The organism is Agrobacterium sp. NPDC090273 (genome assembly GCF_044772305.1).
In the GTDB taxonomy this organism is placed as follows: domain Bacteria; phylum Pseudomonadota; class Alphaproteobacteria; order Rhizobiales; family Rhizobiaceae; genus Agrobacterium.
The window spans coordinates 395,976-453,646 of the sequence record NZ_JBIVYN010000001.1; the positions used below are offsets into that span (position 1 = coordinate 395,976).

Here is a 57,671-nt window from a genome sequence, read left to right on the forward strand (position 1 = left end):
TTATTGCTCTGATGCCGTTTATGTGTGGTGAGGCCATTGCTGCGATGCGGCAATCGGCAGAGAGACGTCAATACGGGACGTCGCCGCCATCATTCCCTTGGTGCCGGGCAGAGACTTCAAAGTGTCGGAGAAGATTGACCACGTTCAGGCTGAAACCGCTACGCCAAGCGCCTCGAAAGCGCTTTAACGAAAATCAGCAACGTATTGTCTTTTTGAGAGAATTTGGTGGGTGATGTAGGGCTCGAACCTACGACCCGCTGATTAAGAGTCAGCTGCTCTACCAACTGAGCTAATCACCCGCCGCCCGCCGTCTGGCGGTGTGAGAGGCCGTATAAAGAGGATCATTCTGGTTGTCTAGCGTCGAAATGAATTTTCTTCGATTTTTATGACAGAAAAATTTCGGCAATCGCGAAAAGTGCCGGAAAACCGGGGTTTTCCGGCTTTTCTTTTTTTTCGCTATCCGCGTCTGAACATTCGCCCGATCGCGATCAAAATACATGCGCCGACGAATCCGGCGATGAGATAACCGAGCCAACCCGTCAAAACGATTCCGAAAACGGCAAGAATGGCGTTGGCGACGACCGCGCCGACGATTCCAAGTAGGATGTTCATGAAAACACCCATATTGCTTTTCATGAATTGTTCGGCGAGCCACCCGGCGATGCCACCGATGATGATGGCTGCAATCCAGCCAATGCCAGCAGATTCCATGATTTCCTCCCATGATTGCTGCAGTATCAAAGGTGGTGATTCTCGCGTTGGAAGGCAAGGCAATCCTTGGGGAAACACCCCTTTTGCGGGTAGTTTTCAAGGTGTCGGGCATTGACGGGCCGGGTGCGATGATCGAGACGACGGAAAGGAACGGAGTGCGGTTGATGTTTGACAAGCGGCATAAATTCATCGGGGCGATTGTGCTGGCCCTCATTGGCGGAATGTTCTTTTCCGCAATGCAGGCTTCCGCCCAGGAGGAAACGCCGCCAACCGCTGTCGGAATCCAGCAATCGGTTTCCGAGCAGGCCAAAACCGATCTCGAACGCTGGAAGGCCGATGTCGCCAGAGTGACCAGCCAGATAGAGGCGGGTGGCAACGACGATGCCAAACTGGTGGATATGAAGGGGCAGGTCGACCAGATCGCCGGTGACGCGGGTGCGACCAACAGCAAGCTGCGTGCGCGCCTCGACCAGATCAAGGCCCGGCTTGATGCGCTTGGCGAACCGCCAGCCGAAGGGCAGGCGCCCGAAGCCAGCGTCGTTACCGAAGAGCGCACCCGTCTGACGTCCGAACGGGCCGAAGTGAATGCCATTGCCGGCGAGGTGGACAGCATCGCTACCAATGCGGCGCAGATTTCCAACAACATCACGGCTGTCCGCCGTGCGCTGTTTGCCGCGACACTGTTCAAGCGGACGGACCTGTCCGCGGCCACATTTACAGAAGCCACGTCTGCCTTTGTCGACGAACTCTCCAATCTCAACAACGCCGTCAGCAGCTGGGTAACGTTCGTCTGGAACTACAAGCGCCTTCCGATGTTCGGCGCGGTGGCGCTTTCCGTGATGGCGGCGATGCTCTTCCTGGTCGGCGGCTATCGCTTTTTCGGCAGCCGCATGGACCGGCGGGCGTTTTCGGGTGAACCGTCTTATCTGCGACGCCTGTCGCTCGCCTTCTGGTCGACGATGGTTCAGTCGCTCTCGCTGTTCCTGTTCCTCATCACCTCGGCCTTCTTCCTCGACAATTTCAATGTCCTGCGGTCCGATATCGCGCCGATCCTGTTCGGCGCCATGGCGATCATCGGCTTCGTCTACTTCGTATCGCGGCTGAGCTACGCGATTTTTGCGCCAACGCAGCCGGAATGGCGTTTGCTGCAGGTCTCGAACAAGGGCGCGCATACGCTCTCGACAGCCGTCGTTCTGATGGCGCTGGTCAATGGACTCGACTATCTGTTCGGAACCATCAGCGAGACGCTCTATTCGCCTCTGATCGTCACTGTGGCCAAGAGCTTCATTGCGTCTGTGACCATCGGCGTCATTCTTCTCGCCGTGTCGTTCCTGCGACCGGTCATCGGCGAGGGGCAGGACCACGATACCGGCAACCAGCGCCTGCCGCGCTGGCTCGTCATTCTGCTGCGGGTTGGTGGCCTCATTCTCATCGGCGCGTGCCTCACCGGTTATGTCGGCCTTGCGCGCTTCCTGGCCACGCAGATCGTCGCGACCGGCGCGGTGCTGGCAACGATGTATATCGGCATCCTCTCGGGCAAGGCGATTTCCCGACAGGGCGCTTTTGCCGAATCCCTGGCCGGCCGCTTCCTGCAGCGGCGCTATAATCTCGGCCCGGTGCCGCTCGATCAGGCCGGTCTTGCCGCCGGTCTCGGCATCTATGTCGTCGCGTTGTTCTTCGGTGTGCCGCTCATCCTGTTCTCCTGGGGCTTCCAGCCGGGCGACATCGAAAGCTGGGCGTATCGTCTGCTGACAGGCATTACCGTCGGCAACGCCTCGATTTCGCTGCTTGGGCTGTTCGGTGGCGTTATGGTCTTCGCCATCGGCTACACCATCACCCGCTGGTTCCAGAAGTGGCTTGATAACAACGTCATGGCGCGCGGTCAGGTGGATGCCGGCGTGCGCAACTCCGTCAAGACGGGTATCGGTTATCTCGGTATTGCCGTTGCGGCGATCTTCGGCGTTTCGTCGGCGGGGCTTAATCTTTCCAGTCTGGCGCTGGTCGCCTCGGCACTGTCGGTCGGTATCGGTTTTGGCCTGCAAAACATCGTGTCGAACTTTGTGTCCGGCCTCATCCTGCTGGTCGAGCGCCCATTCAAGGTTGGTGACTGGGTGGTGACAGGCACGACCGAGGGCACCGTCAAGCGCCTGTCGGTGCGTGCGACCGAAATCGAAACCTTCCGTGGGCAGTCAATCATCGTGCCGAACTCGGAATTCATCAACGCCTCTGTCGGAAACTGGACCCACCGCAACCGCATCATGCGTGCGGAAATTCCCGTTTCGGTGTCCTACAATGCCGATCCGCAGCAGGTGATGGATATTCTCCTCGAGCTGGTACGGGCGCAGCCGCCGGTGCTGCGCAATCCGGAACCGCATGTGGAATTCATGCGGTTTGGTGATTTCGCCCTGGATTTCGAACTGCGTTTCCATCTCGCTGACCTCTCCAGCGGTCTGACCGTCAAGAACGCATTGCGCATCGCCATCCTCAAGCGCTTCCGCGAGGAAGGCATCGAAATTCCGTTCCCGCAGCGCAATCTGAACATCCACGTGGATGGTGAAAACAATCCGCAAATGCTGGCGGCAATCCTTGAAGAGGAAGGCGACAAGACGGTCGTGTCGCGTACCGCTGCCGCATCGGCGAAGGTCGCGCAGACGCCGAAGGAAGACAACAGGGATGACAAGGGCGCCGAACAGCCCAGCAAGTCCGTGTCCGAGGCGCGTCGGTAATATCTTCTGCGGTGGGGCGTTGTGTCTACGTCTGGAGACGGCGACCCACCGACAGACGGATGACGGCATTTTCAGCCCTGTCGCAGCACCCATTGGCCATGTCGCAATCAGGCGGCTGAACGCAAATCAGTCGCTTCATATTCTCCTCATCGATTTGTCGGCACACTTGCACGAGGCCGGCGCTCATGAGGGGTTCTGTAAATGAAGACACATGCACGGGCAGTGGTGATCGGCGGCGGCGTTGTTGGCGTGTCGACGCTCTATCATCTTGCCAGAAAGGGCTGGAGCGACAGCGTTCTGATCGAGCGCAAGGAACTGACATCCGGCTCGACATGGCATGCAGCGGGCCTCTTGCCGCTGTTCAACATGAGCTACTCGGTCGGCCAGATCCACAAATATTCGGTGAAGTTCTATGAGGAGCTTCAGGAAGAAACCGGCATGAATGTCGGTTTTGCGAAAGTCTCCAACATTCGTCTCGCCCGGACCAAAGATCGCTGGGACGAATATATGTATTATGCCGGCATTGCCGAAACCATCGGCATCAAGGTCAACATCCTCACCCCCGAACAGATCAAGGAAGTCTGGCCGCTCTGCGAGACGGAAGGGCTTCTCGGTGCCATCCAGCATCCCGACGACGGTTACATCCAGCCTGCCGATCTGACGCAGGCGCTGGCCAAGGGGGCGCGTGATCGCGGCGCCACCATTTACCGCAACACCTCCGTTACCGGCATCGAACAGCTTGAAGACGGTCACTGGAAGGTGACAACGGATAAGGGCGAGATCATCGCCGAGCATATCATTTCCTGTACCGGCTCCTTTGCCCGCAAGACAGGCGAGATGGTCGGCATCAATATCCCCGTCATTCCGGTGGAGCATCAGTATATCGTCACGGAACCGCATCCGGCCATTCTGGAACGTCGCAAGCAGGGCCTGCCAGAAATGGGCGTGCTGCGCGAATCCGATTCCGCCTGGTACATGCGCGAGGAGGCCGGTGGCCTGATCCTTGGCCCATACGAAGTTGGTGCACCGGTCTGTTATGTCGACGGTCCCTCCGACGACAGCGAATACGAACTGTTCCAGGAAGAACTCGACCGCCTGATGCCGCATATCGAGGCTGCGATGGTGCGCGTTCCAGCCTTTGGCGAGGTCGGCATCAAGAAGGTCTATAATGGCGCGATCGCCTATACGCCGGATGGCAACCCGATTGTCGGCCCGGCGCCGGGGCTCAAGAACTTCTGGCTGAACGAGGGCCACTCCTTCGGCATCACTGCTGCCGGTGGTGCCGGCTGGCAGCTTGCCGAATGGATTGTCGATGGCGAGCCGACGCTCGATCTGATGGGTGTCGATCCACGTCGCTTCGGACCTTACGCAACGGAAGGCTATCTCATTGCCAAAAATGAGGAGGCCTATGCCAACGTCTTCACCATGCACTACCCGGATGAGGAGCGTTCGGCAGCCCGCCCGCTGAAGACGACACCGGTTTACGACCGCCTGAAGAAGCTCGGCGGTGTGTTCGGTTCCGTCTATGGCTGGGAACGTGCCAACTGGTATGCGCCCGAAGGTTACGAGTTGCCGGAGAGCGAAAAGGGTGTTGGTGTCGATGTCATCACCAGCCACAACTACGCGCCACCGCTGGACGATGGCCGTTTCGTTGAAAAGTGGTCGTTCCGCCGCTCAAACTATTTCGAGCATGTCGGCAACGAGGTGAAGAACGTTCACCAGAATGCCGGCGTGCTCGACATGTCGGCTTTCGCCAAGATTGAAGTTTCGGGTCCGGGCGCTCGCGCCTGGCTGGACAGCATTCTCGCCAATACGGTGCCGAAGAAGCGCGGCCGTATCGCGCTGACGCATCTTCTGACGCCGAATGGTGGCGTGAAGGCAGAGTTCACCGTCTACGAATGGGCACCGGGTCGTTTCTACCTGGTTTCGGCGGGCGGTCTGGAGGCTCATGACCACGATACGCTGTTCCGGCTGCTGCCGGGTGACGGTTCGGTCGTGCTGCAGCCCATTACCCAGAAATACGGGGTGCTGGTGCTGGCAGGGCCGAAGTCGCGTGATCTTCTGAAGAAGCTGACCCGTACCAGTCTTGAAAACAAGGATTTCCCGTGGCTGACGGCAAAGCAGATTTCCGTCGGTGTCGCCACCGCTCATGCCTTGCGCGTCAACTTTGTCGGTGAACTCGGCTGGGAACTGCACCACCCAATCGAAATGCAGAATTACATCTTCGACCGGTTGATGGAGGCGGGGGCTGAATTCGGGATCAAGCCGTTCGGCATCCGGGCGATGGTGTCGATGGCTGTCGAAAAGTCCTACCGCAACATGGGGCGTGAGCTTTCGGTGGAATACAACGCCTATGAGTCCGGTCTCGACCGTTTCCTGCGCCCCGAAAAATCCTTTATCGGCCGCGATGCGCTGGTGGCCTACAAGGAGGCAGGCGTCAAATGGATCTTCTCGACGCTGATCGTTTCAGGCAATAGCGATGTCGATGCGCGTGGGTCGGAAGCGATCTACGACGAAAGCGGCGCACTGGTCGGACGCGTCACAAGCGGCGGTTTCGGCTGGCGTATCAACAAGTCGGTGGCGCTTGCCATGCTGGCACCTGCACATGCTGCCATCGGCACCAAACTCAAGGTGCGTATTCTCGGCGTTCTCTATGATGCCGAGGTCGTGCAGGAGAGCCCGTTCGATACTGACAACGTGGCTTTGCGTGGCTGACCAGCACCTCATCCGAACATGATGGATACGGCCCTCAGGGGCCGTATTTTCTTTTGAGTAATCATGTCCGCAAACTCGTTGCGCGGCGAAAATGCGATTAATCATTCGGCAAATGGTCCCGGCTATTTTTCCCGTGAAAAGACGGGGGCTTGGGGCACATGAACTTTCTCGGAATTACCGGAATGCAATATTCCGGCGTACCTTTTACGAACAATCGTATTCTGCTGGCGGAAGACACCAATGTCTTTACCCAGATGGTGAGCATGCGGCTGAGAGAGCTGCTGGGTGTCACCGTCGAAATCTGCCGCTCGTTCGAGGAGTTGCAGGAGTGCTACGAGCGCTCCTCCGATCCGGTGACGCTGGCGATTTCCAACATCAATCTGCCGGGTGCGGAAAACGGGGAGGCGCTCGAATATCTGATCGACCTGTCGATCCCGACCATCGTTTTTACCAGCACCTTCCACGAGGCGACCCGCGAAACGCTGATCGCCAAGAACGTGGTCGACTACATCCTCAAGGACAATATCTTCGCCGTTGACATGCTGACGGAATCCGTCTGCCGGTTCCTGACCAATCATCGTCACCACGTGCTGATCGTCGATGACAGCCCGACGGCGCGTGCCTTGTTGTCCAGCCGTCTCAAGCGCTATAATTTCCGCGTCAGCCTTGCCGACAGCGGTGCAAAGGCACTCGAAATCCTCAAGGCCAATCCGGATATCGGCCTTGTTGTTACCGACTACAACATGCCCGATATCGACGGTTTCGAGCTGACGCGCCGCATACGCACCATGCGTGGATCGCACGAGCTGCGCATCATCGGTGTGTCGTCTTCGACCAACCGGCTGCTATCGGCGCGTTTCCTCAAGGCTGGCGGCAACGACTTCATGCTGCGGCCGTTCATTGACGAGGAGTTCTATTGCCGCGTCAACCAGAACCTCGACACGCTGGTGCAGATACAGCTTGCCAAGGCGGGTGCGAAGGCCGCAGCCGCCTGACATCATCTTTCATCGTCAGAGCTGCGATTCCAGCGGCAGCAGGCCCATGACCCAGGCAATCAGCCGGCGTGCCGGCGGGGCGTTCGGCTCGCTGCTGTAACGCCTCGGTTCGCCTTTTTCCGTGCATGACCAGACAATGCGGTTGCCCCTGGTCATTTCGAGCTGAAAGCTCATGGTGCTGTTGGTTTCCTCGCAGAAGACGGCATCCATCATCTCGACAAGGGCAGGCGAGGAGAAAAGCACGCCCATTTCCGTGTTCAGTGACATGGACCGTGGATCGAAGTTCAGCGAGCCGACGAAACCGGTTTCTCCATCCCGGGTGAAGGCCTTGGTGTGCAGGCTCGCCTGACCCGAACCACGCAGCGACAGTGGCTGGTGGTCGGCGCGCGGGCGCAACTCGTGAAGGATGACACCACCGGCCAGAAGCGGCTTGCGATAACGGGCATAACCGCCGTGAACGGCGGCGACATCCGTTGCTCCCAGCGAATTGGTCAGGATGTTGACGCAGACACCGTCCTTTGCCAGTTCGGAGAAGGTCGCGACGCCCTGCTTGCCGGGAATGAAATAGGGGGAGGTGATGTGCAGCTTCTGCTGGGCGGCTTCCAGCAGCGGCAGCAGCGTCTCCATCAGGAAATTGTGACCCTGGCGCCGTTTTCCCGTAGCCTTCTCAGGCGGATCTGCCAGCACGTCGGCGGCATCGACCCAATGCAGCCGGTCGGACATCAGGAAGTTACCGTTGTCATATTGTTTTTCGACACGGGCCAGATAGGGCTTGGCCGCATCGCTCTTCGGAAGGGCGGCAAGGTCGCGGCGCAATCTGGCGAGCTTGTTCGGCCGACGCGCCAGAAGAGAACGAACCGGCACGGCTGCGGCGCTGTTCCAGTAGTCGTCGAAGATCAGCGAGGCATCCTCGACAACCTTGCCGAAACCCAGAATGTCGAAATCGCGGAAATTGGCCTGCTCTGCCGCGTCGAAATAGGCGTCACCAATGTTGCGACCGCCGACGATTGCGACGCGTCCATCTGCAATCCATGCCTTGTTGTGCATGCGACGATTGACGCTGCCGAAGCGCAGCAGAAGCTCGACGCCCCGATGCAGGGCGTTTTCGCGCGCCCGCGTCGGGTTGAACAGCCTGAGGTCGATATTCGGATGCCGGTCGATGGCATGGAAAACGCGGTCGGAGATCGATACCCCGAGATCGTCGAGAAGAAGGCGCACGCGAACGCCACGGTCGGCGGCGGCGACGATTTCCCGCATCATCAGCCGACCGGCCAGATCGGCGTTCCACATATAATACATCAGGTCGAGGCTGCGTCCGGCGGCGCGTGCCGTGGCAACGCGCACCGCAAAGGCATCGAGGTTGGATTGCAGGAGGCACAGCGCGTTTCGCTCATTGCGTCCGTTGCGTATCACCTGCCAGTGACGGTCGAGCGGGGTGCGGTTTTCATGCACCGGCAAGGCGCGGGAAGGGCGCTTCGGACTGGTTTTTTCGAGCTGTTTGCTGACAACGACAAAAAGGCTGGACCCGAGGACCAGCGACAGAATGGCTATGACGACCCAGATTGCAGTCACGTCTTTTTTTGCTCCCGCCCCGACAGTATCAGGCCGGGCGAAAACGCGCGAGAGGATAAAGCGTTCACGTAAGGGGAAGTAAAATTGCGGCCCGCAGAACGGGCCGCTCGAATGGCTCTGCGCTTGAGCGTCAGATATCCAGATTTTCGGCGAAGGCGGCGCGTTCCTGAATGAAGCGGAAACGGGCGTCGGCCTTGGTTCCCATCAGGTTATCCACCGCTTCGCGGGTGCCTTCGAAATCCACATCATCGATCTCGACGCGCAGCAGCGTGCGCTTTGCCGGGTCCATGGTGGTTTCCTTCAACTGTGCGGCCATCATCTCGCCAAGACCTTTGAAGCGACCGATTTCGACCTTGCGGCCCTTGAAGGTCGTTTCCATCAGTTCGGCGCGGTGGGCGTCGTCGCGGGCATAGGCGGTCTTCGCACCCTGACGGATGACGTAGAGCGGCGGTACCGCGAGGTAGAGATGGTTGCCGCGGATCAGTTCCGGCATTTCCTGATAGAAGAAGGTGATCAGCAGCGATGCGATATGTGCGCCATCGACGTCGGCATCGGTCATGATGATGATGCGTTCGTAACGCAGATCTTCTTCGCGATATTTCGTGCGCGTGCCGCAACCGAGCGCCTGAATGAGATCGGCAATCTGCTGGTTGGCAGAGAGTTTCTCACGGCTGGCGCTACCGACGTTGAGGATCTTGCCGCGCAGCGGCAGAATGGCCTGATTGGCGCGGTTACGCGCCTGCTTGGCCGAACCGCCAGCCGAGTCGCCCTCGACGATGAACAGTTCAGCACCTTCGGCGGTGTTCTGGGCGCAGTCCGCCAGCTTGCCGGGCAGGCGCAGCTTGCGCACGGCCGTCTTGCGGTTGACTTCCTTTTCCTTGCGGCGGCGAAGACGCTCTTCAGCGCGCTCGATCACCCATTCCAGCAGCTTGTCGGCTTCCGCCGGGTTGCCGGTGAGGTAATGGTCGAAGGGGTCGCGCAGGGCATTTTCGACGATACGCTGCGCCTCGACGGTCGCAAGCTTGTCCTTGGTCTGCCCGACGAATTCCGGTTCGCGAATGAAGACGGACAGCATGCCGACGGCGGAAATCATCACGTCATCGGTGGTGATCTCTTTGGCGCGCTTGTTCTGCGTCATCTCCGCATAGTTCTTGAGGCCCTTGGTCAGCGCAATGCGCAGACCGGCTTCGTGGGTGCCGCCTTCGGGCGTCGGGATGGTGTTACAATAGGAATGTAGCTGCGTGTCGCCGCCATACCAGGTGACCGCCCATTCCAGTGCGCCATGGCCGCCAGTCTTTTCCGTGCGGCCCGAAAAGATTTCGCGGGTGACGGTGAATTCCTTGCCAAGCGTGGCAGACAGATAATCCTTCAGACCGCCAGGGAAATGGAAAACCGCCTTTTCCGGGATTTCGCCGCCCTGCTGGACGAGGCCCGGATCGCAGCTCCAGCGGATTTCGACGCCGCCGAACAGATAGGCCTTCGAGCGCGCCATGCGGAAAATGCGGGCAGCTTCGAACTTGGCGTGCGGTCCGAAAATTTCCGGATCGGGATGGAAGCGAACGCGGGTGCCGCGACGGTTGTGCACGTCACCAAGCTCTTCCAGCGGTCCAAGCGGCAGGCCGCGTGAAAAGCGCTGACGGTAGAGCTTGCGGTTACGCGCGACTTCCACTTCCAGCAGGTCGGACAGCGCGTTGACGACCGAGACGCCGACCCCGTGCAGACCGCCGGAGGTTTCATAGGCCTTGCCGTCGAATTTGCCGCCGGCGTGCAGCTTGGTCATGATCACTTCAAGCGTCGACTTGCCGGGAACCTGTGGGTGGTTTTCCACCGGAATACCGCGACCGTTGTCGCTGACCGTCAGGAAACCCTCGGCATCGAGATGGACCTCGATGAAATTGGCGTGACCGGCAACGGCTTCGTCCATCGAGTTGTCGATGACTTCGGCAAACAGATGGTGCAGCGCCTTTTCATCGGTGCCGCCAATATACATGCCGGGGCGCATACGCACCGGCTCCAGTCCTTCGAGCACGCGGATCGAGGACGCGCCGTAGTCGTCACCGGATGATGACACGGGCGGCGCAACAGATGTCGCGGCCGGCGCGGCAACAGGTGTCACGGCTGCGGGCTTCGGCTGCGTATTGGCGTTTGCCGGCTGCGCCGGTTCGCCCTGCGTTTCCGTTTCATCGCGCCGTGCTGCCGGTAGACCGGAGAAAAGATCGTTGCTGTCGTCCATCGTGCCCAAGGTTCAAGTCTTATCGTGTCGTCAGAATTTCGCCATGCGAATCGGCGCGAGTATAGCGCGAAACGCTACAATCCGCCCGGTCCGCCAAAGGCGAGGCCTCCTGCACGACTGAATATGTCAGGGTTTCGCAACAGGAGGATTGCGCCGCCGCCGTCGCGATGGCAAGTCTCAGGCCAACTAATGGAACGGTTCAGCAAGGCATGTCCACAGCTCATTTCACGTTTTGTACTCTTTTTTGCCTGACTGTTGCGGTGATGCCGGTCGCCGCGCAGACATCGGGCGGGCCGCTCAAGCCTTTCAAGGACGATCTGTTCTCGGGTCAGACGGTGCTTTCCACCGCCGACGGCGGAGCTTCGGAAGTTCTCGACTACGACGAAATGCGCGATATCAACGGCCGCGACGAGGTGCCCGAGCGCCGCGTGAAACGGCAATATGTCGATATGGGTATCAAGCGGGTGCAGGCGCTCGAAACCGTCACGGCCGGGGGCAGGGCAGTCGAGGTCGGACGTGTCGGGCCGGCCTCCGGGCAGTCCTTCACCGTCATCTTCATCCACGGGCGCGGTGGCGACCGGCGACTTGGCATGAACGATTATACCTTCGGCGGCAATTTCAACCGGCTGAAGAACCTCGCCGCTGCCAATGGCGGCACCTATTATGTGCCGAGCGTCCGCTCTTTCGATGCGCAAGGTGTTGCAGATGTTGCCGCGCTGATTGCCGATGTAAAGCGCAGTTCCGGGGGCATGCCGGTCATTCTCACCTGTGCCTCGATGGGCAGCTTCATCTGCTACGGCATCAGCCGCGATGCCGCAGCCGTTGCCGATCTCAAGGGTATGGCCATTCTTGGCGGTGCGGTCGATCCCGAATTCCCGAAGAGCGCTTTTGCCAGGGCGAAGAAGCCGGTGTGGTTTACCCATGGCAGCGTCGACAAGGTCTATTCAGCCGATCAGCAGGCAACGATTTTCCGAACCATGCTCAAGGCCGGGCAACCGGCGCGGTTTTCGGTTTTTCAGACCGGGGGGCATGGAACGCCGGTGCGCATGACCGACTGGCGGACGGTGCTGAACTGGATTTTGAGCCGTTGACGGGTGTTTTATTGTCGTTATCGATGAAACTTGCGTGATTTCGGCAAAATTAACCACGGTTCTGAACCAAACCGGCGCTTTTTTATACCAATTGCCACTGGCTGCGGCTAAAGGGAGTGTCGGAGTTTTTAAGGCTGTCCGTCGCAGGGCGAACCGCGATCGGGGCAAGGGGAGAGGGGTAACGCTGCCAGGGTGGCGTGGACCCCGTTTCAGCAGAGGATTAGATACGCATGACGCCGAATGTTCGACCGCTCGTTGCCGGAAACTGGAAGATGAACGGCACCCGTTCATCCCTCGATCAGATCAAGGCCATGGCCGAAGGCGTCAAGGGCGCGCTGTCCGAAAAAGTGGACGCACTGATCTGCCCGCCTTCGACGCTGCTTTACGTAGCGACCGCGCTTTGCGACGATAGCCCGCTGCTGATCGGCGCGCAGGATTGCCATCAGAACGCTTCGGGTGCCCATACCGGTGATATTTCCGCCGAGATGATTGCCGATTGCTTCGGTACCCACGTCATCGTCGGCCATTCCGAGCGTCGCACCGACCATGCGGAAACCGACCATCTGGTGCGCGTCAAGGCAGAGGCTGCGCACGCGGCCGAACTGGTTGCCATCATCTGCATCGGCGAGACGGCCGATGAGCGCAAGGCGGGCCAGACGCTCGATATCCTGAAGCGCCAGCTTGCCGGTTCGCTTCCGGATGGCGCATCGGCGCAAAATACTGTCATCGCCTATGAGCCGGTCTGGGCCATCGGCACCGGCCTGACGCCGACCGTCCAGGACGTGCGCGAGGCGCACGCCTTCATGCGTGACGAACTCGTCAAGCGCTTCGGTGGCGAAGGCGCCAAGATGCGAATCCTTTATGGCGGCTCGGTAAAGCCGTCCAATGCGCTCGAATTGATGGGCGTCGAAAACGTCGATGGTGCATTGATCGGTGGGGCGAGCTTGAAAGCGTCGGACTTCCTTTCCATCTATGCGGCATACGAGCAACTGACGGCTTGAAACACGGTTTCCTGTCACGGGGGCTTGGAATAAGCCGCTACCTCATGTAAAGAGCCGCAAAACCTTCTTTATAGTGCTCCTTTCGGGGCATGGAATGGATTGTCATGCAGACCGTTTTGATTGTTATTCACCTCATGATCGTGTTGGCGCTGGTTGGCGTCGTTCTGATCCAGCGTTCTGAAGGCGGCGGCCTTGGTATCGGCGGCGGTTCGGGCTTCATGTCCGCACGGGGAACGGCCAATGCGCTGACGCGGACTACCGGCATTCTTGCCGCGCTGTTCTTCATCACCTCGCTCGGTCTTGGTCTTCTGACCCGCTACGAAGCACGCCCGACCGATATCCTGAACCGTATTCCGGCCACGCAGGGTCAGGGTAACGGCATTCTCGATACGCTCGGCCCGGCTGCCACGACGCCAGCAACACCGGCTCCGGCCGACAACGGCGTTCCTTCTACCAGCCAGGCTCCGGCCGCTGGTGGCGCAGCCGCCCCGGCACCAGCCCCGGCGGCTCCCGCTCAGCAGGCGGACCCGAACGCAGTTCCGACCGGACAGTAAGCCCGGTTCAAGTTTGACGCTCCGGCAGGCCAAAAGCCTGCCGGTTTTCTTTTGTTCGCATTCCGGCCAGTGGAACTGCACGTTCGTCAACAGCGAATTTGCAAAAGCATGAATTTTGGGCTGGCGGAATCAAAGGTAAAAAGGTATCCGGTGAATCCCATGGCGCGATATGTATTCATCACAGGCGGCGTGGTCTCCTCTCTTGGAAAGGGCATTGCGGCCGCAGCACTCGGAGCGTTGTTGCAGTCCCGTGGTTATCGGGTGCGACTTCGTAAACTCGACCCCTATTTGAACGTCGATCCCGGCACAATGAGCCCGACACAGCACGGTGAAGTGTTTGTGACGGATGACGGTGCCGAGACGGACCTCGATCTTGGCCATTATGAACGCTTTACAGGGCGTTCGGCGACCAAGACCGACAACATCACCACTGGCCGCATCTACAAGAACATCATCGACAAGGAACGCCGCGGCGACTATCTCGGCGCGACCGTTCAGGTGATCCCGCACGTGACCAACGAAATCAAGGATTTCGTGATCGAGGGCAATGACGACTACGACTTCGTCATCTGCGAAATCGGCGGTACCGTGGGTGACATCGAAGCGATGCCGTTCATGGAGGCGATCCGTCAGCTCGGTAACGACCTGCCACGCGGCACGGCGATCTATCTTCACCTGACCCTGATGCCGTACATTCCGGCCGCAGGCGAGCTGAAGACCAAGCCGACCCAGCACTCTGTCAAGGAACTGCAGGCACTCGGTATTCACCCTGACATTCTTCTGGTGCGTGCAGACCGGGAAATCCCGGAAGCGGAACGCCGTAAGCTTTCGTTGTTCTGCAACGTGCGCGAATCGGCCGTTATCCAGGCGCTCGACGTTGCCAACATCTACGACGTGCCGATGGCCTACCACAAGGAAGGTCTCGACAACGAGGTTCTGGCAGCGTTCGGCATCGAGCCTGCACCGAAGCCGCGTCTGGAGCAGTGGGAAGAGGTTTGCGACCGCATCCATACGCCGGAAGGCGAAGTGACCATTGCCATCGTCGGCAAATATACCGGTCTTAAGGATGCCTATAAGTCGCTGATCGAAGCGCTGCATCACGGTGGCATCGCCAACCGCGTCAAGGTCAAGCTTGAGTGGATCGAATCGGAAGTATTCGAAAAGGAAGATCCGGCGCCTTATCTGGAAAAGGTCAATGCGATCCTCGTTCCCGGTGGTTTCGGCGAGCGCGGGTCCGAAGGCAAGATCATGGCGGCGCAGTTCGCCCGTGAGCGCAAGGTGCCTTACTTCGGCATCTGCTTCGGCATGCAGATGGCAGTCGTCGAAGCAGCCCGTCATCTCGCCGGTATCGAAAAAGCCTCGTCGACCGAATTCGGTCCGACGCAGGAGCCGGTCGTCGGTCTGATGACCGAATGGGTGAAGGGCAACGAGCTGGAGAAGCGCAACGCGAAGGGTGATCTCGGCGGCACGATGCGTCTTGGCGCGTACAAGGCATCGCTCAAGAAAGACACCAAGATTGCCGAAATCTACGGTTCAACCGATATTTCCGAGCGTCACCGCCACCGTTACGAAGTGAACGTGGACTACAAGGATCGCCTGGAAAACTGCGGCCTGGTGTTCTCGGGCATGTCACCGGACGGCGTTCTGCCCGAGACGGTGGAATACCCTGACCATCCGTGGTTCATCGGCGTTCAGTACCACCCGGAACTGAAGAGCCGTCCGCTTGATCCACACCCTCTGTTCGCCAGCTTCGTTGAAGCGGCGCTCGAGCAGAGCCGTCTGGTTTAAGAATTCGAAAGGGCCGCGAAAGCGGCCCTTTTTGTTTGGGGAATTGTATGTTTCCCTTCCGTCATTCCGAACGTCATCCGGTAACTGTCTTCGGCGCGAATTTTTTTCGAACGCCCAACAGTGTCGTCAACCGCTCGGAGATTTCCGTCATGAGTTTGACTATGGCTTTCGATGCGGAGGTTGAGGACTGCTGAGCGCCTCCTTAAATCTACAGGAACTGGCGTGCCCAATATAATGAGACTTCATGTCGCCCTTTTCCATAATCGAAGTAACTTATCGGTATACCCGCCGCGAGCTTGGCTTCCGACATTGCCTTCCGTTCCATCAAGCATGAATTGTCGAGCATTGAGGCGACTTTTTGCGGATCTTTAGTTGAGGCGCTATACAATTTTGCAGATCGCTCCAAGCATTTCCCCATTGCACTCCCAGCTGACATGACGCGGCGGAGCTCCGGGGTGTTGTAGGGTGAATTTGCGATTGTGGTACACGATGCCAAGGTCGTGACGACAGTCAGGATGATCCCCGTATTTCTCACTGCTAATCCCCCGATAAGATTGAAGTTTTATTGAGGCTCGATTTTACCATCGCTACCATCGAAGCCCATTTTTCAATACCTGCAATTGAAGATCAGCGACTAAAGAGTCGTGCCGTCACTCAGTCTCCGAAGTGAATATTCGATCGCCTGACCCCACCCTCTGATCCACCCAACAAAAAAACGGGCCCGAAGGCCCGTTCCTGACTGTCAGTGAAAATCGCGATCGGCTTATTTCGGGCCGATCATGTTTTCCGGGCGAACGTACTGGTCGAATTCATCGTTGGTGAGGTAACCGCCGCCGACGGCTTCGTCGCGCAGCGTTGTGCCGTTCTTGTGTGCGGTCTTGGCGATCTTGGCGCAGATGTCGTAGCCGAGCTTGCTGTTCAGCGCCGTGACGAGCATCAGGGAGTTCTCAACGCCCTTTTTGATGTTGTCTTCGCGGGCTTCGATGCCGACAACGCAGTTGTCGGTGAAGGAGACGGCGGCGTCGCCGAGAAGCTGGACCGACTGGAGGAAGTTGTACGCCATCATCGGGTTGTAGACGTTTAGCTCGAAGTGGCCCTGCGAGCCAGCGAAGGAAAGAGCTGCGTTGTTGCCGAAGATGTGGGCGCAAACCTGTGTCAGTGCCTCGGACTGGGTCGGGTTGACCTTGCCAGGCATGATCGACGAGCCAGGCTCGTTCTCAGGCAGCGACAGTTCACCAAGACCGGCGCGCGGACCGGAGCCGAGGAAGCGGATGTCGTTGGCGATCTTGAAGAGAGCGGCTGCGGCAGCATTGATGGCGCCGTGCGAGAAGACCATGGAATCGTGCGAAGCAAGTGCTTCGAACTTGTTCGGCGCGGTCACGAACGGCAGGCCGGTGATCTTGGAAATCTCGTCTGCAACCTTTTCGGCAAAGCCGATCGGTGCGTTGAGGCCCGTGCCGACAGCCGTGCCGCCCTGTGCCAGCTTGGAAAGCGCGGGCAGGGTGGTTTCGATGTTGGCGATCGCGGAAGCAACCTGGGCTGCGTAGCCGGAGAATTCCTGGCCGAGTGTCAGCGGCGTTGCATCCTGCGTGTGGGTGCGGCCGATCTTGATGATGTGTTCGAACTGCTTGACCTTGGCTTCGAGCGCCGCGTGCAGGTGCTTGAGGCCCGGCAGCAGGTGGTGAACGATCTGCTCGACGCAGGCGATGTGCATCGCGGTCGGGTAGGTGTCGTTCGACGACTGGCTCATGTTGACGTGGTCGTTCGGGTGAACGGGCTTCTTGGTGCCCATTTCGCCGCCGAGGATTTCAATCGCACGGTTGGAGATGACCTCGTTGGCGTTCATGTTGGACTGTGTGCCCGAACCCGTCTGCCAGACGACCAGCGGGAAGTGCTCGGTCAGCTTGCCGTCGATGACTTCCTGTGCAGCCTGAATGATGGCGTCGCCGACTTTCGGGTCGAGGCCGGCGAGCGCCATGTTGGCGCGGGCAGCGGCCTGCTTGACGATGCCGAGTGCACGCACGACGGAAGCAGGCTGTTTTTCCCAGCCGATCTTGAAGTTGCCGAGCGAGCGCTGCGCCTGCGCGCCCCAGTAGCGGTCGGCCTGAACCTCAATAGGGCCAAATGTATCGGTTTCCGTGCGTGTGGCTGTCATCAATCTTGCCTTTATATTCGTTTTCCTCCGCCAAAACGGCGCCTCGGCCCGCTTCGCGCGCGCCGATATATAGAATCATCGTGCCGCCAATGAAAGCGTTGGCGTGGAGCTGCGGCAGATATTTCCCGACTTTGCGAAAAAGCAGGGAACGTGGCATTTTTACTACGCGGTCCTCAGACGTAAAAAAGCCATCCCGACAGGCTTTGCCGATCTTCAAAGTCCTGTCGTAAAGTTAATGAAATAAATGAAAATTTAACCGTTCTGACCAATTCTGGAAATTACGCTTTTATGGTTTCGGCTGTAACATGAAGTTCATTCCGCGGCAGGTTTGTGCTTCGCGCGTTTTCTTTTCAACAGGCCGCCGATCGGCTAGACAAAGCATGAAACTGACGCATGTCTTCGGATAGACATGCCGGGTGCTACGAGGATCAAATTGCAAGTCACATCTGGAAAAACATCAGCAGCAGTGATGCTGGCTCTCGGTCTTTCCTTCTCCACGGCCGTGCCTGGCACTGCGGACGCAATCACGTTGATGGATCTGCTGCGCGGTGGTCCGGGCAAGGTTGCGCGTGATCGCGGCGAGATGCCACCTGCGGGCATCGTCACGTCTCCTTCGTCCGGATCTCTCAGCGCCGATGCTTCCGATCCCGAGCCTCTGCCGCGCGTCTCCGGTCCGCGTTATTACACCTACAAGGCCGACGCGACGCGTGCTGTCGATACCAGCAAGTTTGCGGATGGTCTGGCAGGCGTCAAGTTCAGCGCCACGCCCGAGATAGCCAAGGCGCTGGAAACCTATTACGGCGCCGGCGGCAAGCAGCTCTGGGTCTCAGAAGGTGCGTTGACAGATCGCGCCAATGCGGCAATGGCGTTCCTTGAGACCGTCGGTGCCAGCGGCCTTGATCCGGCCGACTATTCCGTCTCCGCACCGGCAAAGGACGTCACTGCCAGCATCAGCGACACTGCCGCCGCACCGCAGGCTGACGCTTCCACATCGGCGTCGGACGCCTATCAGCGCGCCCTGATGCAGTTTGAGCTGACATTGTCCGCGAAGGTTCTGGCTTACGTGCAGGACACCAATCGTGGCCGCGTCGATCCGAACCGTCTGTCGGGCTATCATGATTTCAAGCGCAAGACTGTCAACCTTGCACCGGTGCTGAAGCTTGCTTCGCTCAGCCCCGATGTTGGCGCCTATCTGCGCAGCCGCGAGCCGTCGAGTGTCGAATATCAGGCGCTGAAGGCCGAACTTGCGACGCTGCGCGCCGAGACCGATCCGGCGCATGTCGTTTCCGTTCCTGCCGATCTGGTCCTCAAGCCAGGCAACAGCAGCGCTGAACTGGCGAATGTGGTCAAGGCCATCGAGCACCGGGCTTCGGCGTCGTTCAAGACCGAGCATGCGGCCGTCATCTCCGGTTACCAGCAGACGACGGACTATTCGCCGGAACTGGTCGATCTGGTGAAGGCATTCCAGAGCGCGCAGGGTCTCAAGGCCGATGGTGTCATCGGTCCGGCGACGGTTCGTGCCATGGTTGGCGAAACCAACGATGCGCGCATTGCCAAGGTTGAAGTGGCAATGGAGCAGGTTCGCTGGCTTCCGGCTGACCTTGGCCAGCGTTACGTCTTCATCAACCAGCCTGCCTTCATGGCCTACTATCACAACGATGGCCAGGAAGAGTTCGGCATGAAGGTGGTCGTCGGCTCCAAGGCCAACCAGACCTATTTCTTCCAAGATGAAATCCAGACGGTGGAATTCAACCCCTACTGGGGCGTTCCGCAGTCGATCATCGTCAATGAAATGCTGCCGAAACTGCGCCGCGATCCGTCCTACCTCGACCGTCTGGGTTACGAGGTCCAGGTCGGTGGCCGGGCCGTGTCTTCCAGCAGCGTCAACTGGTACGGCTCCACGAACGCCATTTCCGTGCGTCAGCCACCGAGCAGTGACAACGCGCTGGGCGATCTGAAAATCCTCTTCCCCAACGCGCATGCGATCTACATGCACGACACGCCGGCCAAGAGCTTCTTCAACCGTGACATGCGCGCTCTCAGCCACGGCTGTATTCGTCTGGTCGATCCGCGCCGCATGGCTGCGGCCGTTCTCGGCACCAGTGTCGATAAGGTCGGCGAGCAGATCGCTTCCGGCAAGAACCGCGCCGTTCAGGTGCCACAGAAGATCCCGGTCTACGTGTCCTATTTCACGGCATGGCCTAACAAGGACGGCAAGATCGAATATTTCAACGACGTCTACGATCGCGACAGCTACGTGCAGAAGGCGTTTGCCATCACCACGAAGGCCCGTGGCTCGTCGGTCTGATATCGATCTGACAAGACATAAAAAAAGCGCCGGAGACGGCGCTTTTTTCGTTTGTGGTGCAGCCGATGGTCAGGCTGCGGCGACGCGGCCGGTAATCAGCTTGTTGAACAGGGCCGGTGTCAGCGTCTTGTAGTCATCGATGATGACGGTCGGGTCGAGTTCCGACATCGGCACATCCGTGTATCCGAAGGTGACGCCAATCGACGGCACTTCGGCGTTTCTGGCCGCCAGAATATCGTTGATGCTGTCGCCCACCATGACGGAGCGCAGCGGGTCGCCGCCGGCCTTGGCGATGGTTCCGAGAATATGGCGTGGATCGGGTTTGCGGTACTCGAAGGTATCGCCGCAGGTAATCGCCGCGAAATATTTCGTCAGGTCGAGCTTTTCGAGCAGCGGAAGCGCCAGAACTTCGGTCTTGTTGGTGCAGACGGCAAGTGTGATGCCCGCTGCGGCAAGGCTTTCCAGCGTTTCGACGATGCCGGGATAGGGGCGGCTTTCGCCAGGCATTTCATGTTTGTAATGGGCGATGAAACGCTCGTAGAGCGGCTCGACCTCGTCTTCCGACAGCGGCGTTTCACGCAGAGCAAAGGCGCGTTTGATCATGACGCGCGCACCCTGGCCGACAAGATGGGTCAGGTCGTTATAGGTCACAGGGGCAAGGCCTGCGGCGGCAATGGTGTAGTTCAGGCTCGAGACGAGGTCGGTTGCAGTGTCGACCAATGTGCCGTCGAGATCGAAGATGGCAAGCGGGGAAGTCAAGAGATCGCCTCTTTCGGTGTCGTGCTGGTGTGGTGTTGCTGCAAACCGTAGGCAATCCCCGCCGTCTTTGCAATCGCGGGCAAGTGTTCTGTTTCTTCTGCGCAAAAAGGCTTTCGTTTGGCCTGCGACCCGTGTAAACAGCACGGCGACGATCAAGAGACCGGAGTTTCAGGCACATGGATGCCCGCCAGATGAAGATCAAGGCCGCCGAGGCCGCGTTGTCCCATGTGGAAGACGGCATGCGTCTCGGTATCGGTACAGGTTCGACGGCTGAGGAATTCGTGCGACTTCTGGCTGAAAAGGTTGCGGGTGGCCTGAAAGTGCAGGGCGTACCGACCTCTGAAAGAACTGCGCGGCTCTGCGTCGAACTCGGCGTGCCGCTCAAATCTCTCGACGAGTTGCCGGAACTCGATCTGACCATTGATGGCGCAGACGAAGTTGACCATGCCCTGCGGCTGGTCAAGGGCGGCGGCGGCGCACTTTTGCGCGAAAAGATCGTGGCTGCGGCTTCCGAGCGCGTGATCGTCATTGCCGACCAGACCAAGGTCGTGGAGACGCTGGGCGCTTTTCCGCTGCCCATCGAGGTCAACCCTTTCGGGCAGGTTTCGACACGCATCGCCATTGAAAAACTGGCGTCGCGTCTCGGTCTGACCGGTGAATTGACCACCCGCACCATGGGAGACAGCGCTTTCACCACGGACGGCGGACACCTTATTTTCGACGCATCTTTTGGCCGTATTCCTGATGCAGAAGCGCTTGCACGCGAGCTGAACACGATTCCCGGTGTCGTCGAGCACGGACTTTTCATAAATTTGGCATCGCTTGCCATCATTGCAGGCCCGGACGGCGCCCGCGTGATGCAGGCAGTATAACAGGAGCGAGATTTTCATGGTCAAACTAGCGGGACTGGGCAAAGCTGCCGCTGCTTCGATCCTCATTTCCGGCATCGTATTCGGCACGGCCGTACGGGCTCAGGAAATTTCGGAAGAGCATGTCGCTGCCGCACGGCAGGCAATCGCCTCTCTCGGCGTTACCGATCGTTTCGACGCCATCCTTCCGGGTCTGGCAGAGCGCCTGAAGGGCGAGCTCATCCAGGCTTCGCCGAACGTGCAGGATGCCATCAGCGCGACCGTCGATGCCAAGGCTCTCGAGCTTGCACCGCGCCGTGCCGACCTCGAGCGTGAAGCTGCGCTGACCTATGCGCGCGCCTTCACCATCGACGAACTGAAGGCCATTTCTGCATTCTACGGCAGCGAAGCCGGCAAGAAGCTCCTGAAGGACGGCCCGATCGCTACGCGCGAACTGATGAAGGCTGCCGATATCTGGGCTGCAGGCATCAACCGCGACCTCAACACGTCCAGCATGGCTGAACTGCAGAAGGTTGCCGGCGCCGATCTGGCTCCGCTTCCGGCAGACCAGAACGCAACGGGCGGCGCACCGGCTGCACCGAAGCCATAATCGGCTGACGTTTCGTTCAGAAATTTTCAAAGCCCGGTCGCAAGACCGGGCTTTTCATTTGTGCGTCGCAGCACCTATATGTGCCACGAATGCGCCGCTGCCATCTTCAGGCGGCCGGCCAGTGATTTTGAGCAGGGGTTTTGACTATGACAGCTTATGATTATGACCTTTTCGTCATCGGTGGCGGTTCCGGCGGTGTGCGCAGCGCCCGCGTGGCTGCCTCTCTCGGCAAGCGCGTCGCAATCGCCGAGGAATACCGGTACGGCGGAACCTGCGTCATTCGCGGCTGCGTGCCGAAGAAGCTGTTTGTCTATGCCTCGCAGTTCCCGGAACATTTCGAGGATGCGGAAGGCTTTGGCTGGACTGTCGGCAAAAGCAGCTTCGACTGGAAGAAGCTGATCGAGGCAAAGGACAAGGAAATCACCCGCCTTGAGGGCCTGTACCGCAAAGGACTGGATAACGCCAAGGCGGATATTTTCGACAGCCGTGCCGAACTGGTCGACGCGAATACCGTCAAGCTGGTGAAGACTGGTCAGACCTTCACGGCCGAGCGCATCGTCATTGCCGTCGGAGGCACGCCGAACGAGCACAAGGCGCTGCCGGGTCATGAACTGACGATCTCGTCCAATGAGGCGTTCCACCTGGAAGAGCTGCCGAAATCGATCCTGATTGCCGGCGGTGGCTACATTGCCGTCGAATTCGCAAATATTTTCCATGGTCTCGGCGTCGAGACGACGCTGATCTATCGCGGCAAGGAAATCCTGTCGCGTTTCGACCACGACATGCGCCGTGGTCTGCACGAAGCCATGGAAGCCAAAGGCATCAAGATCCTGCTCACCGACGTCATCGAAGAGGTGAGGAAGGGCGAGGGCGGTCTTAACGCCCGCACCAAGAACAACGGCACGCTCGCGGTCGACACGGTCATGCTGGCGCTTGGCCGCGATCCGAACACCAAGGGCCTTGGCCTTGAGAATGCCGGTGTGAAGCTCGATGCGCGCGGTGCGATCATCGTCGACGATTATTCGCGTACCAACGTGCCGAGCATCTTCGCGCTGGGCGATGTCACCGACCGGGTGCAACTGACGCCGGTGGCGATCCACGAGGCCATGTGCTTCATCGAGACCGAATACAAGAACAACCCGACCAAGCCCGATCATGAACTGATCGCGACGGCGGTGTTCTCGCAGCCGGAAATCGGCACGGTTGGTCTGTCCGAAGAAGAGGCCGGTGCGAAGTATCCTGAACTTGAAGTCTACCGCGCCCAGTTCAGGCCGATGAAGGCGACGCTTTCCGGCCGCACGGAAAAGACGATCATGAAGCTGATCGTCAATGCGGCGGACCGTGAGGTTGTCGGCGCGCATATCCTAGGCCATGAGGCTGGCGAGATGGCGCAGCTTCTCGGCATTACATTGAAGGCCGGCTGCACGAAGGACGATTTCGACCGCACGATGGCCGTTCATCCGACGGCTGCGGAAGAGCTTGTCACGATGTATTCGCCGAGCTATCGCGTCGTCAACGGCGAGCGCGTGTAGTCAGCGCGCAAGCGTGATATCATCTGCGTTCAGGCCTTGCGCCCTGCGCCTTCAGGTCCGGTCAGAAATTTAAATCGTTTAGATTTGTTTTTCTGCGCTTTGAAGGCCCAAAACGCCCCGAAACCCAGGGGGCACAGAAGGATCGGCTATGCAAAGCCGATCCTTGGAGATATAAGCGCGCAACTTTCGAGATCGCCGCCCGGGATGGAGCGGACGTGAAAACCAGGTGAAGAACAATGGCACAGAATTGGACCCCCGGTAGCTGGAGACACAAGCCAATCCAGCAGGTTCCTGAATATCCTGACGCAGCAGCTCTGGCTGCTACGGAAGCCCAGCTTGCAAGCTATCCTCCGCTGGTTTTTGCCGGTGAAGCACGTCGCCTGAAAAAGCAGCTCGCCAACGTTGCCGAAGGCAATGCGTTCCTGCTGCAGGGCGGTGACTGCGCTGAAAGCTTCCTGGAACATGGCGCTGACAACATCCGCGACTTCTTCCGTGCGTTCCTGCAGATGGCCGTTGTTCTGACCTATGGCGCGCAGCTTCCTGTCGTCAAGGTTGGCCGTATTGCCGGTCAGTTCGCCAAGCCGCGTTCTTCCAACATTGAATCGCAGAACGGCATCGAGTTGCCGTCCTACCGTGGTGACATCATCAACGGCATCGAATTCAATGAAGGTTCGCGCATTCCGAACCCTGAGCGCCAGCTCGACGCGTACCGCCAGTCGGCCGCGACGCTGAACCTGTTGCGCGCTTTCGCGATGGGTGGCTACGCCAACCTCGAAAACGTGCATCAGTGGATGCTCGGCTTCATCAAGGACAGCCCGCAGGCAGACCGTTACCGCAAGCTGGCGGACCGTATCTCCGAAACCATGGACTTCATGAAGGCCATCGGTATTTCGGCTGAAAACAATCCGAGCCTGCGCGAGACGGATTTCTTCACCAGCCATGAAGCGCTGCTTCTCGGTTACGAAGAGGCGCTGACGCGTATCGATTCCACCTCCGGTGACTGGTACGCCACGTCCGGCCACATGCTGTGGATCGGCGACCGTACGCGCCAGCTCGATCACGCGCATGTCGAATATTTCCGCGGCATCAAGAACCCGATCGGTCTGAAGTGCGGCCCGTCCCTGCAGCCCGACAACCTGATCGAGCTGATCGATGCGCTGAACCCGACGAACGAAGCCGGTCGCCTGACGCTGATCTGCCGTTTCGGCCACGACAAGGTTGCCGAAAACCTGCCGAAGCTCATTCGCGCTGTCGAGAAGGAAGGCAATAAGGTCGTCTGGTCCTGCGACCCGATGCACGGCAACACGATCACGCTCAACCACTACAAGACGCGTCCTTTCGAGCGCATCCTGTCTGAGGTCGAGAGCTTCTTCCAGATCCATCGTGCGGAAGGCACCCATCCGGGCGGCATCCACATCGAGATGACCGGCAAGGACGTGACCGAATGCACCGGCGGTGCACGCGCGGTTACGGCCGACTCGCTGTCAGATCGTTACCACACCCATTGCGACCCGCGCCTCAACGCCGATCAGGCTCTGGAACTGGCGTTCCTGCTGTCGGAGCGCATGAAGAGCGGCCGCGACGAGAAGCGTCTGGCAATCGCCAACTTCTGATCGCCGACAAGATCGAATGAAAAAAGCCGCCGGAGATGATCCGGCGGCTTTTTTGTTCGGCGGTGGAGGAGGGGTTATTGCACCAGCGCGGGCTGCATGCAGCGAACATCGGTGACACGGACATCGGCTTCGCCAATCTTGACCCCCAGCACCAGCAGCGTGTTGTATAGCAGGGCATCCACCGGGGCTGTTACCAGCGACAGCGTGTTGGCAAGCGCCTGCTGGATCAGCGTCGGGGTACCAAGGCTGAGGAACAGGATCTTGATGTCGAGATCGAGGTTCGTCAGCAGTGAACTGACCAGAGAGGTCACTGTGTTCTTGGTCGAGACGCTCTTGATCTTCGCCTGGGTGATATCCGTCTGCTGGAAGGTCAGCTTGGTCTTGGTCATGTTGCCGGCATTGATGTGGGCCATGCCATTGACGCTGAGCAGGGCGGAGTCGATCAGGGCTGCCTTGGTGACGCGTGGGTCCTTGCCGAAGTTGTTGAAGGCGCTGGCATCGACATTGCCCACAGCGATTTCGGCGACACCGGGAACGACTTCGACATCGACCGTGCCCTGACCACCACCGGTGCAGCGCAGATCCGCCAGCCGCGCCTCGGCATTGGCGACTTCCACGTAAAGCGGCAGATTGATCTTCAGGCCGGCAATTGCCTGAAGTCCATCCACGGTGACATTGACCGACAGGCGGGTCTGGGCCGTGCGAACAACCGTGCCGGCACCGCCAACCGCCATGGGCGGGGTTTCAACCGGCGGTTCGCCGATCGCCAGCGTGATCTTGACCGAGGCCAGGCCCGGAACGACCGCACCGGCATCGAGCGCAATCTGGTTGCCGCCATTGCCGGCGACGGCTGCGGCGTTGATGAGATCGAAGACGCCTGCCGTCACCTTCAGGTTCTCGCCGGTTCCGATGAGCTGTTCGCTCAGCGGCCCGAGATTGAGGATTTCCTCCAGGCGCAATTTGACGTTGGTCTTGTTCGCCGCTTTTTCGAGCGTTTTCAAAACGGTGGCGACAGTTGGCTGAATGCCGGTGGTCTTGGTCAGCACGTTCAGGAACTTGCCGTAGGTGATTTCGGTCTTCAGCACATCCTTGTAGGTCCCAGCCGTCAGGCCAAGGTCGAGCGCCAGTGCGTCAATGACGTGAAGCGCGTTAACGTCGGCATCGACCAGCGCCTTGTAGTCCATCAGTTTCAGCGAGACGGTGGTGCCGAGCAGGCCGCCAAGCAGGCTGTTCAGCAGGCCGTCATTCAGGCTTGCCAGGCGCGAGCCAACGGAAAAGGCGGCAATTCTTTGCGACGATGCCGTTCCAACCGCCGAAACCGTCGGTGGCGTGGTGAAGGCGGATGCGAAGAAGATCTGGCCTTTTTCGACGATATTGACCTTTACCGCGTTGGTCGGCAGGGCATTTTCGACGAAGCGCTTGCCGACGGCGAGGCTCGCATCCGGTTCATAGTGACCCTTCACCACTTCGGCGTAACCGTTGCGGGTGGCAAAGGCTTTCAGCGGGTCGAAGGGGACGACGCCATTTTCCGTCAGCAGGCCCTGAGCGGTCTTGACGCCAAGGTTCATGCCATTGAGCTGGAAGTACTGCTGGACGGCCTGTTCGGGATTGGTGGTTCCGGCGGCGGAGATGGCGGCCAGGTCTGCCGTCTGCTGCAATTGCCGTTTCTGCAGGGTGAGGTAACCGTAATCGACGCCAAGCGCGAGAATGCCGATGAACAGCGGCGCCGTCAGGCCGGCAGTGATGGCGATGTTGCCTGAACGGTCCCGAAACAGACGGGTGAGGAGCGAAGATGGATGTTTCATGTCAGACTCCCCCGATCCGGATCGTTGAGAAACGCCGGATCACCGGTTCCGGCAGCGTGTAGCTGTAGAGGCTCCAGATGGGCAGGTCGCGGGCGTCGTACTCGACCTTCACCGTGAACTGGTTGGCATTGCTGGGGTCGCCATCGACGCTGATGGTGAAATGGTTCTTGTTCATGAAGGCGTAGTTGAGGTTGCTCTGGGCAACGAAATCACGGGCGAGCTTCTGTCGCTCGGCGGTGTTCAGCCCGGCAACGGCCGTACGTGCGGCGTCGGCTGCAACCTGCTGAACCGAATAGGCAGCCATCAGGTAGATGCCGTAGGCAATCATGGTCAGCAGAACGAGAAAGAAAATCGGTGCGACGATCGCGAACTCGACAGCCGACGAGCCAGACCGATCACGGAATAAACGTACCCCCTTACGCATAGCACACTCCCGCTTTATTGGCGCTATTCTTGAACGCCGGATATTATTATTTTCGGAAATGCTAATTTGTAGACGTTAATTTTCCCTTGCTCCGACCCTTAAAGGTTGCGGCGCAAGTAAAATTCCCGCAGCTTGCAAGTAAAGATCGTCAGATCAGGCGCAGGCCTTTGAAGCTGACATGGCCATCCCGGCCGATGATGATGTGGTCGTGAACGGCGATGCCGAGAGGCTTGGCCGTGTCAATGATGGTCTTCGTCATCTCGATGTCGGCGCGGGAAGGGGTGGGGTCTCCACTCGGGTGATTGTGCACTAAAATCAAGGCTGTAGATGACAGTTCAAGTGCCCGCCGCACCACCTCGCGCGGATAAACCGGCGTGTGATCCACCGTGCCGTGGCCCTGAATTTCATCGGCAATCAGGACGTTTCTTTTGTCCAGAAACAGAATGCGGAACTGTTCGCGCGATTCATAGGCCATCGCCGCATGGCAATAGTCGATGACGGACGACCAGGAGCCCAGAACCTGCTTGTTGCGGATTTCGCTTTTCAGCATGCGCTGCGAAACGGAGCCGATGAGCTTGAGATCGAGTGCGACGGCTTCGCCGACACCATCGACCTCCTGCAACAAGGTTGGCGGTGCGCCGAAAACGCCGCCCAGCGTTCCAAACCGGGCAATCAGCGCCTTGGCAATGGGTTTGGTGTCCTTGCGGGGGATCAGCCGGAACAGCAGCAGTTCCAGCAGTTCGTAATCGGCCAGGGCGGCGTCGCCGCCGTCGCGGTAGCGGGTGCGCAATCGGTCGCGATGGCCGTGATAATGGGCCGCATCCGGTTCCCGTTTCGGCGCAGTTGATGCCGTCTTCCTGGCTGCCGGTTGTGGATCGGCGAAAAAATGACGTTCGTCATCCTGCCCGAAAAGGCCGCTTTGGCCCGCCCCGGAGCCTGATGTCGTCAATAGATCGGCAGAAGGCGGGGCGGGGCGTTTGGCCATCGAGCGGTCGTTGCCTCAAGCTTTGGGAAGGGGCGGCAGGCCGGGACGGTCGAAGCCGCCGGGTGACAGCGTGAAGATTTCGCAGCCGGTTGCGGTGACGCCAACGGCATGTTCGTACTGCGCCGACAGCGAACGGTCGCGCGTTACCGCTGTCCAGCCGTCCGAGAGCACCTTCACATGCGGTTTGCCGAGGTTGATCATCGGCTCGATGGTGAAGATCATGCCCTCGCGGATTTCCGGGCCTTCGCTTTCCTTGCCGTAGTGGAGAATGTTCGGCGTATCGTGGAACAGGCGGCCAACGCCGTGGCCACAGAAATCCGTCACCACGGAGCAACGTTCCGCTTCCGCATAGGCCTGAATGGCAGCGCCGATGGCGCCGGTGCGGACGCCGGGCTTCACAGCGGCGATGCCGAGCATCAGGCACTCATACGTCACTTCCAGCAGGCGCTCTGCAGCGCGCTTGATCTGGCCGACCGGGTACATGCGGCTCGAATCGCCGTGCCAGCCATCCACAACATAGGTCACGTCGATGTTGACGATATCGCCCTCACGCAGCGGCTTGTTATCCGGTATGCCGTGGCAGACCACATGGTTGATCGAGGTGCAGACCGATTTGGTATAACCGCGATAGTTCAGCGTTGCGGGCAAGGCGCCGTGATCGGCACCGAACTCGAAGACGAAACGGTCTATGGTATCGGTCGTCACGCCGGGCTTGACGATTGCCGCAAGCTCGTCGAGGCAGCGCGCCGTCAACTGGCACGCCTTGCGCATGCCGGCAAAGTCTTCCGCGTTATAGAGGCGGATGACGCCGGTATTCTTCAGGGGAGCAGAGGCTGCATCGATATAGGTGACCATGATAGTGCTTTCTGTTCTTTCTTATCTCCGTTCATAAAACAGCGAGGTGGCCTTCGTCCATCTTAACCGCCGCGCTGACTGCAATTTGTGCCGGAGAAACGTCACATTTGACCGCATATGCCTCGACACCACGCTGCATGGCGCGGCGGAAGGCCAGAGCATAGACCGGGTCCAGATCCTCGCAGATGCGCATCCGGTCGCAATCGCCGCGCTGGATGAGATAGAGCATCACCGCGCGGTGACCGGCTTCTTTCGCGTCACCCAACTCTTCCAGATGTTTTGCGCCGCGCTTGGTCGCAGTATCTGGAAATTCCGCCAGACCCGGCTCGCGCATGAAGTGCACGTTCTTGACCTCGACATAGGCGTCGGGCCGTCCGGGGCCTGAGAGCAGGAAATCGATGCGGGAATTGCGCCCGTATTTCTGCTCGCGTTTGAGTGTCGCATAACCGGTGAGCGGTTCGATGCGACCGTTGAGGATTGCTTCTTCCGCCAGCTTGTTCGGCATGCCGGTGTTGATGCCGACCACGGTACCGTCGGCTTCGACCATTTCGAGCATGTGGCGGTACTTGCGGGTCGGGCTGTCGTGTTCGGAAAGCCAGATCCGCGATCCTGGCGTCGTCAGGCCGCGCATCGAACCGGTATTGGGGCAGGAGCCGGTAATCGCGGTTCCGTCTTCGAGAATGGCATCGAAGAGAAACCGCTTGTAGCGGGCAACCAGGGTGGCGGGCGTAAGGGGCGGGGAAAATTGCATGACGACTTATTGAACCGCGACGTGAGGGATGGCAAGCGCCCCGGCATGCTGCCTGTTCATGCCAGAACATAGGTGCCGGGCGCATCGGCGAGCACCGGCCTGTCATTGGCGCCGGGCGGTCTTGCCTTGACCCTTGTGTTGTCGTGGCCTTCGATCCAGCTTTGCCAGTGCACCCACCACGAGCCCTTGTGCGCGGTGGCCGCAGCCTGCCAGGCGTCAAAGTCTCCGGATGGTGACGGCCCTGTCCAGTATTGATATTTCTCAAGCTCTGGCGGGTTCACGACACCGGCGATGTGGCCGGAGGCACCAAGCACGAAATCCACAGGGCCGCCGAACAGGGATGCACCGGTGAAAACCGACTTGGCGGGTGCGATATGGTCCTCGCGGGTTGCCAGATCGTAGACCGGGATTTTCACGTCACCGAGATTGATCCGCTTGCCAGCCACGCTCATCAGGCCGCGGGCCAGATTGTTCTTCAGGTAGCAATTGTGCAGGTAGAAGGAATGGCTCGCCGCCGTCACCCGGGTTGAATCGGAGTTCCAGTACAGGAGGTCGAAGGGCAGCGGCTCTGCGCCCCGCAGATAGTTGTCGACCATATAGGGCCAGATCAGGTCGGAGGCGCGCAGCATGTTGAAGACTGTCGCCATGATCGAGCCGTCGAGATAACCGACCGCCTTCATGTGCTGGTCGAGTGCGGCAAGCTGGTTTTCGTCGATGAACACCTTGAGGTCGCCAGCATGGGTAAAATCCGTCTGCGCCGCCAGAAGCGTTGCGGTACGGATGCGGGTGTCACCTTCCTGCGCGTAGAGCGCCAGCGCGGAGGAGAGCAGGGTGCCGCCGACACAGTAACCGACAGTGTTGACCTCGCTTTCGCCGGTCGCGGTTTCGACGGCATCCAGCGCAAAGCCTATTCCTTCGCGGATATAATCTTCCCAGTTCTTGTCGGCGAGTTGCGCATCCGGATTGATCCAAGACACCATGAAGACGCTGTGGCCTTGCTCAAGGCACCATTTGACGAAGGATTTCTGCGGGTTGAGATCGAGGATATAGAACTTGTTGATCCACGGCGGGATGATGAGGAGTGGCCGTTTGAGAGCTTTGTCGGTGGAGGGGACGTACTGGATGATTTCGCAAAGAGCGCTGCGGGCAATGACCTTGCCGGGGGTTATGGCAATGTTATGGCCGATGACGAACTTGCTGTAGTCGGTCTGTCGCAGTTTCAGGTGGCCATTGCCGGCGGCGACATCTTCGGCCAGTTGCGCCATGCCCTTGACCAGATTGGCGCCGCTCGTTGCCACGGTCTCGCGAAACACCTGCGGGTTGGTGAACACGAAGTTGGCGGGTGAAATCGCATCGGTCATCTGCCGCATGTAAAACAGGGCTTTTTCGCGGGTGTGATCGTCAAGCCCTTCGGCTTCATTGACCATCTTGTCGGCAAAGGCGACAGTGGTCTGATAGGTCTTCAACAGGAAATCGAAAAACGGATTGGCGTGCCAGTCTTCGTCGGCAAAGCGCCGGTTGCGGCGGCCGGTCTTGCTGGGTTCGGCCGTTTCGGGCTCAGGCGGTGTCTCGCCGGAAAACTGCGCGACCGATTTCGTCCAGAGATCGTAATAGCTTGAGAGCAGGTGGGTCTGGGCTTCCAGAGAGCGCTTCGGCTCCGCCATCCAGTATTCGGCAACGTCGGAGAGTGTTTTGACCAGATCGGTCATCGGGCTTGCGCTGTTTTGCGGAATGTCGCCACGTTCGCGCGGAGCCAGCCATTCGGACGCCGCCTTGCCCAGGTTTTCCAGCGCCCGGGCGATATTCATCGCAAATTCCTGGGGGTCGCGGATCACATATGCTTCGGCGGATCTGGCATCGAAGCCGGACGCTTTTTCGTCCTTGTCTCCGCCCATGCCATCAACGCCTGCCATGCACCCGTCCTCCTGCACATTTTTGTTATCTTTGTGTTTGCACATTCTGCATGAAAACGAATACAAGTTCCACCAGCAAGGGTGAGGCGGTCAAGCGCCCTCACAGTCGGATACGGTATCGGCAGATATCCCTAGAGGCGGAACATACGGATGGGCAAGCAGATGGGCAAGTACGGGAAATATACGGGGAGAATCATGCTTCTGTCCCTTTCCGGCGTGATGCTTGCCGCCTGCAAGGCGCCCGAGCCGATTGTTGCGCCCGCACATATGCGCCGCCCGACAGCTGAAATTGTCGGTCCGCAGCCTGTCAACAGCGATGCCGTCAGTCAGAAGCGCGACACCGGCACCTATCCGACCTTCGGCCAGCCCATGACGGCGGCAGGCAGCCAGATGACCGATGACGAAGCCGCCAAGATGGAGACGAGCATGACGCGTCTCGGCCTGGCGCGTCGCAACGGCCAGATTTCGGAAGCCGAATACAATCGCCGCGTTGCCGAACTGCGCGCGATTGCCGAAAATCAAAAACCGGTTCCGACACCAGCCTCGCAGTAAAATCGACGCTTCTGCTATTTGAGGCGGCCTGTGCTCCGGATGATGTCCGGTGGCTGAAGACCTGCGTCGACAGGCGTATTGCTACGCCCTCGCAACATCTTCTTTACCCTGTCGCTCAACGATCCGCTTACCCAAGTTCTTAAGTGAATGGATGCGGTTTGATGGTTATGGTGCGGCCATAACAAACAGGCCGCCGAAAAAGCGGTATTCAGGGTGAAATATCATGAAATGCATCGCCGCTCTGCTGGTTCTTGCCGGTTTTGCGCTCAATCCCGCACAGGCACGTGCGCCGCTGATCTATGGCGGCACGCATGCGCTGCATGGTCGGTGAGGACAGTCGACCGAGCGGTCTGAAACCGTATCGTCAGTCATTGCCTGCGGCTTCGTTCAGGGCGCGCAGATCGGGAACCGTGATGTGGCGGTTGTTTTCGATGCGGATGATGCCATCCTTGCGCAGCTTGGTCATCTGGCGGCTGACGGTTTCGATGGTAAGCCCAAGGAAATCAGCAATATCGGCGCGTGACAACGGCAAATCGAAACAGGATTTGTCGTCGTTTTCGGGGTCTATGTGCGTGGCAATCAGGTAAAGGAAGCTGGCCACCTTTTCCTGGGCCGACTTGCGGCCGAGTGTCAGCATCCAGTCGCGTGCTTCATCCAGTTCTTTCAGCGCCTGATCGTGCAGCTTGCGCTCCATGCCGGGCACTTCCGTTGCCATGCGGTCCAGCACGCGGCGCGGGAACATGCAAATTTCCACATCGGTCGCGGCCTCCGCCGTCATGCGGCTTTCCGCCATGAAGGGACGGCCGAGGAAATCGGGTGCGAATTGCAGTCCGACGATCTGCTGGCGTCCATCCGACAGCATTTTCGAGAGCTTCACGACGCCGTTCAGAATGTTGCCGTAAGAGGTGACCAGTTCTCCCTGACCAAGCAGTTCGTTTCCGGCGTCCAGTTTCTTGCGGCTGGAATGTCGGTTCAGTTCGCAAAGCTGCCGCGGGGTCAGCGCACTGCAAAGGCCGCCGTGGCGCGATTCACACGACCGACAGACAACGGGCACGTCCGAATTGTGGATGGTTTTCTGCAGCGTATCCATGAGCCGATGATTCCAGTGGGGGCTTCGCAAACGTCAAGCTATGCCGGCAAAACCGCGTCGTTTCAGGCCGCTTATCTTCGTCACCGCCCCTCAACGAATTCACGTGGAATTTAAGTCGCTATTTGATTGAAGTCAAAGTTGCAAACTGTCGCAGCCGCTACTCAGGGGAATGAAATCGACATTTTCTTGACAAAAGGCAAAACTGGACATGGCTGGCGAACTCCTCAAGAAATATTCGGGCGCGGTGCCGCGCTATACGAGCTATCCGACTGCCCCGCATTTCCATGAGGGAATCAATTCAGACGTTTACGCCGGGTGGCTTGGCGCGCTGGACCGAACGAACCGGATTTCGCTCTATCTGCACATTCCTTATTGCGATCGCCTGTGCTGGTTCTGCGCCTGCCACACCAAGCACACGCTGAAATACGAGCCGATTGCCGCCTATGTCGAAGTACTGAAACGGGAGATTGCTGCTGTCGGCGATCGTGTGTCGCCCGATGCCGTGGTCAGCGCGGTGCATTTTGGCGGTGGTTCGCCGACCATGCTGAGGCCGGAAGACATGAAAGATCTGATGGCGTGTCTGAAGGAGCATTTTACATTCGGTATCGAGCCGGAGATCAGTGTGGAGATGGACCCCAACGATCTGGACGATGCGCGGTATGACGCGCTGGCCGCGATCGGCATGACACGCGCCAGCCTGGGTGTGCAGGATTTCGATGAGAAGGTGCAAACGACCATCAATCGCATCCAGAGTTTTGATCAGACGCGGTCGGTGGTGCAAGCGGTGCGGGCGCGCGGTGTCAATTCAGTCAATTGCGACATTCTTTATGGGCTGCCTTATCAGACGCTCGACACGCTGAAACGAACGGTCGAGCAGATCGTCTCGCTCGACCCTGATCGCATTGCGCTTTTCGGTTACGCGCATGTGCCGTGGATGAAGAAACACCAGTCGCTGATCCCGGAGGATGCGCTGCCCGGTATCGAGGAGCGTTATCGGCAGATGTCGCTTGCGGCCGGGATGTTGGGCGCGGCGGGATATCAGGCAATCGGCATCGATCATTTTGCCAAGCCGGAAGACACACTGGCGAAGGCCATGATCGATGGCGGGTTACGGCGGAATTTCCAAGGATACACGACGGATACGGCCGATGCGCTGATCGGGCTTGGTGCGTCATCGATCGGCAAGCTGCCGCAGGGGTACGTGCAGAACATGGTGGCAACCGGGGAATATCAGCGTATGGCGGGCGAGGGTGGGCTTTGTGCCGTCAAGGGCATTGCGCTGTCGGATGACGACCGCGTGCGCGCTTTTGCCATCGAGCGACTGATGTGCGATTTCAGTCTTGATCTGGCTGCGCTCAAGCGTGCCTTCGGCAAGGCCGCCCATGCCGTGATGGCTGAGGCGCAGCTTTTTGCCGCAGGCGACAGGGATGGGCTTGTGGCACTCGACGGTGACGTTTTTGCCCTGAGCGAAGCCGGAAAGCCGTTTGCCCGGACAGTTGCCGCAACCTTCGACAGCTATCTTTCCAATGGCCGTGGGCGCCATTCGGTTGCTGTTTAAGCAACAGTTTCCCGCCAAATTTGAATGTCAGGTCACGAAACCATTGGCTTTTTGACGCGACTTGCCTATGTGGAGCGTCAGACAAGATTATTTTATACAACGACAATAAGGATTATGGGCGTGACAGCTACATTCGACAAGGTTGCCGACATTATCGCTGAAACCAGCGAAATCGACCGCGAAACCATTACGCCGGAGAGCCACACGATCGACGATCTGGGCATCGACAGCCTCGACTTCCTCGACATCGTTTTCGCGATCGACAAGGAATTCGGCATCAAGATTCCGCTCGAGCAGTGGACGCAGGAAGTCAACGAGGGCAAGGTTTCCACGGAAGAGTATTTCGTGCTGAAGAACCTCTGCGCCAAGATCGACGAACTGCGCGCAGCCAAGGGCTGATTTTGAGGGTGCCCGGCAATTAGGGCCGGGCGTGCTTTCAATATTCGTCATTCCGGTCTTGAGCCGGAAACCAGTGCGATCAGGTCCTTGATCGCGAAGAGATCTTCTGCCGCGCAGACGCGCGGCGGCTGGCTCCCGGATCAGTTCCGGGATGACGCAAGTCGGGACGTCGTGCATACATCGGTGTAGCCTTCCTTCCGCTGCTACCCAACTTCATGGACGAAACATGCTGCTCGAATATTTCCAGATGATCGACAAGGTCGAAGCCGTTGATATGGCGACGCGCACGTTGAAGGCGCAGTCCATTGTCCCGGATCAAAGCCCGGTTTTCGAAGGACACTTTCCAGGCATGCCATTGGTGCCGGGTGTGCTTCTGATCGAGACCATGGCGCAGGCTTCGGGCATGCTGGTTCTGGCGTTCAGCGATTTCGCCGCCATGCCGTTCCTGATGACGGTCGATGGCGCCAAGATGCGCACCTTCGTGGAGCCGGGCGCCGTGCTGGATATCGAGGCGGTTCTGGAGCATGACGGTTCGGGCTTTGCCGTGACCAAGGCGAAGATCACGTCCGGCGGCAAGAAGGTCTGCGATGCGCAACTCAAGCTGCGCACCATGCCGTTCAGCGAAATTCCGCTTGGCCCGATCGTCAAGAAGCGGGCCGAGGAAGTTGGCCTGATGGCGGCGATCGCCGCCGATACTTCTGCCTGATCTTTGCGAAAAGCCCGCCGTTAAACGATGAAAAGTCATGCATTGGAGCAGGTCTTGCAGCCTTCGCCATTGCAAAGCCGCATCGCGGGCATTATTCCGCATGGCAAGTGCGGCGTTCCTGCCGTTTTTTATGGCTGGCCCGGAGACACTATGTTCCGGAAAAGCGACAAAGGATGACGGATTATGAAGTCTGACAATGATGTGGTGATTACCGGGGTCGGTATCGTGACCTGTCATGGTGTCGGTGTTGACGCCCATATTGCACTGCTCTCCGCCGGTTCCGCGCCGGGAGCTATTGTCGAAACCGAAAAATTTGCGCCATACCCGATCCATCCGCTACCGGAAATCGACTGGTCTACCCAGATCGGCCGCAAGGATCAGCGCCAGATGGAAAACTGGCAGCGTCTCGGCGTTTACGCCGCAGGCGTGGCACTTGATGATGCCGGCCTGAAGGAAGACGCCGAAGCCTGCGGCACGATGGACATGATCGTGGCGGCCGGCGGCGGCGAGCGCGACATCAATGTCGACACGCAGATCGTCGATGAAGGCCTGAAGCGCAACGACCGCGAAGTCATGCTCAACGAGAAGCTGACGACGGAACTGCGTCCGACGCTGTTCCTGGCGCAGCTTTCCAACCTGATGGCCGGTAACATCTCTATCGTTCACAAGGTCACCGGTTCGTCGCGTACCTTCATGGGTGAAGAGGCTGCCGGCATCTCAGCCGTCGAGACCGCGTTCCATCGCATCCGCTCCGGCGAATCCACGCACGCCCTGGTTGGCGGCGCATTTTCGGCCGAACGTCCTGACATGATCCTGCTGTTCGAAGCTATCGGCGCGCATGCGCAGGGCGACTGGCAGCCGCTCTGGTCTCGTTCTGAGGCTGCAGGCGGCGGCATCGTCATCGGTTCGCTCGGCGCGTTCCTGGTGCTGGAATCACGCAAGCGCGCCGAAGCGCGCGGCGCACGCATCTATGCACGCATCGACGCGATTGAAGGCGATCGCGGCAGCCGTGACGAGGGGCGCATGGAAAAGCGTCTGGAGCGCATGCTGGCACCTGCCAGTGACAGCGCCTCAACGGTCGTGTTCTCCGGTGCCAGCGGTTATGACGCCGTGACCGTACGGGAAAAGGACGTTCTGGAAAAAGTTCTGCCGCAGGCTGCCATTCGCGGCTTTGGCGGTGTCACCGGTCATGGCCTCGAAGCACAGTTCCCGCTTGGTCTGGCGCTCGCAGCGCTGACGCTTGAAAGCGGTGCCAAGGTTCCGCCGTTCGATGCCAATGCCGAGAAGCCGATGGCGCAGGCCGCTGATGAAGCGGTTGTCACCACGGTTGGTCATGTGCGCGGCGAAGGTGTTGCCGTGCTGTCGCGCGACGTTTGAGGGAGTGAAGGATATGACTTCCAGTTTCAAGGATCATCTCGGTCGCCCGCTCGTCGCCGTTACCGGCATGGGCATCATCACGTCGCTGGGGCAGGGCCTTCAGGACAACTGGGCGGCTTTGACCTCGGGCAAATCCGGCATCCATGCGATTACCCGTTTCCCGACCGACAAGCTTTCGACCCGCATCAGCGGCACCGTCGATTTCATCGACATTCCCGTGCCGAATTCCGTCGAGCGCTCCTATGCGTTCGCGCGTGAAACGACGATCGAAGCGCTGGCGCAGGCCGGTATCTCCGGTGACTTCGAGGGACCGCTGTTCCTTGCCGCACCGCCGATCGAGCCGGAATGGAGTGCACGTTTCGAACTGGGCGACCGTTCTCCACCGGCTGCGAAGCCGGGCGACGCCTATGATCGCTTCATGGCGGCGCTGCGTCAGCGTCCCGATCCGGCATTTCAGGAAGCGGCGCTGTTCGGCGCGATTTCCGAGCGTCTTTCCGACCGGTTCGGCACGCGTGGCCTCCCGGTAACGCTGTCGACTGCGTGTGCTTCCGGCGCCACGGCAATCCAGCTCGGCGTCGAGGCGATCCGTCAGGGTCGCACCGACCGTGCATTGACGGTTGCCACCGACGGTTCGGTCAGTGCCGAAGCGCTGATCCGCTTTTCGCTGCTTTCGGCGCTGTCGACGCAGAACGATCCGCCGGAAAAGGCGTCTAAGCCGTTCAGCAAGGATCGCGACGGTTTCGTGATTGCCGAAGGCGCTGCAACGCTGGTGCTGGAATCGCTCGAAGCGGCCGTTGCACGTGGCGCAAAGGTTCTCGGCATCATCAAGGGCGCCGGCGAAAAGGCCGACAGCTTCCACCGCACCCGGTCCTCGCCGGATGGCGGCCCGGCTATCGCGACAATCCGTGCCGCACTTGCCGACGCTGGTGTTGCCGAAAGCGATATCGGCTACATCAACGCCCATGGCACATCGACGCCTGAAAACGACAAGATGGAATATGGTTCGATGCTTGCCGTGTTCGGCGAAGGACTGAAGGATATTCCGCTCTCGTCCAACAAGTCGATGATCGGTCACACCCTGACGGCGGCTGGTGCGGTTGAAGCCGTGTTTTCGCTGCAGACCATGCTGACCGGCACCCTGCCGCCGACGATCAACTATACCAATCCCGATCCGGCTATCCTGCTGGATGTGGTGCCGAACGTAAAACGTGACGCCGAGGTTAGTGCTGTTCTGTCCAACTCCTTCGGGTTTGGCGGGCAGAATGCGAGCCTTGTCATGACGCGGGAACCGGCTTAATCGGTTCACCGAGGCATCGTTGCCATAAATCGGAAACGATTTTCGGCCAGGACGATGCAGACATTCAAAGAGATTGAGCGCCTCCTGCGCGTCCTGACGGACGCGCGGCGCTCTGGATCAAAAACAAAAATAACGCCTCCAGGCGAAGGACTTTAAATTATGCGCGCTCTGCAACTCGTCGATGACCGTAGGCTTGAAAAAGTGGAACTGCCCGAGCCGGAAGCACCGGCTGCGGGTGAAGTGACGTTGCGCGTCAAGGCTGTCGCGCTGAACCATATCGACGTCTGGGGCTGGCGCGGCATGGCGTTCGCCAAGCGCAAGATGCCGCTCACCATCGGCGCCGAGGCGTCCGGTGTGGTCGAGGCAATCGGCCCCGGCGTGTCGAATGTTCTGCCCGGCCAGCTCGTGTCGATCTACGGCGCGCGCACCTGCGGTCTCTGCAAGCCCTGTCGCGAAGGCCGCGACAACCTGTGCGAACACGTTCAGGGTGTCCATGGCTTCCATCTGGACGGCTTTGCGCAGGAAAAGATCAATATCCCGGCTCGCCAGCTCGTTCCGGCACCGCACGGCGTCGACGCCATCGGTGCTGCGCTGGCGCCTGTGACTTTCGGCACGGTCGAGCACATGCTGTTCGACAACGCCAAGCTCGAGCCGGGTGAAACGATCCTGGTTCACGCCGGCGGTTCCGGCATCGGCACGGCCGCCATCCAGCTTGCCAAGAAGATGGGCTGCACCGTCATCACCACCGTTGGTTCCGACGACAAGATCGAGCGCGCCAAGGCATTGGGTGCCGACCACGTCATCAACTACCGTACGGACCGTTTTGAAGGCGTCGTGCGCAAGCTGACGAAGAAGAAGGGCGTCGACGTCGTCTTCGAACATGTCGGCAAAGACACCTGGGCCGGTTCCATGTTTTCGCTGAAGCGCGGCGGACGTCTCGTCACCTGCGGTTCGACCTCGGGTGTTTCGACCGATATCAACCTGATGATGCTGTTCCAGCAGCAGTTGAAGCTGCTCGGCTCCTTCGGTTGCCGCATGGAAAACATGGCGAACGCCATGCAGAAGATGGCACGCGGCATCGTTCACCCCGTTATCGATACCGAAGTGACTTTCGATGATATCGATCGGGCGCTGGAGCGCATGGAAACCCGCCAGGTCTTCGGGAAAATCGTTCTGCGGATGGATTGAAGCCCGTGAAAATGTTTCTCACGCGCATCGTCCTGAAGCTGGATAACTTCCGGCAATGGTTGATCGCGACCTTTGCGTTTGGTTTCCTGAACATGTTGAAGCTTTTTCCCGCCGATGCGGGAATTCGCTTCGCTGACAGATTTGCCCGCTGGATGGGGCCGAAGACCGGCCGTCACAGGCTTGTACTCTACAATCTGGCGCGGGCCTTCCCCGAGAAGACCGAGGAAGAGCGCCTGGCAATCGCCATGGATAGCTGGGGCAATATGGGCCGTCTTGCGGCCGAATATGTGTTCCTCGACCGTCTCTTCGACTTCGATCCCCAGAACGACAAGCCCGGCCGTATCGAGGTCGTCGGCATTCCCTCGTTCCTCGAGCTGCGCGACAATCCGCGTCCGTTCATCGTTTTCACCGCCCATACCGGCAATTTCGAATTGCTGCCGGTTGCCGGTTCGGCATTCGGGCTTGAGGTGACGGTGCTGTTTCGTCCGCCGAACAATCCTTACGTGGCCGACAAGGTGTTCAACTTCCGCAAGGAACGCATGGGCAATCTCGTGCCTTCGCATGCCGGATCGTCCTTTGCGCTGGCCCGCCAGCTCGAGAGAGGCGGCGGGGTTGGCGTTCTCGTCGACCAGAAGTTCAGCAAGGGGCTGCCCACCAGGTTCTTCGATCTTGAGGTGCGGACCAACCCGCTGCTTGCCAAGCTGGTGCGCCAGTTCAACTGCGATGTTTATCCGGCGCGCTGCGTGCGCTTGCCCGACAACCGCTATCGTCTGGAAATCGAACCGAAGGTCGACATTCCGCGCGATGACAAAGGCAATGTCGACGTGCAGGCAACGGCCCAGATGCTCAACGACAAGGTTGAAAGCTGGGTACGGGAGCATCCCGGCCAATGGCTCTGGTACCACGATCGCTGGAACGTCAAACACCAGATTCCAGCTGAATAAGACAAAAGACCGGTGCCTTTCGAGGCGCCGGTTTTTTTTGACAAAAGGCATTTCTGGTCCGGCCAACCGGACTTCCAGCCCTAACTTTTTGCTCGTAGATTATCGAAATTGAAAAAACGTTCGCGGCTGTGATATTTTGGCTGCTATTCTGAATGGCGTTCTCGTTTCTCGTTACGGCATTTTTAAGCGACCAGCCGATATAACGGGGAGAACAGGGTATATGCGTTCGGGTTGAGAACGGGCTATTTGTTCGTTCCGGGAGAGTCGGGTTGAAAGATTTGATTGAACTGTTCTGGTTGCGTTACACGGAACTGCAATCTGCTGTCGGCAAGAACGAAGCCGACAAGATCGCAGTGCTGGAGCGTGAGCTCGAACAGCTTCTGGACAAGATCGCCGGCAGCAAGACGGAGAACGCCGAAGAAATTCGCGAGCAGTTCCGTTTCGCCATCGACCTTCTGAACCATGAAGCCGAGGACCTGGGTTGCGTCCAGCGCAACTCCGAAATCCTGAGAACGCTTGTCGATCGTTATGTCGGCCTGTCGCGCAAGTCGAAAGCGGTTGGTGACGAAGACGCCGATATCGGCAGTTTCGAATGGCAGCACCGCCATCTCGTTTTCGATGAGGACATGCTGTCCGATCTCGGAGAGCCCGTTGTCGTCGTCTCTCCCGGTTATCGCGTGTCCTATGCCAATGGTCTGGATACCTTCCAGCGCAATGCGCCCGAGGGGCTGGTCGGCTGCCACATTGCCGAGCTGGTCGGGGTTCACCGTTTCCAGAACGATCTGCGTGAGAAGCTCGACAACTGCTTCAAGGGCGACGCTTCGAAATACACCTACGCGGAAGACAGCAACGGCCATACCGTTGTGAAGTCGCTCGAGATGTCGCCGTGCTATTCCTCGGCCTACAAGCTGGTGGGCGCCATGGTGGTCATCCGCGAAATCGCCGATCGCAGACGCCGCGCGATGGCGTGATGGTAACGGCGTAAGGAAACGCCGTTTATCCCGAAATCAGAGCGTTCAGAAGAGCGCCGATCGAATAGGGGCTTGAGCTGTCCATCATCAGCCTTGCTGCCATGGCGACGCACGAAATCACCAGAAGCGGGCGGATGATCTTTGCACCGTTCTTCATGGCAAAACGTGAGCCGATCTGCGCGCCGACGAACTGACCAAAGCCCATGGCGAGGCCGAGTTTCCACAGCACTGCACCGCCCAGCGCAAACACGACGAAGCCGCCGAAATTAGAGCCGAGATTGAGAAGCTTGGTGTGCGCCGTCGCCTTGAGCATGCCGAAGCCTGCGAGCGCCACGAAGGCCAGCATGTAGAAGGAACCTGCGCCCGGTCCGAAAACACCGTCATAAAAGCCGATCAGCGGGGCCACCACGGCGCCGAAGATGAACGGCGTCATGCGTTGGTGGCTGTCGATATCGCTCAGTTGCGGCTTGAGGGCGAAATAGGTGGCAATGGCGATCAGCAGAAACGGCATGATGGCGCGCAGGATATCGGAGGGCACGAAGGCCGCTGCCAGCGCGCCCAGCATGCCGCCCAGCATCGCCATGAATGCCATGGGCAACTGCTTGCGCAGATTGACGTGGCCGCGGCGCGCGTAAGCGATGGTCGCCGAGGCCGAGCCGAACTGCGATTGCAGCTTGTTGGTGCCCAGTGCATCAAGCGGCGGAATGCCCATGATGAGCATGGCCGGAATGGTGATGAGGCCGCCTCCACCCGCGATGGAATCGATAAATCCGGCAAAAACGGCAACCAGAATGAGAACCAGGAATACGTGGAGGGCGATGTCTTGCACTGAAAAAATCCGGGAGAAAACGGACGCGGGGAGGTGGGCTTCTTCTTTCACCTAAACGATGCCGGTGCAATGATTTTATAAGTCATCCGCTTCGATATTCGGATCGTCCCCGGCTTGCGGCGGCGGCGCTTATGGCTATGGTGCGTGGCGTGCCGCCGGTCAGTTCCGGCAGTGCCGGAATTTTGGAGCAGGACGACAATGCATAAAGTGATTTTCGATACGGACCCCGGTGTGGACGATGCCATGGCGCTGCTGTTTTTGCACCGCCATCCCGATATCGACCTTATCGGCGTGACGACGGTGTTTGGCAACGCTCCGATCGATATCACCACCCGCAATGCGCTGTTCCTCAAACAGGAATGGCAGATGACGGCGCCTGTCGCCAAGGGGGCTGGCGTCACCTTCGATCCAGCCCGTCCGGAGCGTCACTGGCCGACCCTCATCCACGGCGAGAACGGTCTTGGCGACATCGATATTCCCGAGACCATCGACCTGCCGCTCGATCCGCGTTCGGCGCATGATTTCATCATCGATACGGTCAAGGCCAATCCGGGCGAAGTGACGCTGATTGCCGTTGGCCGCATGACGAACCTTGCGCTTGCGCTGCGTCAGGAGCCGGACTTCGCCGCACTGGTGAAAGACGTCATCATCATGGGCGGCGCCTTCGACATGAACGGCAACGTTTCGCCCGCCGCAGAAGCCAATATCCATGGCGACCCGGAAGCAGCCGATCTGGTCTTCACCGCGCCCTGGCGCGTCACTGTCGTTGGTCTCGACGTGACCACCAAGACGGTCATGACGAGCGCATTTCTCGACGAGATGGCGAAGGAGGGAGGCAAGCCCGTCCAGCTTCTGTCGGATCTGTCGCAGTTCTACATCGATTTCTACAAGACCCGCACCGGCGACGGCATGGTGGTGCATGATAGCTGCGCCTGCGTCTATCTGGTGGCGCCCGAGCTGTTCCAGACCCGTAGCGGCCCGATCCGCGTTGTCTGCGGCGGTATTGCCGACGGTCAGACGATTCAGAAGCCGGATGGCCGTGGTTTTCCGCCGGGCCATTGGGATGGTCATCCAAGCCAGCTTATCTGCACGGATATCGAGCCGGAGCGGGTGCTGGATCTGATCAAGGCGGTCATCGTTCGCGGTGAACGCGGCTGATGCCGTAAATGGCGGTTTGAGGTCCGTCGTGACGATTTCGCGTGTCGCGGAATAAAAGTTGAATCGTCACGACCACCTTGAGCATAGCTTGCCTTGCATTTTCCCAGAATCTGGCGTTATGCAAGGTCTTCGATTTCCTGCTGAAATCCATGCGGTTCGCATGAGCCGCTGAAGCTTGTGCCGGTGATGGCAGGGCAGGCGATCGCACAACCGCTTTGCGGACGAAAACCCTTTTATGTTTTTCGGCGCTTTGCGTTACAATGAACAACGCTTGCCGGATGGGTTCGTATCGGCAGCGTTCACCAACAAAAACGAACCTTCGTTATGGGCCGGCAGTCCGGTCCATTTCCATGAGGAAAGAGATGGAAGAGTTTCACAAGGTCAAGCGTCTGCCGCAATACGTCTTCGAACAGGTCAACCGTTTGAAAGCGAGCGCGCGAGCGGGTGGCGCGGATATCATCGACCTTGGCATGGGTAATCCGGATCTGCCGACGCCGAAGGCGATCGTCGACAAGCTCTGCGAAGTGGTTCAGGACCCACGCACCCATCGCTATTCCTCGTCCAAGGGTATTCCCGGCCTTCGCCGCGCGCAGGCCGCCTATTACGCCCGCCGCTTCGGCGTAAAGCTGAACCCGGACACGCAGGTCGTTGCGACCCTCGGTTCCAAGGAAGGCTTCGCCAACATGGCGCAGGCCATCACGGCGCCGGGCGATGTCATCCTGTGTCCGAACCCGACATATCCGATCCACGCTTTCGGCTTCCTGATGGCTGGCGGTGTTATCCGTTCGATGAATGTCGAGCCGGATGAAAACTTCTTCGGCCCGCTGGAGCGCGCTGTGCGCCACTCCATTCCGAAGCCTCTGGCGCTGATCATCAACTACCCGTCCAACCCGACGGCGCATGTTGCATCGCTGGATTTCTACAAGGACGTCATCGCGTTTGCGAAAAAGCATGAGCTGATCGTACTGTCCGACCTTGCCTATTCGGAAATCTATTTCGACGACAACAACCCGCCGCCGTCTGTTCTGGAAGTGCCGGGTGCTATCGACGTGACGGTGGAATTCACCTCCATGTCGAAGACCTTCTCCATGCCCGGCTGGCGCATGGGCTTTGCGGTGGGCAACGAACGCCTGATCGCAGCTCTGACACGCGTGAAGTCCTATCTGGATTACGGCGCGTTCACGCCGATCCAGGTTGCCGCGACCCACGCGCTCAATGGCGACGGTTCCGACATCGCGGAAGTGCGCAATGTCTATCGCCGCCGTCGCGACGTCATGGTCGACACGTTCGGCAAGGCCGGTTTTGAAGTTCCGCCGCCGGCTGCGACGATGTTCGCATGGGCGAAAATCCCGGAAAAGTTCCGCCATCTCGGCTCTCTGGAGTTCTCCAAGCTCCTGGTCGAGAAGGCCGATATCGCCGTTGCTCCCGGCATCGGCTTTGGCGAGATGGGCGATGATTACGTTCGTCTTGCGCTCGTTGAGAACGAGCATCGAATTCGCCAGGCGGCGCGCAATCTGAAGCGCTTCCTGTCGACTGCAGACGAAACGATGCACAACGTCGTTTCTCTGAACGCCCACAGATAAGGGCACCCGAAGGCGGCCGGTCCCGGCCGCCACCATCACCAGCAAATCAGGAACATACCCATGGCAGATTCATTGAGAATCGGCATAGCGGGGCTCGGCACTGTCGGCGCTTCGCTCGTGCGCATCCTCCAGCAGAGAAGCAACGAACTTGCGATTACCTGCGGACGCGCAATTGAGATTATTGCCGTCAGCGCGCGCGACCGTTCGCGCGACCGCGGCATTGATCTCACCGGTATTACCTGGTTTGACACGCCGGAGCAGCTTGCCAGCGAAGCCGATATCGATGTTTTCGTTGAACTGGTCGGCGGTGCGTCCGGACAGGCGGAAAATGCCGTCCGTTCGGCGCTCGCACGTGGTCTCCATGTGGTGACAGCCAACAAGGCGCTGCTTGCCAAGCATGGCGTCGAACTGGCTGTGCTGGCGGAAGAGAAGGGCGCGCTCCTGAACTTCGAAGCGGCTGTGGCCGGTGGCATCCCGATCATCAAGGCGCTGCGCGAGTCGCTGACCGGCAACCATGTGTCGCGCATCTACGGCATCATGAACGGCACCTGCAATTACATCCTTACCAAGATGGAGAAGGAAGGGTTGTCGTTCGAGGCCTGCCTCAAGGAAGCCCAGCGTCTCGGTTACGCAGAAGCCGATCCGGCCTTCGACATCGAAGGCAACGATACGGCGCACAAGCTGGCGATCCTGACAACGCTTGCTTTCGGCAACAAGATCTCGGCAGACGATATCTACCTCGAAGGCATCACGAATATCTCCATCGAGGATATTCAGGCGGCTGCCGATCTTGGTTACCGCATCAAGCTGCTCGGTGTGGCGCAGGTGACCGAAACCGGCATCGAACAGCGCGTTCATCCGACGATGGTGCCGCTCGATTCCGTCATTGCGCAGGTGGACGGCGTGACCAACGCTGTTGCGGTCGAGTCCGACATTCTCGGTGAACTGTTGATGGTCGGTCCTGGTGCCGGCGGCAACGCCACGGCCTCGGCCGTGCTCGGCGACATCGCCGACATTGCCAAGAGCCGTCCTGGCGCACAGCAGGTGCCGGTGCTTGGCCGTCCGGCCAAGGCGCTGACCGAATATCGTCGTGCCAAGATGAAGAGCCACGAGGGCGGATACTTCATTCGTCTGACGGTGAAGGACAAGGCCGGCGTGTTTGCGTCGATCGCCACACGCATGGCCGACAACAACATCTCGCTGGAATCGATTGTCCAGCATTCGCGCGTTCCCGTTGAAGGCGGCGCGAAGACCATCATTCTCGTCACACATGCGACGATGGAAGATGCGATCCGCAAGGCGGTAAAGGCGATCAAGAACGAGAAGTATCTCGTCAGCGAACCGCAGGTGATCCGAATCGAGCGGACGTAAGTTTCTCTCGCAGGCAGATGATTTTCAGGAAACGGCGACATTTCGAAGATGTCGCCGTTTTTTATTGCGTTTTGTCAGCCGTGGTGACTTCAGACTGCTGAATTGCCTGCAAATTCTTGCGTTGTGACGGGACAAAGACACTGGAAAATACTCGTATTTCAGAATACGGTTAATGAAGTTCACCGAAGCGAGGGAGGCGCGGCCGTGACATCCATCATACTCTTCAAGGATTCCAGTCCGTCGCAGGTTGCTGTTGCCCGTTGCAGGGCGCGTCATAGCGCCAATGACAATATCCGCAGCATGGAATTTGACGTCGTCATGCAGGAGCGCAACTGGTGTTCCCTGGCGGTTTTTTCGTCGCTGCTGCTGGTCGGCACGCTTTCCATCGCCAGCCCGTTTTTCTCGATTCTGGCTTTATGACCCTACCTTCAGGCGTTTTTGCTTGAAAAACGCCGATCTGCCCTCTAGCCCATTGTTGAGACAACATGCGCCTTGATGGAAAGGCGCAAGGCAGGACAATGGACAGAATCGCAATGAATGAGCCGGTCGATGCCGTGGCCCGCGCCTTTCTCGGCGTGGAGCGTTCGGCGACTGAGCAGCGTTGGGTGTCACGGCTCGATCAGGCCGGCCAGAACCGCGCGCTCGCCATGTCACAGGTTCACGGCATTCCGGAACTGATTGCACGCGTGCTGGCGGGACGGGGCGTGGCCGTGGATGACGCTATGGCGTTTCTCGATCCGACCATCCGCTCACTGATGCCCGATCCGCATGTGCTGACCGATTGCGCCAAAGCTGCCGAACGTCTGGCGCAGGCGATAGAGCGCGGCGAAAAGGTCGCGATCTTCGGCGACTATGATGTGGACGGTGCTTCGTCTTCCGCGCTGATGTATCGTTTCCTGCATCATTTCGGCCTGACGCCGGAAATCTACATTCCAGACCGCATTTTCGAAGGTTACGGGCCAAACCCTGCCGCCATGCAGCAACTGGCCGCCAATGGCGCCACACTGATCGTCACCGTCGACTGCGGTTCGACCAGCCATGAATCGCTTGCAGCGGCGCGCGAGGCCGGTACCGATGTCGTTGTCATCGACCACCATCAGGTCGGCACGGAGCTGCCGTATGCGGTGGCTCTGGTCAATCCGAACCGTGAGGACGATCTGTCGGGGCAGGGACATCTCTGCGCGGCAGGTGTGGTGTTTCTTGTTCTGGTCGCAACGCTGCGTCTGCTGAAAGACCGCAAGCACCGGCAGGCCTTCACGCTCGATCTCTTGTCCTATCTGGATATTGTCGCCCTCGCCACGGTTTGCGATGTCGTGCCGCTCAAGGGGCTGAACCGCGCTTATGTGGTCAAGGGGCTGATTGCGGCCCGCCACATGAACAATGCCGGGCTTGCTGCGCTGTTTCGCAAGGCGGGTCTTGGCGGGCCTGTGACGCCTTATCATTTCGGCTTTCTGATCGGCCCACGTATCAACGCCGGCGGTCGTATCGGTGACGCCGCACTCGGCAGCCGGCTGCTGACGCTTGATGATACGGTTGAGGCGGAAGTCATTGCCGAAAAGCTGGATGAGCTCAATCGCGAGCGTCAGGCGATGGAAGCCGCCATGCTGGCTGAAGCCGAGGCCGAGGCGCTCTTCGAATATGGCGACGGCACGGGTGCCGGCGTGATCGTCACGGCGCGCGAGAACTGGCATCCGGGTATTGTCGGCCTGCTGGCCTCGCGCCTCAAGGATCGTTTTCGCCGCCCGGCCTTTGCCATTGCTTTCGATCCCTCGGGGAAGGGCACGGGCTCGGGCCGCTCGATCAATGGTTTCGACCTTGGCAAGATGGTCCGTACCGCCGTGGAAATGGGTCTGCTGGTCAAGGGTGGCGGTCACGCCATGGCGGCCGGTCTCACCGTCGAACGTGCCAATCTCGGTAAGCTCAGAGCCTTTTTCGAGGAGAGCGCTGCCAAGACGGTCAGTACGCTGGTTGAAAACAGCGTGCTGAAGATTGACGGTGCCATCGGTGCATCCGGCGCGACCCTGCAACTGATCGACCAACTGGACCAGGCCGGGCCATATGGCTCCGGTCATTCGCAGCCAGTCTTTGCCATTCCAGCCCACCGCCTGCGCGATGTGCGACTGGTTGGCACCTCGCACGTCAAGGTGACGCTGGAGGCGATGGATGGCTCACGGCTCGATGGTATCGCATTTCGCGCCGCAGAGGCGCCTCTGGGGCAATTGCTGCTCAATTCTCGCGGTAAGCTTCTCCACGTCGCAGGCACGCTTGGTGCGGATCTGTGGCAGGGACAGAAGCGCGTGCAGCTTCGTCTTCTCGATGCTGCCCTGTCTCCCTGACAAGTCTGCCTGATAGCGCTCCGGCGGCGTCCTGACGGGCCGCAAGGCCAGCAGGTTACACCCTTCCTGCATAGAGCCTGATACGCCAAACCGTCGCGCGGTTTTGCGGCGCTGGTCTGCGTCTGAAGAAGTATTCAAGCCTAGGGGAGGAGGACCGAAATATCGCGATACGGTTCGCGTCACGTTTGATCGCAAACGTATGTCGCGACGTTCAAGACGTTGCTGTAACTCTATGATTTTATGAGAGAAGCAAGTGGCACGCCCTAGGGGAGTCGAACCCCTCTTTTCAGAATGAAAATCTGACGTCCTAACCGATAGACGAAGGGCGCGTGCGCTTGTGGTGTGGCGCCCTTATAGTCAGGCTCCGGATTCTCCGCAAGCGGCAAAATGCATTTTTTTCGTCTGAACGACATTTTTTTTAATTGGCCGCCGAAGCCTGTGGAAAACTGGCTTCAAAATCGGCAAGCGATTGAAAATATGAGGATATTCTAAAGGGTCTAAACGGTGAGGTGCGCCGAAGGCACCTATATTTTCGCTGACATCATCGGGTGCGGCTATGATCCGACAAAATGATGCGCCGCGGATGCGTGACGACCGGGGAGGTGTCCTCGAAGCGTTGTTCTGGGCGATGGATGAGGGCAGTGAAACTGGAGACGCAGATCGACAGATCAAAGCAATGTTTGAAGCCAGATCAGATTGTCTTGGGGAGATTAACCCCACAAGTGGCACGCCCTAGGGGAGTCGAACCCCTCTTTTCAGAATGAAAATCTGACGTCCTAACCGATAGACGAAGGGCGCGTGCGCTTGTGGTGTGGCGCCCTTATAGTCAGGCTCTTGAATGTCCGCAAGCGGAAAATTGCGTGATTTGACAAAAAAATGACAAGGCGCTCCAGAAGCCCTGCAAAACAAGGATTTTCGTTTCGTAACAGATAGTTAATTCGTGCCGTTGAGGTGCTATTCAGCCCTGTTTCAAGCCTTCGATCGCCGGAAATGTCACAAGAGATTCGTATTTCCGGAATCGCCGCGGCCCAAAAAAATCGCCGAAAACTGCGATCGGCCAATAAAAAACGGGGCCATTGAGGCCCCGTCTGATGAAGGTTCGATGTTTCTTCGATCCTAGTGAGGAATCTGGCCTAGTGCAGAATCTGGCTGAGGAAGAGCTTGGTGCGCTCGTGCTGCGGATTGTCGAAGAACTCCTGCGGGGAGTTCTGTTCGACGATCTGGCCCTGATCCATGAAGATCACCCGGTTTGCCACCTGACGGGCAAAACCCATTTCGTGGGTCACGCACAGCATGGTCATACCGTCTTCGGCAAGGCTCACCATCGTATCCAGCACTTCCTTGACCATTTCCGGGTCAAGTGCCGAGGTTGGTTCGTCGAACAGCATGATCTTCGGCTTCATGCACAGCGAGCGGGCGATTGCCACACGCTGCTGCTGACCACCGGAAAGCTGGCCGGGATATTTGTTGGCCTGCTCAGGGATCTTGACGCGCTTGAGGTAGTGCATCGCCACTTCCTCGGCCTCCTTCTTCGGCATCTTGCGAACCCAGATCGGTGCCAGTGTGCAGTTTTCCAGGATCGTCAGATGCGGGAAGAGGTTGAAGTGCTGGAACACCATGCCGACTTCGCGACGCACTTCATCGATCTTCTTCAGGTCGTTGGTGAGTTCGATACCGTCAACGAAGATGTTGCCCGACTGGTGTTCTTCCAGACGGTTGATGCAGCGGATCATGGTCGACTTGCCGGAACCGGAAGGGCCGGCAATGACGATGCGCTCGCCGCGCATGACCTTGAGGTTGATGTCGCGCAGCACGTGGAAATCGCCGTACCACTTGTTCATGCCGACGATTTCGATTGCAACGTCGGTTGCCGAAACGGCCAGTTTTTTTGCTTGGGTTTCTGCCATTTGAGCGTCCCTTATCGTTTGTGCCCGGTGTCGAGGTGCCGTTCCATGAAGGCAGAATAACGCGACATGCCGAAGCAGAATATCCAGAAAATGAAACCGGCGAAGATGAGGCCGGTAATGGGCGTGACAGGCGTGATCCATGTCGTGTCGGTAAAGTTCAGGCGGACGATGCCGAGCAGGTCGAACATACCGATGATCGAGACGAGGGACGTATCCTTGAACAGGCCGATGAAGGTGTTGACGATGCCTGGGATAACCAGCTTGATCGCCTGCGGCAGAATGATCAGACGCATCTTCTGCCAATAACCGAGACCGAGAGAATCGGCGCCTTCGGACTGTCCCTTGGGGATCGCCTGCAGGCCGCCACGGATCACTTCGGCCATATAGGCAGAGGCGAAGAGGGCGACACCGACCAGCGCACGCAGGAAGTTGTCGATCGTCCAGCCTGTCGGCAGGAAGAGCGGCAACATCACGTTGGCCATGAACAGAACCGTGATCAGAGGCACGCCGCGCACCACCTCGATGAAGGTGACACACAGCATCTTCACGACGGGCATGTTCGACCGACGGCCGAGCGCCAGAAGAATACCGAGCGGCAGCGATACCGCGATACCGACGAAGGACAGGATCAACGTCACCATCAGGCCGCCCCAGAGCGGGGTTTCGACACGTTCCAGTCCGAAGCCGCCATGCAGGATGAAGAAGGCCACGACCGGGAAGATGACGAACAGCAGAAGGGCGTTCAGGCCCTTGTGCGGCAGCTTGGGGATGAGCAGAGGGACTAGGAGGGCGATGAACAGGATGCCGACCAGCATCGGACGCCAGCGCTCATCGAGCGGATAACGACCGAAGATGAACTGCGAAAAGCGATCCTGTACGAATGCCCAGCAGGCACCGCTCCAGCCATCCGGCTGGACGCCGCCCTGTGCAACGCTGAGGCAGGCGGTGCGGTCTGCACCGAACCAGCTTGCCTGCAGGAAAAGCCAGTTGATTGCGCCCGGAAGAATGGCGAACACGATCAACAGACCGATGATCGTCAGGATCACGTCCTTGGGCGTTGCCAGGAGGTTGCTGCGCACCCAGCCGGCAATGTTCTTTTCGCTGTGCGGCGGAGGCTCCGGCGCAAGCATGCTGGAACGAACGAAGTGAATGTTTCTGGTGTCCATGGCTTATCTCTCCACCAGAGCCATCTTGGCGTTGAACCAGTTCATGAACAGCGACGTCGCGAGACTGATGCTGAGATAAACGACGATCCAGATCGAGACGATTTCAACAGCCTGACCGGTCTGGTTCATGGTCGTACCGCCGGTGGAAACGAGTTCCGGATAACCGATGGCGACGCCAAGCGACGAGTTCTTCGTGAGGTTGAGATACTGGCTTGTCAGCGGCGGAATGATGATGCGCATTGCCTGCGGCACCACGACGAGGCGCGTGGTCAGCCCCGGCTGGACGCCGAGAGCCGTCGAGGCTTCCGTCTGGCCCTTGGAAACGCCGCGAATACCGGCGCGGATGATTTCCGCGATGAAGGCCGCCGTATAGAACGACAGTGCCAGGTAAAGCGCGAAGAATTCCGGCAGGATCGTGCCGCCACCCGTCAGGTTGAAACGTCCGGCTACAGGAATGTCGAACGTGATGGGTGCGCCGAGCGCCAGGAAGGTAATGAGCGGCAGTCCGATAATCAGCGCGATGGCGGTCCAGAGGATCGGGAACCGCTGGCCGGTCGCCATCTGGCGCTTTGTTGCCCATTTGTAGACCCCAACGGTCGCAATGATCCCGACAAGGATCGCTACCGCGATCATCCAGGCGTTTTCGCCCCAGATGGGCTTGGGAAACACCAGGCCGCGGTTGTTGAGGAAAACGTTGAATGGCAGCGCGAGGGATTCGCGCACGTTCGGCAGCGCTCTGAGGACGCCCGAATACCAGAAGAAGATGACCAGCAACGGTGGGATGTTGCGGAACACTTCAACATAGACGGTGCACAGCTTGGCAATCAGCCAGTTGCCGGAAAGGCGGCCGATACCGACGATGAAACCGATGATCGTTGCCGTGACGATGCCGATTGCCGCAACCATCAAGGTGTTGAGGAAGCCGACAACGAGTGCTCGTCCATAGGTGGAGTTGCTGCTGTATTCGATCAGCGTATCGCCGATATCGAAACCGGAACGGCCTGCGAGGAAGCCGTAACCGGACGCGGTGTTGGAACGCGCGAGGTTCGTCGCCACGTTGTGCCCGATCCACCAGACGGAGATCACCAGAACAACGATGGTCAGAATCTGGAAGGCGATAGAACGAATTTTGGGATCGTAGATCAATGAGCGGGTCGTTCGCCCGCCGGAAGGCGCAATTGTAGCCTGATCAGTCATGCTTGCCCGGTCCCCGAAAGATATGGCCTGTTTGGCCCATTGTTTTGTTTTTATAGGCAGACAAGGCGGCCAGCGGCCGCCTTGTTCAGTGTTTTATGCGACCGCTTAGCGGATCGGCGGTGCGTATTGCAGACCGCCCTTCGACCACAGAGCGTTCAGGCCGCGCTCGATCTTGAGCGGGGTGCCCGTACCGATGTTGCGCTCAAAGACTTCGCCGTAGTTGCCGACGCCCTTGATGATGTTGTAGGCCCAGTCGTTGGTCAGGCCGAGGTCGGTACCGATCTTGGTGTCGGCTTCAGCGCCGAGGAAGCGGCGGATGTCCGGGTTGGTCGAGTTCTTCATCTCGTCGACGTTGGCCTTGGTGATGCCGAACTCTTCAGCCTGTACCAGCGCGTAGCCAGCCCAGGAAACGATGTCGAACCACTTGTCGTCGCCCTGACGGACGGCCGGGCCAAGCGGCTCCTTGGAGATGATTTCCGGCAGAACGATATGGTCATCCGGGTTGCTCAGCGACAGGCGGATCGAATACAGGCCCGACTGGTCGGTGGTGTAAACGTCGCAACGGCCAGCCTGGTAGGCGGCGTTCACTTCTTCGAGCTTTTCGAAGACGACCGGGTTGTACTGCAGGTTGTTGGCCTTGAAGTAGTCGGCGAGGTTGAGTTCGGTGGTCGTACCGGACTGAACGCAGACGGCTGCGCCGGACAGTTCAAGAGCGGACTTTACGTTGAGGCTCTTCGGGACCATGAAGCCCTGGCCGTCGTAATAGTTGACGTAACGGAAGTTGAAGCCGAGCGCGGTGTCGCGGCTGATCGTCCAGGTGGTGTTACGTGCCAGGAGATCGATTTCGCCAGACTGCAGAGCGGTGAAGCGGCTCTGTGCGGTCGTGGGCGTGAATTTTACCTTTTTGGGATCGTTGAAGATAGCAGACGCGACTGCGCGGCAGTAATCGACGTCGAAGCCAGTCCATTCACCAGCCGAATCCGGCGATGCGAAACCTGCAAGACCTGTGTTGACGCCGCACTGAACGAAACCCTTTGCCTTAACGTCGTCCAGTGTCGCAGCCGAAGCGAATGACGCTCCCCCCAAAACCGCAGCGCCAACAGCGGCTGACAGAATTGCCTTTTTCATTTTTCCCAACCTTTGTTTGTTCTCATCTAATTGGAAGAGGGTCTGCGTGATTGTGTTCCCCCAGTTCCCCCTTCGGCGTATCTTTTTGATCCGCCTTGTACATCACAGTCGACATTCCGGCTTGGGTCAAGACTTGCGAGCAATAATTGTGCCTACAAAACGGAATTTTCCAAAATTTGACTTTAAACAGTGCATAGGATGAAAAAATAAGCATGTTTTGGCAAAAAATTACGCGTGCATATTTTTTGTATACTTTTTGCGTGCTGTTTTTGAGGCAAAACGGTACGGTTCGGTGTCATCGTTGAGGGCTTGACCTTGGGTTGCGCGCTCAGCATTGTCGCTCGCGTCAAACATCTTCGAAAGCTGATCCGCAATGACCAAGAAAAATGACCTGCGCGCAGGCGCAGGTGTGAATACCCGCCTGGCCCATGGCGGCAACGACCCGTATGACTGCTTCGGTTTCGTCAATCCCCCCATCGTTCGTGGTTCCACGGTCCTTTTCCCCGATGCGAAGACGCTTGCGACGGAAGACCAGAAATACACCTACGGCACGCATGGCACGCCGACGACAGATGCGCTCTGCAATCTGGTCAACGAGCTGGAGGGTTCTGCCGGCACGATTCTCGTGCCATCGGGTCTGGCTGCGGTCACGGTCCCGTTTCTTGCCTACCTCTCGGCCGGCGACCACGCCCTGATCGTGGATTCGGTCTATTTCCCGACACGGCGTTTCTGCAATGTGATGCTGCGCAAGCTCGGCGTGGAGATCGACTATTACGACCCTTCGATCGGTGCAGGCATCGAAACGCTCATTCGCCCGAACACCAGGCTCATCCACACCGAAGCGCCGGGTTCAAACACCTTCGAAATTCAGGATATCGCGGCGATCACCGCCGTCGCGCATAAATATGACTGTGTCGTCACCATGGATAACACCTGGGCGACGCCGCTTTATTTCAAACCGCTGGATTTTGGTGTCGACGTGTCGATCCATGCGGCGACAAAATATCCCTCCGGTCATTCCGATGTGTTGATGGGCTTCGTGTCCTCCAACGAGAAGCACTGGAAGGCGCTTTACCAGGCCAATGCCAATCTCGGCATCTGCGTGACGTCCGATGACGCCTACCAGATCCTGCGCGGCCTGCGCACCATGGGCGTGCGCCTAGAGCACCACCAGAAAAGCGCGCTCGACATCGCCACATGGCTGGAAGGCCGCGACGATGTGCTGCGGGTTCTGCATCCGGCCTTGCCGAGCTTTCCGGGGCACGATCTCTGGAAGCGCGACTTCAAGGGCGCAAGCGGTGTGTTCTCCTTCGTGCTCAAGGCGGAAGACGGAAAGTTCAAGGAGGCGGCGCAGGCCTTCCTCGATGCGCTGACGTTCTTTGGTCTCGGTTATTCCTGGGGCGGTTACGAATCGCTGGCCGTCATGGTGTCGCTGGCCGACCGAACAGTCGCCAAGGGCCCGAGCGAAGGTCCGGTCATCCGTCTGCAGATCGGTCTTGAAGATGTTGCCGATCTCAAGAAGGATCTCGAGATCGGTTTTGCAGCCGCTGCAGCGGTCTGAGCAGAGCGATCAGCCTTCGGCGCGGTAGCCGTAGAGCCAGTCGAAGTCCTTGAGAAAGGCCTGCGTCGGGCGCGTGGCGAAAACAAAGTCCCTTCCAAGGCGGAAGGGACCGCGGGCGTGATAGGCGAAACGATTGACGGAGGCCCGCTTGCGGGCCTTTTCAATGCGCGGCAGACGCAGGGCCTCGAAGGAGGCCAGCGCCTGCGGCAAAGGCAGGGCACCCGTGACCTTGCCCGCCAGTTCGAAGGCGTCCTCGATGGCCATGGCGGCTCCCTGCGCGGCAAAAGGCATCATCGCGTGGGCGGCGTCTCCGATCAGTACGGTGTCGCGGCCATTGTGCCAGTGTCCGGCACCGGCCTGGTACAGCGGCCAGAAGGTCGGCTGTTCGGCAGAGGCAAGCAATTTGACGATTTCCGGGTTCCAGTCGCGAAACTGCTGCATCAGCATCGTCTTGTGCTGGCCGCTCGATTCTGCCCGCCATGTGGCGCCGGGGTCCGGGCCAAGCGCAATCGCCACGATGTTGAGGCCACCGACCTCTCTCAGAGGATAGGCAACGATGTGGCCGCGCGGGCCGAGATAGGCCGTGACGGCGCGCTTGTTGACGGATGACGGCACGTCGCGGTCGTTGACGGTGAAGCGCCAGGCGACATTTCCCGAAAAGGTCGACAAGGGTGCTGACGGCACGGAAAAACGCGCGGCAGACCAGACGCCATCGGCACCGACAATCAGGTCGTGATCGCGAAAGGTGAGGGCGGCGATGGTCTCGGCTTTTGCATTCTCGATACGCTTGCCAAGATGCAGATGGCAGAGCGGATTGCGCATCACCGCCTCATGGAGCGCCCTTTGCAGGGTGGCGCGGTGAAGAACGCCGTAAGGCTGGCCCCAGCGGGATCGCGCAACCGCGCCGACCGGCAGGGAAAGAAGCGTTGCAAGCGATTTGCCGGATGCGAGGTCGATGCTGACCGGCTCGGTCCAGCGCGCTTCGAGCTGCGGCAGCACCTCAAGTTCCGCCAGAATGCGTGCGGCGTTCGGCGAGACCTGAAGACCGGCGCCGACTTCTGCAAGTTCGGGCGCCTGTTCGAGAATGTCGCAGCTCACGCCCTTGCGGGCAAAAGAAAGCGCAGCGGTAAGACCGGCGATGCCGGCACCGACAATGGCAACGGATTTAACGGGCATTGGAAGCCCCAATCAGAAAAAAGGAGGGATCAGGCCGCCTTCACGTGAAAGACGCAGCCCGGAGGATTGGTCTGCTCGGCCTTCAGCGACGGGTTGTAGCGGTAAAGCGTGGAGCAGTACGAACAGACTTTTTCGTTGTCGTCGCCCATGTCGATGAAGATATGGGGGTGATCGTAGGGAACCGAAGCGCCGGTGCACATGAATTCCTTGACGCCGATCTCGATCATGCGGTG

Annotated in this window: 46 protein-coding genes and 3 tRNA genes (1 of these 49 only partly in view); 27 read left to right on the forward strand and 22 right to left on the reverse strand. The window is 59.0% G+C overall.

Features of this window, described 5'->3' with window-relative positions:
* Positions 1–223 precede the first annotated feature (223 nt).
* Both ACIQT8_RS01930 and ACIQT8_RS01935 read right to left on the reverse strand, forming a co-directional pair.
* Positions 224–299: transfer RNA gene (locus tag ACIQT8_RS01930), tRNA-Lys, on the reverse strand.
* Between the two features lie 157 nt (positions 300–456).
* Positions 457–711, reverse strand: a complete 255-nt coding sequence (locus ACIQT8_RS01935; RefSeq protein WP_138793137.1) for a GlsB/YeaQ/YmgE family stress response membrane protein — start codon at positions 709–711, stop codon at positions 457–459.
* 236 nt (positions 712–947) lie between these two features.
* Between ACIQT8_RS01935 and ACIQT8_RS01940 the strand changes: the two genes are divergently transcribed.
* The 3 genes from ACIQT8_RS01940 (at position 948) to ACIQT8_RS01950 (ending at position 7,147) form a co-directional block, all read left to right on the forward strand.
* Entirely contained in the window at positions 948–3,437 is a 2,490-nt protein-coding gene (locus tag ACIQT8_RS01940) for a mechanosensitive ion channel family protein (RefSeq protein ID WP_138793224.1), read from the forward strand.
* A 201-nt stretch (positions 3,438–3,638) separates the two neighbouring features.
* Entirely contained in the window at positions 3,639–6,152 is a 2,514-nt protein-coding gene (locus ACIQT8_RS01945) for an FAD-dependent oxidoreductase (RefSeq protein WP_400962805.1), read from the forward strand.
* Between the two features lie 158 nt (positions 6,153–6,310).
* A complete protein-coding gene (locus ACIQT8_RS01950) occupies positions 6,311–7,147 on the forward strand; it encodes a response regulator (RefSeq protein WP_138793135.1) in 837 nt (278 codons plus the stop codon).
* A 15-nt stretch (positions 7,148–7,162) separates the two neighbouring features.
* Here ACIQT8_RS01950 and ACIQT8_RS01955 read toward each other — a convergent pair whose 3' ends face one another.
* Positions 7,163–8,719, reverse strand: a complete 1,557-nt coding sequence (locus ACIQT8_RS01955) for a phospholipase D family protein (protein ID WP_400962809.1) — start codon at positions 8,717–8,719, stop codon at positions 7,163–7,165.
* Between the two features lie 130 nt (positions 8,720–8,849).
* The gene (gene parE, locus ACIQT8_RS01960) at positions 8,850–10,952 is read right to left on the reverse strand and encodes a DNA topoisomerase IV subunit B (RefSeq protein WP_262526079.1); all 2,103 of its coding nucleotides are present in this window, start codon (positions 10,950–10,952) and stop codon (positions 8,850–8,852) included.
* Between the two features lie 209 nt (positions 10,953–11,161).
* Between parE and ACIQT8_RS01965 the strand changes: the two genes are divergently transcribed.
* The 4 genes from ACIQT8_RS01965 (at position 11,162) to ACIQT8_RS01980 (ending at position 15,386) form a co-directional block, all read left to right on the forward strand.
* On the forward strand, positions 11,162–12,043 hold the full coding sequence (locus tag ACIQT8_RS01965; protein ID WP_400962812.1) for an alpha/beta hydrolase: 882 nt from the start codon (positions 11,162–11,164) through the stop codon (positions 12,041–12,043).
* Between the two features lie 230 nt (positions 12,044–12,273).
* Positions 12,274–13,044 (forward strand): triose-phosphate isomerase, encoded by a 771-nt coding sequence (gene tpiA, locus ACIQT8_RS01970; RefSeq protein ID WP_400962815.1) that lies wholly within the window; start codon positions 12,274–12,276, stop codon positions 13,042–13,044.
* Positions 13,045–13,148: 104 nt separating this feature from the next.
* Complete coding sequence (secG, locus tag ACIQT8_RS01975; RefSeq protein WP_138793130.1) at positions 13,149–13,598, forward strand: preprotein translocase subunit SecG; 450 nt, start codon at positions 13,149–13,151, stop codon at positions 13,596–13,598.
* Between the two features lie 150 nt (positions 13,599–13,748).
* Positions 13,749–15,386, forward strand: a complete 1,638-nt coding sequence (locus ACIQT8_RS01980) for a CTP synthase (protein WP_316961591.1) — start codon at positions 13,749–13,751, stop codon at positions 15,384–15,386.
* A 763-nt stretch (positions 15,387–16,149) separates the two neighbouring features.
* Here ACIQT8_RS01980 and fumC read toward each other — a convergent pair.
* Positions 16,150–17,541 carry a class II fumarate hydratase gene (gene fumC / locus ACIQT8_RS01985; RefSeq protein ID WP_400962821.1) on the reverse strand — a complete coding sequence of 464 codons (1,392 nt, stop codon included), beginning with the start codon at positions 17,539–17,541 and terminating at the stop codon, positions 16,150–16,152.
* Between the two features lie 469 nt (positions 17,542–18,010).
* On the opposite strand from fumC, the gene ACIQT8_RS01990 reads away from it, so the two are divergent.
* Positions 18,011–19,849, forward strand: coding sequence for a murein L,D-transpeptidase (locus ACIQT8_RS01990; RefSeq protein ID WP_400964342.1), 1,839 nt, complete (start codon positions 18,011–18,013; stop codon positions 19,847–19,849).
* 69 nt (positions 19,850–19,918) lie between these two features.
* Here ACIQT8_RS01990 and ACIQT8_RS01995 read toward each other — a convergent pair whose 3' ends face one another.
* Positions 19,919–20,608 carry an HAD family hydrolase gene (locus ACIQT8_RS01995; RefSeq protein ID WP_400962824.1) on the reverse strand — a complete coding sequence of 230 codons (690 nt, stop codon included), beginning with the start codon at positions 20,606–20,608 and terminating at the stop codon, positions 19,919–19,921.
* A gap of 176 nt (positions 20,609–20,784) precedes the next feature.
* Here ACIQT8_RS01995 and rpiA point away from each other — a divergent pair, with 176 nt between their 5' ends.
* From rpiA to ACIQT8_RS02015, 4 genes are all read left to right on the forward strand, one after another.
* Positions 20,785–21,480 (forward strand): ribose-5-phosphate isomerase RpiA, encoded by a 696-nt coding sequence (gene rpiA, locus ACIQT8_RS02000; protein WP_400962827.1) that lies wholly within the window; start codon positions 20,785–20,787, stop codon positions 21,478–21,480.
* A 16-nt stretch (positions 21,481–21,496) separates the two neighbouring features.
* The gene (locus ACIQT8_RS02005; RefSeq protein WP_138793123.1) at positions 21,497–22,066 is read left to right on the forward strand and encodes a DUF2059 domain-containing protein; all 570 of its coding nucleotides are present in this window, start codon (positions 21,497–21,499) and stop codon (positions 22,064–22,066) included.
* Positions 22,067–22,212: 146 nt separating this feature from the next.
* A complete protein-coding gene (gor, locus tag ACIQT8_RS02010) occupies positions 22,213–23,598 on the forward strand; it encodes a glutathione-disulfide reductase (RefSeq protein WP_400962831.1) in 1,386 nt (461 codons plus the stop codon).
* A gap of 236 nt (positions 23,599–23,834) precedes the next feature.
* Entirely contained in the window at positions 23,835–25,211 is a 1,377-nt protein-coding gene (locus ACIQT8_RS02015; protein ID WP_400962834.1) for a class II 3-deoxy-7-phosphoheptulonate synthase, read from the forward strand.
* 74 nt (positions 25,212–25,285) lie between these two features.
* Here ACIQT8_RS02015 and ACIQT8_RS02020 read toward each other — a convergent pair whose 3' ends face one another.
* From ACIQT8_RS02020 to ACIQT8_RS02045, 6 genes are all read right to left on the reverse strand, one after another.
* Positions 25,286–27,016 (reverse strand): TadG family pilus assembly protein, encoded by a 1,731-nt coding sequence (locus tag ACIQT8_RS02020; protein ID WP_400962837.1) that lies wholly within the window; start codon positions 27,014–27,016, stop codon positions 25,286–25,288.
* A gap of 1 nt (position 27,017) precedes the next feature.
* A complete protein-coding gene (locus ACIQT8_RS02025; protein ID WP_138793119.1) occupies positions 27,018–27,440 on the reverse strand; it encodes a TadE/TadG family type IV pilus assembly protein in 423 nt (140 codons plus the stop codon).
* A 148-nt stretch (positions 27,441–27,588) separates the two neighbouring features.
* A complete protein-coding gene (radC, locus tag ACIQT8_RS02030; protein ID WP_400962840.1) occupies positions 27,589–28,425 on the reverse strand; it encodes a DNA repair protein RadC in 837 nt (278 codons plus the stop codon).
* Between the two features lie 15 nt (positions 28,426–28,440).
* Positions 28,441–29,280 carry a type I methionyl aminopeptidase gene (gene map / locus ACIQT8_RS02035; RefSeq protein WP_262526067.1) on the reverse strand — a complete coding sequence of 280 codons (840 nt, stop codon included), beginning with the start codon at positions 29,278–29,280 and terminating at the stop codon, positions 28,441–28,443.
* A gap of 31 nt (positions 29,281–29,311) precedes the next feature.
* Positions 29,312–30,031, reverse strand: a complete 720-nt coding sequence (sfsA, locus tag ACIQT8_RS02040; RefSeq protein WP_400962843.1) for a DNA/RNA nuclease SfsA — start codon at positions 30,029–30,031, stop codon at positions 29,312–29,314.
* Between the two features lie 56 nt (positions 30,032–30,087).
* Complete coding sequence (locus tag ACIQT8_RS02045) at positions 30,088–31,944, reverse strand: PHA/PHB synthase family protein (protein ID WP_400962846.1); 1,857 nt, start codon at positions 31,942–31,944, stop codon at positions 30,088–30,090.
* A 195-nt stretch (positions 31,945–32,139) separates the two neighbouring features.
* Between ACIQT8_RS02045 and ACIQT8_RS02050 the strand changes: the two genes are divergently transcribed.
* Positions 32,140–32,496 carry a hypothetical protein gene (locus tag ACIQT8_RS02050; protein WP_246705213.1) on the forward strand — a complete coding sequence of 119 codons (357 nt, stop codon included), beginning with the start codon at positions 32,140–32,142 and terminating at the stop codon, positions 32,494–32,496.
* Between the two features lie 364 nt (positions 32,497–32,860).
* Here the strand turns inward: ACIQT8_RS02050 and fnrN are convergent, their stop codons facing one another.
* Complete coding sequence (fnrN, locus tag ACIQT8_RS02055; protein ID WP_400962849.1) at positions 32,861–33,586, reverse strand: transcriptional regulator FnrN; 726 nt, start codon at positions 33,584–33,586, stop codon at positions 32,861–32,863.
* Positions 33,587–33,794: 208 nt separating this feature from the next.
* Here fnrN and hemN point away from each other — a divergent pair, with 208 nt between their 5' ends.
* The 8 genes from hemN to ACIQT8_RS02095 all read left to right on the forward strand — a co-directional run bounded on the left by hemN (position 33,795) and on the right by ACIQT8_RS02095 (position 42,026).
* On the forward strand, positions 33,795–35,144 hold the full coding sequence (gene hemN, locus ACIQT8_RS02060) for an oxygen-independent coproporphyrinogen III oxidase (RefSeq protein WP_400962852.1): 1,350 nt from the start codon (positions 33,795–33,797) through the stop codon (positions 35,142–35,144).
* 114 nt (positions 35,145–35,258) lie between these two features.
* On the forward strand, positions 35,259–35,543 hold the full coding sequence (locus ACIQT8_RS02065) for an acyl carrier protein (RefSeq protein ID WP_003495848.1): 285 nt from the start codon (positions 35,259–35,261) through the stop codon (positions 35,541–35,543).
* 226 nt (positions 35,544–35,769) lie between these two features.
* Entirely contained in the window at positions 35,770–36,249 is a 480-nt protein-coding gene (locus tag ACIQT8_RS02070) for a 3-hydroxyacyl-ACP dehydratase FabZ family protein (protein ID WP_262526064.1), read from the forward strand.
* A gap of 180 nt (positions 36,250–36,429) precedes the next feature.
* Positions 36,430–37,626, forward strand: coding sequence for a beta-ketoacyl-ACP synthase (locus tag ACIQT8_RS02075; protein WP_400964344.1), 1,197 nt, complete (start codon positions 36,430–36,432; stop codon positions 37,624–37,626).
* A 13-nt stretch (positions 37,627–37,639) separates the two neighbouring features.
* Positions 37,640–38,923, forward strand: a complete 1,284-nt coding sequence (locus tag ACIQT8_RS02080) for a beta-ketoacyl-ACP synthase (protein WP_400962855.1) — start codon at positions 37,640–37,642, stop codon at positions 38,921–38,923.
* A 159-nt stretch (positions 38,924–39,082) separates the two neighbouring features.
* Positions 39,083–40,111, forward strand: coding sequence for a zinc-binding dehydrogenase (locus ACIQT8_RS02085; protein WP_138793108.1), 1,029 nt, complete (start codon positions 39,083–39,085; stop codon positions 40,109–40,111).
* 11 nt (positions 40,112–40,122) lie between these two features.
* On the forward strand, positions 40,123–41,055 hold the full coding sequence (locus tag ACIQT8_RS02090) for a lipid A biosynthesis lauroyl acyltransferase (RefSeq protein ID WP_262526154.1): 933 nt from the start codon (positions 40,123–40,125) through the stop codon (positions 41,053–41,055).
* Between the two features lie 269 nt (positions 41,056–41,324).
* Positions 41,325–42,026: a hypothetical protein gene (locus tag ACIQT8_RS02095; RefSeq protein ID WP_138793106.1), complete on the forward strand. Its 702-nt coding sequence runs from the start codon at positions 41,325–41,327 to the stop codon at positions 42,024–42,026.
* A gap of 25 nt (positions 42,027–42,051) precedes the next feature.
* On the opposite strand, the gene ACIQT8_RS02100 is transcribed toward ACIQT8_RS02095, so the two are convergent.
* On the reverse strand, positions 42,052–42,855 hold the full coding sequence (locus ACIQT8_RS02100) for a TSUP family transporter (protein WP_400962859.1): 804 nt from the start codon (positions 42,853–42,855) through the stop codon (positions 42,052–42,054).
* Between the two features lie 198 nt (positions 42,856–43,053).
* Between ACIQT8_RS02100 and ACIQT8_RS02105 the strand changes: the two genes are divergently transcribed.
* The 5 genes from ACIQT8_RS02105 to recJ all read left to right on the forward strand — a co-directional run bounded on the left by ACIQT8_RS02105 (position 43,054) and on the right by recJ (position 49,303).
* The gene (locus ACIQT8_RS02105; protein WP_138793104.1) at positions 43,054–44,013 is read left to right on the forward strand and encodes a nucleoside hydrolase; all 960 of its coding nucleotides are present in this window, start codon (positions 43,054–43,056) and stop codon (positions 44,011–44,013) included.
* Between the two features lie 362 nt (positions 44,014–44,375).
* Positions 44,376–45,596, forward strand: coding sequence for an LL-diaminopimelate aminotransferase (locus tag ACIQT8_RS02110; RefSeq protein ID WP_138793103.1), 1,221 nt, complete (start codon positions 44,376–44,378; stop codon positions 45,594–45,596).
* A 60-nt stretch (positions 45,597–45,656) separates the two neighbouring features.
* On the forward strand, positions 45,657–46,967 hold the full coding sequence (locus tag ACIQT8_RS02115; protein WP_138793102.1) for a homoserine dehydrogenase: 1,311 nt from the start codon (positions 45,657–45,659) through the stop codon (positions 46,965–46,967).
* A gap of 204 nt (positions 46,968–47,171) precedes the next feature.
* Positions 47,172–47,387, forward strand: coding sequence for a hypothetical protein (locus ACIQT8_RS02120; RefSeq protein ID WP_262526057.1), 216 nt, complete (start codon positions 47,172–47,174; stop codon positions 47,385–47,387).
* A gap of 113 nt (positions 47,388–47,500) precedes the next feature.
* Positions 47,501–49,303 (forward strand): single-stranded-DNA-specific exonuclease RecJ, encoded by a 1,803-nt coding sequence (recJ, locus tag ACIQT8_RS02125; RefSeq protein WP_400964346.1) that lies wholly within the window; start codon positions 47,501–47,503, stop codon positions 49,301–49,303.
* A gap of 254 nt (positions 49,304–49,557) precedes the next feature.
* Here the strand turns inward: recJ and ACIQT8_RS02130 are convergent.
* The 6 genes from ACIQT8_RS02130 to ACIQT8_RS02155 form a co-directional block, all read right to left on the reverse strand.
* Positions 49,558–49,632, reverse strand: a tRNA-Glu gene (locus ACIQT8_RS02130).
* A gap of 394 nt (positions 49,633–50,026) precedes the next feature.
* Positions 50,027–50,101, reverse strand: a tRNA-Glu gene (locus tag ACIQT8_RS02135).
* A 335-nt stretch (positions 50,102–50,436) separates the two neighbouring features.
* Positions 50,437–51,210 (reverse strand): amino acid ABC transporter ATP-binding protein, encoded by a 774-nt coding sequence (locus ACIQT8_RS02140; protein WP_178340827.1) that lies wholly within the window; start codon positions 51,208–51,210, stop codon positions 50,437–50,439.
* 11 nt (positions 51,211–51,221) lie between these two features.
* Positions 51,222–52,376 carry an amino acid ABC transporter permease gene (locus ACIQT8_RS02145; RefSeq protein WP_138792554.1) on the reverse strand — a complete coding sequence of 385 codons (1,155 nt, stop codon included), beginning with the start codon at positions 52,374–52,376 and terminating at the stop codon, positions 51,222–51,224.
* A 3-nt stretch (positions 52,377–52,379) separates the two neighbouring features.
* Complete coding sequence (locus tag ACIQT8_RS02150; RefSeq protein WP_138792553.1) at positions 52,380–53,573, reverse strand: amino acid ABC transporter permease; 1,194 nt, start codon at positions 53,571–53,573, stop codon at positions 52,380–52,382.
* A gap of 105 nt (positions 53,574–53,678) precedes the next feature.
* The gene (locus ACIQT8_RS02155; protein WP_138792552.1) at positions 53,679–54,701 is read right to left on the reverse strand and encodes an amino acid ABC transporter substrate-binding protein; all 1,023 of its coding nucleotides are present in this window, start codon (positions 54,699–54,701) and stop codon (positions 53,679–53,681) included.
* Between the two features lie 373 nt (positions 54,702–55,074).
* Between ACIQT8_RS02155 and ACIQT8_RS02160 the strand changes: the two genes are divergently transcribed.
* The gene (locus tag ACIQT8_RS02160; protein ID WP_400962867.1) at positions 55,075–56,262 is read left to right on the forward strand and encodes a cystathionine beta-lyase; all 1,188 of its coding nucleotides are present in this window, start codon (positions 55,075–55,077) and stop codon (positions 56,260–56,262) included.
* 9 nt (positions 56,263–56,271) lie between these two features.
* Here the strand turns inward: ACIQT8_RS02160 and ACIQT8_RS02165 are convergent, their stop codons facing one another.
* On the reverse strand, positions 56,272–57,438 hold the full coding sequence (locus tag ACIQT8_RS02165; RefSeq protein WP_400962870.1) for an FAD-dependent monooxygenase: 1,167 nt from the start codon (positions 57,436–57,438) through the stop codon (positions 56,272–56,274).
* Between the two features lie 29 nt (positions 57,439–57,467).
* Positions 57,468–57,671, reverse strand: the 3' portion of a protein-coding gene (locus tag ACIQT8_RS02170) for a zinc-finger domain-containing protein (RefSeq protein ID WP_035261222.1). Its footprint extends 42 nt past the window's final position; 204 of the gene's 246 nt are visible here — the last part of the coding sequence; its start codon lies off the right edge, out of view; its stop codon occupies positions 57,468–57,470.

Coding starts and splice junctions, on each gene's coding strand:
- ACIQT8_RS01935 (WP_138793137.1), bottom strand. CDS start 711: ATGGAATCTGCTGGCATTGGCTGGATTGCAGCCATCATCATCGGTGGC.
- ACIQT8_RS01940 (WP_138793224.1), top strand. CDS start 948: ATGCAGGCTTCCGCCCAGGAGGAAACGCCGCCAACCGCTGTCGGAATC.
- ACIQT8_RS01945 (WP_400962805.1), top strand. CDS start 3,639: ATGAAGACACATGCACGGGCAGTGGTGATCGGCGGCGGCGTTGTTGGC.
- ACIQT8_RS01950 (WP_138793135.1), top strand. CDS start 6,311: ATGAACTTTCTCGGAATTACCGGAATGCAATATTCCGGCGTACCTTTT.
- parE (WP_262526079.1), bottom strand. CDS start 10,952: ATGGACGACAGCAACGATCTTTTCTCCGGTCTACCGGCAGCACGGCGC.
- ACIQT8_RS01965 (WP_400962812.1), top strand. CDS start 11,162: ATGTCCACAGCTCATTTCACGTTTTGTACTCTTTTTTGCCTGACTGTT.
- tpiA (WP_400962815.1), top strand. CDS start 12,274: ATGACGCCGAATGTTCGACCGCTCGTTGCCGGAAACTGGAAGATGAAC.
- secG (WP_138793130.1), top strand. CDS start 13,149: ATGCAGACCGTTTTGATTGTTATTCACCTCATGATCGTGTTGGCGCTG.
- fumC (WP_400962821.1), bottom strand. CDS start 17,541: ATGACAGCCACACGCACGGAAACCGATACATTTGGCCCTATTGAGGTT.
- ACIQT8_RS01990 (WP_400964342.1), top strand. CDS start 18,011: ATGCTGGCTCTCGGTCTTTCCTTCTCCACGGCCGTGCCTGGCACTGCG.
- rpiA (WP_400962827.1), top strand. CDS start 20,785: ATGGATGCCCGCCAGATGAAGATCAAGGCCGCCGAGGCCGCGTTGTCC.
- ACIQT8_RS02005 (WP_138793123.1), top strand. CDS start 21,497: ATGGTCAAACTAGCGGGACTGGGCAAAGCTGCCGCTGCTTCGATCCTC.
- gor (WP_400962831.1), top strand. CDS start 22,213: ATGACAGCTTATGATTATGACCTTTTCGTCATCGGTGGCGGTTCCGGC.
- ACIQT8_RS02015 (WP_400962834.1), top strand. CDS start 23,835: ATGGCACAGAATTGGACCCCCGGTAGCTGGAGACACAAGCCAATCCAG.
- ACIQT8_RS02020 (WP_400962837.1), bottom strand. CDS start 27,016: ATGAAACATCCATCTTCGCTCCTCACCCGTCTGTTTCGGGACCGTTCA.
- ACIQT8_RS02025 (WP_138793119.1), bottom strand. CDS start 27,440: ATGCGTAAGGGGGTACGTTTATTCCGTGATCGGTCTGGCTCGTCGGCT.
- radC (WP_400962840.1), bottom strand. CDS start 28,425: ATGGCCAAACGCCCCGCCCCGCCTTCTGCCGATCTATTGACGACATCA.
- map (WP_262526067.1), bottom strand. CDS start 29,280: ATGGTCACCTATATCGATGCAGCCTCTGCTCCCCTGAAGAATACCGGC.
- sfsA (WP_400962843.1), bottom strand. CDS start 30,031: ATGCAATTTTCCCCGCCCCTTACGCCCGCCACCCTGGTTGCCCGCTAC.
- ACIQT8_RS02045 (WP_400962846.1), bottom strand. CDS start 31,944: ATGGCAGGCGTTGATGGCATGGGCGGAGACAAGGACGAAAAAGCGTCC.
- ACIQT8_RS02050 (WP_246705213.1), top strand. CDS start 32,140: ATGCTTCTGTCCCTTTCCGGCGTGATGCTTGCCGCCTGCAAGGCGCCC.
- fnrN (WP_400962849.1), bottom strand. CDS start 33,586: ATGGATACGCTGCAGAAAACCATCCACAATTCGGACGTGCCCGTTGTC.
- hemN (WP_400962852.1), top strand. CDS start 33,795: ATGGCTGGCGAACTCCTCAAGAAATATTCGGGCGCGGTGCCGCGCTAT.
- ACIQT8_RS02065 (WP_003495848.1), top strand. CDS start 35,259: ATGGGCGTGACAGCTACATTCGACAAGGTTGCCGACATTATCGCTGAA.
- ACIQT8_RS02070 (WP_262526064.1), top strand. CDS start 35,770: ATGCTGCTCGAATATTTCCAGATGATCGACAAGGTCGAAGCCGTTGAT.
- ACIQT8_RS02080 (WP_400962855.1), top strand. CDS start 37,640: ATGACTTCCAGTTTCAAGGATCATCTCGGTCGCCCGCTCGTCGCCGTT.
- ACIQT8_RS02085 (WP_138793108.1), top strand. CDS start 39,083: ATGCGCGCTCTGCAACTCGTCGATGACCGTAGGCTTGAAAAAGTGGAA.
- ACIQT8_RS02090 (WP_262526154.1), top strand. CDS start 40,123: ATGTTTCTCACGCGCATCGTCCTGAAGCTGGATAACTTCCGGCAATGG.
- ACIQT8_RS02105 (WP_138793104.1), top strand. CDS start 43,054: ATGCATAAAGTGATTTTCGATACGGACCCCGGTGTGGACGATGCCATG.
- ACIQT8_RS02110 (WP_138793103.1), top strand. CDS start 44,376: ATGGAAGAGTTTCACAAGGTCAAGCGTCTGCCGCAATACGTCTTCGAA.
- ACIQT8_RS02115 (WP_138793102.1), top strand. CDS start 45,657: ATGGCAGATTCATTGAGAATCGGCATAGCGGGGCTCGGCACTGTCGGC.
- recJ (WP_400964346.1), top strand. CDS start 47,501: ATGAATGAGCCGGTCGATGCCGTGGCCCGCGCCTTTCTCGGCGTGGAG.
- ACIQT8_RS02140 (WP_178340827.1), bottom strand. CDS start 51,210: ATGGCAGAAACCCAAGCAAAAAAACTGGCCGTTTCGGCAACCGACGTT.
- ACIQT8_RS02145 (WP_138792554.1), bottom strand. CDS start 52,376: ATGGACACCAGAAACATTCACTTCGTTCGTTCCAGCATGCTTGCGCCG.
- ACIQT8_RS02150 (WP_138792553.1), bottom strand. CDS start 53,573: ATGACTGATCAGGCTACAATTGCGCCTTCCGGCGGGCGAACGACCCGC.
- ACIQT8_RS02155 (WP_138792552.1), bottom strand. CDS start 54,701: ATGAAAAAGGCAATTCTGTCAGCCGCTGTTGGCGCTGCGGTTTTGGGG.
- ACIQT8_RS02160 (WP_400962867.1), top strand. CDS start 55,075: ATGACCAAGAAAAATGACCTGCGCGCAGGCGCAGGTGTGAATACCCGC.
- ACIQT8_RS02165 (WP_400962870.1), bottom strand. CDS start 57,438: ATGCCCGTTAAATCCGTTGCCATTGTCGGTGCCGGCATCGCCGGTCTT.